The sequence below is a fragment of the Flavobacterium sp. KACC 22758 genome, assembly GCF_028736135.1.
GTDB lineage: Bacteria > Bacteroidota > Bacteroidia > Flavobacteriales > Flavobacteriaceae > Flavobacterium > Flavobacterium johnsoniae.
On record NZ_CP117878.1, the window covers coordinates 4,093,464 to 4,151,134 of the forward strand.

Below are 57,671 nucleotides of genomic sequence, written 5' to 3' on the forward strand. Positions count from 1 at the left end.
TACATGAGATTAAGCAGTGTGCGTTTAGGCTATACATTCCCTAAAACGTTTACAGATCACATCAATATAGCAAGTATCAGATTAAATGTTGAGGCAAGAAACTTATTCGTAGTAAGCTCTGATTACAAAGGTTACTTTGATCCTGAAACTTTTGGAAACATTTATGCACAACCAGTTCCTAAGTCATTCACTTTAGGATGTAATGTAACTTTCTAATAAAATTAAAGATGAAAAAAATCTCAAAATATATTTTACTTTTTGTTGCTGCAATTGCTGTAACAAGCTGCGATGACTATTTAGACATCCAACCTCTCGGAAAAGTAATTCCTGAAACATTACAAGATTATCGTGGTGTCCTTACAACAGGGTATGTAGCTTATCCTGATCACAAATCGATAACAGCAGTTCGTACTGATGAATTAATACTAGATGGTGACGGCGATAGCGAAATTCCATTATACCAGGATATCTACGCTTGGAAAGATGCTGGTACAGATCGTCGAACAATGACTTTTCCATACCAAAATTTATATACGGTAATTTTTTATACGAATGTACTAATTAATGATGCTCAAGGAAAATTATCAAATTCTCCTGAAAAAGATCAACTAATTGGAGAAGCTTATGCTTTAAGAGCAATGGCTTATTTTGATTTGATTAACTTATTTAGTAAACCTTTCAATCCTGCAACGTCAGGATCTGACAAAGGTGTTCCATTAGCATTAAAAGTAGATTTAGAGCAGACTTATCCTTCTCAAACTGTTGAAGCAATTTACAATCAAATTATTTCTGACACTCAAGAAGCAGAAAGTTTACTTAATTTAAACACGCAGCCAAAAGGATTTAACTATCGTTTTTCTAAAGCCGCTTTGTATAGTTTAGAAAGCCGTATTTATCTATACATGCAGCAATGGCAGAAATCTCAGGATGCAGCTAATAAAGCCTTAGCTATAAACAATGCTTTAGTTGATTTAAAAGCAACTCCGGTATTAGCAACCAAATTTGATTCAAAAGAATCTATTTTAGCGCTTGAAGAAAATTATGATAATGGTCTTAAATTATTATCATATGCATCAGATGATTTACTTGCTGCTTATAACAGAACTACAGATTTACGTTTTCCAATTTACTTTGCAGCAAACGGAAGTAATTTCAGAATTCAAAAAGGAGCTAATGATGATCAAAAATGCTCTTTCAGAACATCTGAATTGTATTTAATTAAAGCTGAGACTTCATTAAAATTGAATAATCTGGCTGATGCTAAAACAACAGTTTTAACTTTCATCAAAAACAGATATACAGCATCTGGATTTACAAAGCTTGAAAGTGAAATCGCAGCAATGAATGCAGCTGATTTAACAACTTTTATTTTAGCAGAAAGACAACGTGAATTTGCTGTAGAAGGACAGCGTTGGTATGATTTAAGAAGAACAACTCAAAAACAAATTGTTCACACTTTCTTAAGTCAAACCTATACTTTGACACAAAACGATCCGCGATATACTATTCCAGTACCAGCAAACGCGAGATTAAACAATCCCAATCTATAAGTTACCTATTGTTTTTTTTGAAAAAGGTCCAGTTGCAAAACTGGGCCTTTTTTGCTTTTTAGCCAGAAAATAAATTTTAATCACAACAAAAAACAAAAACAACATTAAAAACATATTGTAAAAAATCCAGAGACAATTATATTTGCACAACCATTAAGAACTTCATTTTATTGAATGAAACTTTTTAACATCAGCCAAGAATAATGAGAATTGCCATTGTTGAAGACGAATATCTTGCTTCCAGTTATCTAAAATCGATTTTAGAGCAGCAGGAAATTTTACAGATTGCAGAAATTACAGTTTTAAAATCTGTAAAAGAAGCCGTCGACTTTTTTAAACATAACAATGTCGATCTCGCTTTTATGGACATTCACCTTGGTGATGGAAAAAGTCTTGAGATTTTTGAAAAAACCACAATCTCCTGCCCTGTTATTTTTGTTACGGCTTATGATTCTTACGCTATTTCGGTTTTCAAACACTTTACCATAGATTATCTTTTAAAACCTTTTGAAGAACAGGAATTATTAGAAGCCTTATTCAAATTCAAAAAAATAAAAGAAAGTTTTAATACCGATGCTGCAGTGCGGTCATTAGTCGCATTAGAAAATCCCGAAACAAACAAAATACAGCGTCATTTTTTAGTAAACCACGGCTATAAGCTAATTTCGGTAAACGAGTCTGAAATCACCTATTTTGCAGCATCTGGAAAACATTTGTTTATCTATGTAAAATCTGGAAACAGTTACTTATACAACAATACACTTACAGACATCATAAACAGTCTCGATCCGTTTATTTTTTTTAAAGTAAACAGAAAATATATCGTAAGCCGAAATATTATAAAAGAAGTCGTAAAACATTCGAATCAAAAAATCGAATTAATTCTTACCGTTCCAGCAGTCGAAGATGACCCTATTATGATTAGCAAAAAAGAAATAAATAATTTCAAAAACTGGCTTGATCAATAATTTTCAGCTTCAATTTCTCTTAAATTTTGGCTTTTGCCCAAAATCAAAAAACTGAATTATTCATAATTTATGAATTAAAATCTGCCTAAAAACTGTTGAAACCATTTTAAAACGTTAAAATAGCGTTATAAGAATCATAAAATTGACAGTTCATTACCAGCATAATAGCATTCTTCATTTCGGAATTCTTTATCTTTGAGAGACAAAATTTAAATGAAAAAGAAAAATGCCACATAATAGATTTTACCCTAACGAAGTATTCAAAGAAATAGAAATAAACGCCTCACTACAACTTAAATATGCCATTTCAAACAGAGGAAGACTAATAAGCTTTACTGATGAAATTGAAAACGGCCGAATCTTAAAAGGCGGTTTAAGTGACGGATATCCAACTTTTAGATTTAAAGTCAAAAAAGACGACAAAATCATCAACAAATACTTATTTCTTTACAAATTAGTAGCCCAATATTTTATTCCAAAAGATTCTGAAGATCAAACTTATGTTCTGCATATGGATTATAACCGAAGCAACGACGATGTAAGCAATTTACGCTGGGCAACAAAGCAAGAAATGATGGCACACAGCCGTAAAAGTCCGCGTGTGATTCAGGCCAAGAAAAACCTGATAGAACACAATTTAAAAGCCGACGGAAGAAAACTGACTACAACAAAAGTCATGTTAATTAAAAAAATACTGGCAAGACCAGAACAAAAAACCCGTTTAAAAATGATCGCCAAACAATTTGGCGTAAGCGAAATGCAGATCCGCAGAATTGCCAGCGGTGAAAACTGGGGACATGTTAAAGTTTAAAACTAAGAAAAATACATTTTATCACTCAACACTAAGGAGCTTTCATTACTGAAAGTTCTTTTTTTTTACATAAATTCCTACAAGTACTGCCTAGAGCTATAAATTTTAACTTATGAATTAATTTTCTCTCAAAATATTAAAAAAATAAAAAGAAAAAAGGCAGAATAATATGATAAAACAATTTTATTAATTGTAAACTTGCATACCAAATCCAAAGATAATTTTATGAAGAGAAAATTACTTATTTTACTATGCCTGTTTAGTTTATCTGCTTTCGCACAAAACACTTTAATTCCAGACCAAAATTTCGAACAAAAACTAATTTCCTTAGGATTAGATACGGTCATTGATGGAAAAGTACCAACTTCGAATATTTCATCTATAACCTCCTTAGATGTCAGCTCTAATTCGATTAAAGATCTTACTGGAATTCAGGATTTCGTTAACCTTCAAACCTTAAAATGTGCGTACAATCAATTAACTGCATTAGATGTTAGACAAAATACGAAACTGACTCTTTTATCTTGTTATGCCAATCAAATAAAAAATCTTGATGTTAGACAAAATAAACTACTTCAAACATTAGAGTGTTACACCAATCAATTAAGCTCATTAGATGTTACTCAAAACACTGCTTTAACAGATTTATATTGTTTTGAAAATCAACTAACTTCTTTAAACACCTCAAAAAACACAAAACTTAATAGACTTTATTGTTCTGACAACTTAATTGGTTCATTAAACCTAACCAACAACCCTTTACTTTTTTTTCTTAATTGCACTAACAATAAGATAAAAAATCTTGATATTACTAAGAATACTGGTTTAATGCATTTATTTTGCTCAAATAATCAAATCTCTTTAATTGATGCTTCAAAAGTAACAGAACTTCGAAATATTGATGTATCCTCTAACAAACTTGTGAGCTTAAATCTAAAAAGCGGAAAAAATACATTAATAAATCTTGGTCAAAACCTCTTTGCAAACAATCCAAACCTGGCTTGTATACAGGTAGATGATGTAAGTTATTCTAATTCAAAATGGGCTGGTGCTAAAGATGCAACGGCAATTTATTCTCTTGATTGTCCTCGTTACACTGCTATCCCGGACATTAATTTTGAAAACAAGCTTATTTCTTTAGGAATTGATTCTGGAGCCCCAGACGGAGTAGTATTGACTTCAAAAATTTCAAAAGTTACAATATTAGACTTGGGAACCAATACAGCAATTACGGATCTAACCGGAATACAAGACTTTACAGCTCTGCAAAGATTGTACTGCCAAGGAAATACTGGGCGTGCAGGTGACGGAGGAAACGGAAAACTAACGACTATTGATGTCTCTAAAAATGTTAATTTGACAGTGCTGCATTGCGGATATAATCAAATTACAAGTTTAGATGTCAGCAATAATCCACTACTGATTTCTTTAAACTGTAATGTCAATAAATTAACAGCTATTGATGTTTCTCAAAACACTAAACTCGATAATTTAGATATAAGCAGTAATTATATTACTGAGCTGAACGTTTCTAAAATTCCAACTTTACGTTATTTAAGTGCTTATTCTACAAAAATTACATCACTGGATATTTCAGCTAATCCGATACTGGTTGGATTATTTTGTAACAATTCGGCTTTGACCAGTTTAAACTTAAAAAATGGCCACAACGATTTAATTGTTCCTCAAAGTATAAGCTTCAAGGCAAATCCGGAGTTAACTTGTATTCAGGTTGATAATGCGGTAAATTCAAACACAAACTGGGCAAATGCAAAAGATGCATCTGCAAGTTATTTAACAAATTGCCAGCCATACACTTTAATTCCTGATATTAATTTCGAAAACAAACTTATTGCCTTAGGAATTGATTCTGGAACTCCAGACGGAAAAGTATTGACCGCAAATATTTCTACAGTGACTACATTGGATTTAGGAACCGATACAACGATTACCGACCTAACCGGAATACAGGATTTTACAGCTCTGGAAAGATTATACTGTCAAGGAAATAGTGGCCGTGCAGGCGATGGCGGAAACGGAAAATTAACAACTCTTGATGTTTCTAAAAATGCTAATTTAACTGTACTGCATTGCGGTTTCAATCAAATTACAAGTTTAGATGTCAGCAATAATCCATTATTGATTTCTTTCAATTGTAATGTCAATAAATTAACGGCCATTGATGTTTCTAAAAACACAAAACTCGATAATTTAAACATAAGCAGTAATAATATTACTGAACTTAATGTTTCTAAAATTCCAACTTTGCGTTACTTGAGTACTGATTATACAAAACTTACAACGCTCGATATTTCTGCAAATCCGTTAATGGCTGGATTATTCTGCAACAATTCGGCTTTGACCAGTTTAAACTTAAAAAACGGCCACAACGATTTAATTGTTCCTCAAAGTATAAGCTTCAAGGCAAATCCGGGGTTAACTTGTATTCAGGTTGACAATGCAGTAAATTCAAACACAAACTGGGCAAATGCAAAAGATGCCTCTGCGAGTTATTCAACAAATTGCCAGCCATACACTTTAATTCCTGATATTAATTTCGAAAACAAACTTATTTCTTTAGGAATTGATTCTGGAACACCAGACGGAAAAGTTTTGACCGCAAATGTTTCGACAGTAACAACATTGGATTTAGGAACCAATACAACTATCGCAGACCTAACCGGAATTCAGGATTTTACAGCTCTGCAAAAATTATTCTGTCATGGAAATTCAGGACATATTGAAACAGGAGGAAATGGAAAACTGACTACTATTGATGTTTCTAAAAACACAAAACTTACTGTTCTTGACGTTTCATACAATCAAATTGCAAATTTAGATGTCAGCAATAATCCATTATTAATTTCTTTAAATTGTAACGTTAACAGATTGACTTCAATAGATGTTTCTAAAAACATTAAACTGGACAATTTAAATGTAAGCACCAATAAAATTACAGAAATAAATGTATCTACAATTCCAACCTTGCGTTATCTTTTCTGCGATTACACTACACTAAGGAGTTTAGATATCTCAAATAATCCTGCTATAGTTGGTTTAACTTGTAACAATAGTTCTTTAACAAATTTAAATCTAAAAAATGGTTACAATCAATTAATTGCTGCTCAAAGTATAAACTTTAAAGCAAATCCGGCTTTAAGTTGTATTCAGGTTGATAATGAAACAAACTCTACTGCAAACTGGTCTGCTGCAAAAGACGCATCAGCAAGTTATTCAAATGATTGTCAGTACGGTTTATATACACTTATCCCTGACAGTAATTTCGAAAAGAAACTAATTACATTAGGAATCGATACAGGAACGCCAGACGGGAAAGTTTTAACCTCAAACGTTAATAATGTTACCTCTTTAGACGTTTCATACAGTAATATTACAAATCTAAGCGGTCTTGAAGCTTTTACGTCTTTAACATCTCTAAAATGTTATGGAAACTATACTTTAACGGCTTTAGATGTTAGAAAAAACACCAAATTAACAACATTGGATTGTAATAATAATTATCTGGTAACAACCTTAGATGTATCACAAAATACTGCTTTGACTTACTTAAATTGTTACAGCAATAAACTCACTACTTTAGATGTAAGCAATAATAAAAACTTAACAACTTTACAATGTGCATCAAACAAATTAACAAGTTTAAATGTAGCAAACAATAAAGCCTTAACGAAATTAGATCTTGGCTATAATTTAATTTCAAGTTTAGATGTATCGCAAAATAAAGAATTAACATCATTAACCTGCACCTCAAATCAAATTTCGAATTTAGACATCAGTTTAAATACAAAATTAATTGAATTATGGGCTGGAAATAACCTGTATACTGCTTTAGATGTTTCAAACAACACTGCTTTGACATCATTAATATGCAATACAAATCAATTAACAACATTAGACGTTTCCAGAAATACTGCATTAACAAGATTGTTGATTTACAAAAACAAAATAACAAACATAGACGTTTCAAATAATACTTTATTGAGCTCTTTTGATTGTAATTCAAACTTAATTACCAATCTTAATGTTTCAAAAAATATAAATCTGGATTATCTATATTGTGATAATAATAAATTAACAGCCTTAGATGTTTCTAATAACACTAAACTTGGCACCTTAAATTGCGGCAACAACAAACTTACTAGTCTGGATATCTCTAACAATAAAAATTTAAGTTGGTTAGAATGTGAATCTAACAAATTGGTAAATCTGAACTTAAAAAATGGAAAAAATATGTTATTTGACAGTTTTCCAAACCCAGATCCAAATTATACTATTTATCAAATCGATTTCAGAAATAATCCTGATTTAACTTGTATTCAAGTTGATAATGCAGCATATTCAAATGAGAAATGGTCAACCAGAAAAGATGCATCTGCAGAATTCAGCAACGATTGTAACAATAACACATTGATAACCGATTCTAATTTTGAAGATTTCCTAATTGCTGCCGGTATAGATACTGACGGAAAAAACGGCCGAGTTTCTACTTCCAGCATTAGTAATATTAAGTTTTTAGATATTTCAAATTCAAACATATCAGATTTAACCGGACTTGAAAACTTTACAGCTTTAGAGAAATTTATCTGCGCAGGAAATTCTATTACAACAATTAATATGTCTGCTAATACTCAGTTAACTTATCTGGATATTTCAAACAATCCCCTAACGAGTGTTAATGTTTCTAATAACAAATTATTGAAAGAGTTTTATTGTAACGGAATGCAGATTATTATTAGAAAATCTTCTTCAAGCCTAAGCAAATTAACAACTCTGGATTTATCAAACAATACTTTGCTTACAAATCTTGATTGCTCAAATAATCAGTTAATAAGCCTTGATTTATCCAAAAATACAAATCTAATCGAAATAGACTGTTCTAATAATGATTTAAACGATTTGAATTTACAAAACGGAAATAACAGCATTTTGGTTAATTTAAATCTAAAAAACAATGCAAAATTGTCTTGTATAAAAGTTGACAATCCTTCTTTTTCAACTGGTAATTGGACTGATTCAAAAGATCAAACAGCAGAATACTCGTCTACCTGTAAAACTTTAGGGACAAATGATCAAATTTTTAATAAAATAAATATTTATCCAAACCCGTCTAATGGAGATTTATATATAACAAATGCTGTATTAACTAAAGCAGCTGTATATGACAGCTTAGGAAAACTTGTAAAAACTGTAACTATAAATTCTGACAGTCTTGAAAATTATATTGATTTAAAAGGAATAGCATCAGGAGTTTATTATATATTCATAGAAAACACTGAAGCACACATAGTTAAAAAAGTTATTATTAAATAAGCTTTCCTTTTTTACAATAAAAAAAGACACATTTAAAAAGTAAAAAAATGTGTCTTTTTTTTATTTGAAAATTAAACATAGATCTTCCTTGCTTTTTTACTAAAAAAAGAATCAATACAACTTATATTTTATTATTTTGTATAACTTTTACCTCAATCTCTGTGAAAAGACCAAAATCTCACTCGGTAAAAACAAATTTAAAGGCGTTCATTTAAAATAAATCCTTAAATTCGCAAGCACAAATAACAAAGAATCATCGAAAAATGAGTTTCGGAAAATTATAAACTTCATTTTCGATAGTTAATATTAAAAACCAAAAAAATGAAATACGACGTTATTGTTTTAGGAAGTGGTCCTGGTGGATATGTAACAGCAATTAGAGCTTCACAATTAGGCTTTAAAACAGCTGTAGTTGAAAAAGAAAATCTTGGTGGTGTATGTTTAAACTGGGGATGTATCCCAACAAAAGCATTACTAAAATCTGCTCAGGTTTTTGATTACTTAAAACACGCTTCTGATTACGGATTAAAAGTTTCTGAATTCGATAAAGATTTCCCTGCTGTTATTCAGCGCAGCCGTGGTGTTGCAGAAGGAATGAGCAAAGGAGTTCAATTCTTAATGAAAAAAAACAAAATTGACGTTATCGAAGGTTTTGGAAAATTAAAACCAGGAAAAAAACTTGACGTTACAGATAAAGACAATAAAGTTACAGAATACAGCGCTGATCACATTATCATCGCAACCGGAGCTCGCTCTCGTGAGTTGCCAAACTTACCACAAGACGGTGTAAAAGTAATTGGATACCGTCAGGCAATGACATTACCAACTCAGCCAAAATCAATGATTATCGTAGGTTCTGGAGCAATTGGAGTAGAATTTGCTCATTTCTACAACTCAATGGGAACAGACGTTACTATTGTAGAATTTATGCCAAACATCGTTCCTGTAGAAGACGAAGACGTTTCAAAACAAATGGAGCGTTCTATGAAAAAAGCAGGTGTAAAAATCATGACAAACTCTTCTGTAGAAAAAATTGACACTACAGGAAACGGAGTTAAAGCAACTGTAAAAACTGCAAAAGGAGAAGAAATTCTTGAAGCAGACATCGTACTTTCGGCAGTTGGAATCAAAACAAACATCGAAAATATTGGTTTAGAAGAAGTTGGAATCGCTGTTGACAGAGATAAAATCTTAGTAAACGCTTACAACGAAACTAACATTCCTGGATACTACGCAATTGGAGACGTTACTCCTGGTCAGGCTTTAGCTCACGTAGCTTCTGCAGAAGGAATTAACTGTGTAGAAAAAATCAAAGGTTTACACGTAGACCCAATCGATTACGGAAACATTCCGGGTTGTACTTATGCAACTCCAGAAATTGCTTCTGTAGGTTTAACAGAAAAACAAGCAAGAGATAAAGGTTACGAATTAAAAATTGGTAAATTCCCATTCTCAGCTTCTGGAAAAGCAAAAGCTGCAGGAGCTGCAGACGGATTCGTAAAAGTAATCTTTGATGCAAAATACGGAGAATGGTTAGGATGCCACATGATTGGTGCTGGTGTTACAGATATGATTGCTGAGGCAGTTGTAGCTCGTAAACTAGAAACTACAGGTCACGAAGTCCTTAAATCTATCCACCCTCACCCAACAATGAGCGAGGCTGTTATGGAAGCTGTAGCAGATGCTTACGGCGAAGTAATTCACTTGTAAAAATATACCGTTTTACGGTTATATATAATTCTCAATTAATTAAATCCGATTTGTGAAAACAGATCGGATTTTTTTATAGATGTTATTATCATCCAAACACAAATTCAAAACCGCAATACATGTCTTAAAATTTAACAAACAAAAAGTTGTTAAAAACTTGATATAAAAAAATATTGCCGCCGTTTTATAATTCTTATTTTTATTTCTTATAAATAAGAATTCATGAAACTACCTTTTATAGAAATAATCGAAGCCGCAACCAGTGATCCTAATTTACTGATGTGGAAATTTTATGATGAAGATAAAGAAATCAAAAACGGAGCAAAACTAACTGTTCGTGAGAGTCAGCATGTTATGCTTTTAAATGAAGGCCAGCTTGCAGATGTTTTTTCTCCCGGACTTCATACTTTATCTACAGAAAACATTCCTATTTTAAGTAAATTAAAAGGCTGGAAATACGGTTTCGAAAGTCCGTTTAAAGTCGATGTTTACTTTTTTAACACACACCAATTCATCAATAATAAATGGGGAACTCCTGCTCCTATTTTGATGAACGACCCGCAGTTTGGGCAAATCAGAATCCGCGCTTTCGGAAGTTTTGATATTAAAATTGCCGATCCTGCTAAATTCTTCCGTCAATATGCCGGAACTTACAAACAGCTTACCATTTTCGAATTGCAAAATCAGTTACGAGATTTTGTGGCTCCAAAATTTGGAGAAGTTTTGGCAAACGAAAATATCACCGTTACTGACGTTGCCGGAAATATTACACAATTAGGAAAAAAAATCGAACCTTATCTTAAACCTTATTTTGAGCAGTTAGGTATCGAGTTAACCCAATTTGTAATTACAAGTGTAACCTTGCCGGAAGAAGTTACGGCGCATTACGATAAAATCACCAATATGAATATGGTAACCGATATGGATAAATTTACCAAATTCAATACCGCGACGGCAATTGGCGACAAAGGAACCGCGCTTCACGATGCAGCACAAAATGCCGTGACCATGGGAATCCTTTTAAACCAGTTACAGCAGAATAAAGAAACTCCAAAGCAGGAAACAGCAGACGATTTAACGTCTAAACTTCAAAAACTGAAATCTTTATTTGACGCTGGTTTAATTGACGAAGATGAATTCAAAAACAAGAAAACTGAACTATTAAGCCAATTGTAATGGAAGAAAAAAAAGTCAATTCGTTTTTGAGCAGACTCAAAGAAAATGCGCAGAAACAAACCAATTATGGAGGTGAAATGGAAATTACCGAAGCCAAAATGAATGCAAAAGACTGCCCAAACTGCGGTGCAGGAAGAGCAAAACAAGACGGCTTAACCCATTGCGCCTATTGCGGATTTGAGTTTTTAAACGTAAAACTTACTGACGGAGTTTATATTAAAAAAGAAGATAATTCAATTTAAAAATTAGATAACGTGTTCGGACTATTTAACAAATCAAAAAACAAAGAAAACCAAGCAAACCAAACAAATCAAGTAAGCAGAGAATCATATCCGGAATGGTATGCAGAACTTCAGGAATCACAACAAAGATGGTTCGCTTTCTTAGAAAAACTCGAAGCAAAAATGGAAGAACTGGCTGTTGCCGCAATTCCAGAGTTAAAACAGCTTTTGCAGGATGATGAAGACATGTACAAAAGGACTTTTCAAAGAGTTTATTCAGGTATAAATGGTCAGTTAAACAATATTAGAGAAAAAGCCAGGGATACATACGAAGAAAAAATAGACAGTATTTATTACGACCTCGATTCAAGAATTTCTGTTTTAGACAAAAATCATGATTTATTATCTGATTTTAGAAGCGCGTGTTCAGATCGTTACAATGATTTTGACGATAAATACGACTATTGGAGAAAACAAATTGAAAAAACTCAGGAACGCGATCTCGAAATCGAATACAAAAAAATTCTGGACGAATACGAAACCATCAAAAACAAATTCAACTGCACGCAGTGCGGCGGCAATATAGAAATCGAGAAAATATTTTTAATCGAAACCTATATTTCATGCCCATACTGCCAGACACAAAATACTTTTGCTCCAAGTACACTGGGAAGAAACCTTCAGAATATTGCCAAAGAACTTGCAGAACAGCGAACAGCTCATCTATATGACGCTTATGAAAGTGAAAAAGATAAAGAGCGTGATTTGTACCATAAACGCCATGAATTGAGCCTTAGCACCATTCACGAATCTGATAAAAAAGTTTTAGCCGAAATTCAGGCAAAAATGGATGATCTTGAAGAACAAAGACAAGCTGCCATTAAAAATGCTCCAAAATTGTATCAGGTTTATTTAAGAGCCATGTATGACGAATGGAATAAAATTACGCCTGATTTAAAAGAGCACAACGAAAAAATGTATCAAAATCAATTACAATATCTATAAATTATTAACCCTAAAATTTGAAAAATGTTTAAAAAACTTTTTGGAGCTCTAACTGGAGACAATAAACAGGAAAACCAAAACTATGAAGCACAGACTTCAAATGATAATTATGAAAATGATTATGAAGATGAATATCAGGAAGTAGAATACGATCCTGAAACTTTACACGGAACACATTATACTGTAGAAGATTTTGATGCAGAAGTAGCTGAAAGAGCCGAAGCATGGATTGCAGACGAACGTGCAAGCGGAGAAAACCTTGAAGATAAAGATATTAAAAACATCTATTTTAATTATAGAAGAACAGTTTATACAGAATGGAACAACTGCGATTCAGACCAAATGATTCGTTTTGAACACGCTAATTCTTTAAAATACAGCGGAGTTCAAACTTCAGGATTTGTAAAAGTAGACGATAATAATCCGTTTTTAGAACCAGTTCACGGTGTAGATTTAAGAACTTACACTGCAATGTGTCTTAAAATAAGTGCTGGAGTTGATTATCTAGAAGTTTGCAAAGCAATGGGATTTGAACCAGCTGTTTGGGAAGAATTAAACACAATCTGGCCGCAGCGTATGGGCGAAGATACTTCATTTACCGTTACAACTTTATTTGGCCAGTACTATGCCGAAAATGTAACAGTTCCTCAATTAGAAAACCTGAAAGCTGAAATTTCAGAAGAAGGCGCAGCAAATCTTGAAAGAATAAAAACTGATCGTTATTTCTACGAAGAACTAGCTGGTGCAAGACAAGCAGCTTACGAATACGGAATTGACGGCGCTCAATGGATTTTAGATACTTTTGGAATCAACCTTGCCGATTTTCAATCTGTGGCAATGCAATGGATGACAGAGCAAAACCAAAACTGGAATTCAGCAGACATTACAGAATTTCACGATTATCAACAAGCAAAACAAAAAGAATATGCAGCCAAATTTGCTGCTGAACAAGGCGGAAATATCGCAGACGATGTAAATTTCTAAATTCAACTTCTTTTGATGATTAAAAAACCGATTTGCAAAACAAATCGGTTTTTTATTCGTTAGAAAATACACAATCACAAAAGTTACTTTATAAAAAATATACAATGGAAAACACACCAATATTCTTTGCCGATGGAGAAAATCCAAAAATGATCGAAGCCTACAAAAAAGCACAAGAAACCTTTAAATATTTCTGGCGTGAATTATCGTGGGAATACCGCAGAATAATTCCCGGACTAGACGTTGCCTGCGTAAAACTGGCATTTACTCAGGAAATAGACGGCGAAACTGTTGTAGAACACATGTGGATTAACGACATAAATTTTGACGGCGATACTATTTATGGAACTTTGGTAAACCAGCCAAACGAATTAACGAATGTAAATAATGGAGATGAAGTTGAAATTCCGGTAAACCAAATCAGCGACTGGTTATTTGCAAGCCAGGGAAAAACTTTCGGAGCTTTTACCATACACGCCATGCGATCTGAAATGAGCGAAGATGAAAGAAATGAACATGACGAAGCCTGGGGATTAGATTTTGGAGATTACAACGATATTTTGGTAGTTTCTGACCAAAAAGAAAAACCCGAAAATCTTATAGAACATCCTATGAGCAAAAATATGAGAGAGAGCCTTATCGATTTTGTAAAAAACAATCCAGAAGAACTTACTTCGCAAGATGAATTGGGTTATACTTTTTTACATCGCGAAACTATTGCAGGAAATAGTACATCAGTCGAAGTTTTACTAGAATCTGGCGCAGACAAAAATGCTAAAAATCATCTGGGCAAAACAGCTTTAGATTATGCTGCAGAACTAAAATGGAATCATTTGATACCATTATTTCAATAAAATAAAAAATCCGATTTACGTTTTGTTAAATCGGATTTTTTATTTTTAAAAAGCCAGTAAGGCACTATTGCCAAAATATCAAAACAAGCAGAATTAAAATACGGGTTTTAAAAAATTATTTTTCATTTTAAAACAAAAAACTAATCTTTTTTTCGTCTGTTTAAAATAAAGAATATGCTACTTTTGCACCACCAAATCTAATCTGCAAGTGTGATGAAAAAAATATTCTTCATTATTTTAATTATCTTGTTTTCACCAAGTATAGTATTTTCTCAGGCAAAAAAAGAAAAGAATGTAAATACCGATCCTAAAAACGTTTTTTCAAGGCCTTATGATTATGTAAACGACTTTGAAAAAATCATGAATGCCGATCAAATTACAACACTTACCAATACACTGAAAGCATTCGAAAAAAAACATCTTTATAAAATTACCGTTGTAACCACATCTACAATAGAGCCTTATACCTCTTTTCCTGATTATGCTCTGGAATTAGACAAATATCTGGCAGTCGATCCTAAACTAGACCCTACTATTTTAATCGTTGTAAGCAAACAATTAAGACAAATTCAGGTTCAAAGCATTGATCTTATTCGTTATAAATTAAGTGATAATGATACCCAGAATATTATAACCACTTATGCAGTACCAGAATTTAAAAAAGGAGACTACTCTAAAGGTTTGGAACTTGCCGTAGAACAAATAATGAATAAATTAAAAGTTTATTAATTAAACGAAGTTTCTTCTTAATATCAAAAGTTATATATTGTATCTCGTTAAAATCACAAAAAAAGATATATGACTTTAGAAGAATATAAAAAAGAATTTTCAGAAGACGACTCTGTTGGATGGTTAGAAATTGACAAAGTATTTGATCAGCTTTATCCAGAACAAGAACCCAAACATTTTGCCCCGGCAATCAGCTATATGTTGGGTGGAGAAAGTCCGCTTGATGGTGTCAGCATTTACGAAAGCAAAAAACAAGAAAATCATTTTCATTTTGTAACCTATGGCTTTTCTGAATTGTACTATAATGAAGAAAAAGTCAACGGAGAATTCAGTAAATGGGGATTTGAACTTACCTTCAGGCTGAAACCTTTTGAAGCCGATAACGGAAACCCAAGCTGGGCAGTGGCACTTTTGCAGAATATTGCCAAATATGTTTTTAGTACTGGCAACTGGTTTGAAGAATTTCATTATATGCCGGCCAATGGTCCTATAAGACTTGATACCGAAACCGATATTACTGCGCTGGTTTTTGTAAACGATCCCGAAATAGAAAAAATACAAACCCCTCACGGCGAAGTTTCATTTCTGCAAATCGTTGGAATTACTTCCGCAGAATATGAACATATCAAAGAAAACCCGGAAACTGTTGAAGAACTGGTAAATAAATTAAAAGAAAACAATCCATTATTAATAACCGATTTAAACCGAAAATAAATGGCAAATTCTTTTTATTCCTATTCAGCTTATATATCACCGTCTTCAAATGCAGATATTAAGGTTTTAAAAGAGTTTTTAGATGAATTTTATCAAGAATCTGATAATAAAATTACATTAAACGACAATCAAATTACTATAACTTTTGATGACGAATATAACTTCTATATTTATTTAGCAGAAGAAGAACATGTAAATCAGGAAGCACTTGAAATTGCCGATTATTTAGAAGAAGACTGGAACGAAACCCCTTCTGACAAAGAAAAATTAAAAGCATCAAAAAAACGTTTTGAAGTTTGGGGAGATCCCGATTTTGATATGGATTACTTTAATGACAGTCTTTTCATAATAGACCAAGTGGAAAAGTTTAATGACATTATTATTTTTCAAAATCAATAAACAGTATTTATAGAATATAAAATCCGATTTGCAATAAAACAGATCGGATTTTTTGTTTTTGGACTGTTAAAAAAACTTCCACAGCCATATATTTTAATAACTTTAGATTCAAAAAAAAGCATTATGAAAGAAATAACTATTGTCGAATTCACTTCTAATTTGGGCTTAAAAGAACCTCAAACCGGAAAAGAACCAGGCGTAAACCGTCTGCCCGATTGGTTATGGAAACACAACCTTCATAAAGCTATTACACCAAAAAATATCGTAAGATTAGATCCACCCAGATATTCAAACATAAAAGACCCTCAAACTACTATTTTAAATGCAGACTCATTAGTTACTTATGCCAGAGAACAGGCTTATTTGATAAACAATTTAATCAGCGCCAATAAATTTCCGTTTGTACTTGGCGGCGACTGCAGTATACTTTTAGGAACCGCAATGGCTTTAAAGCAAAAAGGAAATTACGGTCTATTCTATCTCGACGGACATACTGATTTTATGGATGTTTCTTTATCTGAAACCGGCGGTACAGGCGGCATGATTGCGTCTATTGTTACCGGAAACGGACACGAAAAATTAACCAATATTCTCAATTTGTCTCCTTACATAAAAGAAGAAAACCTTTGGTGCGTGGGCAATCGCGAATATGATGATGAATACGAAAATGAAATCAGAAAATCTTCTGCAGTATATTTAAGTTTAAAAGAATTACGAAAACAAGGTATTAAAAACTCTGTACAGTCTTTTCTTTTAGAAGTCGAAAGTAAAAAGCTAGACGGTTTCTGGCTGCACATCGATGTCGATGTTTTAAACGACTCTGTTATGCCCTGCGTAGACAGCCGAACTCCAGACGGACTGACTTACGACGAATTTAATGAACTTACCTCCTATTTGTTTCAAAGTCAAAAACTAAGCGGACTCGAAATTACAATTCTCGATCCAGATTTAGACCAAACCGGAGAATATACTAAGGAATTTGTCGCTAATATAACCTCAACTTTTAATCAGAACTTCAACAATTAGTATTTAAAACTTAAAAAAGCTCCTTTTAAAGAAATAAAGCAGCAAATCATTTCATGGAAATAACCGAAATTAGAAATAAAGATTACGAATTACTAAAAAACCTATTTTTAAAAGAAAGACAAAGAACTTTTTCATGGCTTGACACCTCAGAATTTCAATTAGATGATTTTGAAAAACATACGCAGGGAGAACATATTCTCGTTGCATTATTAGATGACATTCCTGTAGGTTTTATTTCGATCTGGATACCTGCAAATTTTATTCATCATTTGTATGTCGATCAAAAACACCAAGGCCGGAAAATTGGAACAGCATTATTAAAAGCTGCAATTGATAAATTTAAACTTCCGCTGACTTTAAAATGCCTCGAAAACAATAGCAAGGCAGTAGAATTTTACATAAAAACAGGATTTACGGCAAAAGAAAAAGGCCAGTCCGGCAACGGAACTTATATTCTTTTTGAGCTTTCAAAAAATATTGATTAACCTCAAAAATCAAGAACTTATGAATAACAATTAAAATCGTTGAAAAATTAAAATTTATCTGACCTGAAACTCAAAAATGGATAAAATTTCAACATAGAATAATCCCCAGATTTTACTTATATTGCAAGGAACAAAAATTACAAGCATGTCAAAAAATATTGAAAGTCTTATTCCGCACAGAGCACCATTTCTTTTCGTAGATGAAGTTATATCCTATACTAAAGAAGAAATAATTGGCTTTAAAACATTTGGCGAAAAAGACAACTGGTTAAAAAGTACTTTTAAAATATTCGATTTTATACCCGGAGCCATTTTAATAGAAGCTATGGCGCAATGCGGCGGTGCAGGCGTAAAACTTTTGGGAATAACAGATGGAATATTTGGTTTAGTAAGCATTGAAAATGCAGAATTTTACGGCAAAGCCAAATTTGGAGACAAAATAAAACTTGCAATTGAAAATATTCGTTTAGGCGAAAAAATAATCAAACAACAAGGAACTGCATACATCGACGACAAACCCATCGTTAAAGCCGGCTGGATGTGTGTAAAAATTTCATAGAGGCAAATTCAATATCAAATCTAAATTCTAAATTCTAAAATCTAAAATTAATCTTTGTCCGAAATCCCCCTTACAATTGTCTTTTAAAAACCCAACTTACTGATTTTTAAGTAATAAATTTGATATTCAATTTTTAAAACCATAAAAATGAATACAGCAGATTTTACTACAACAATACTTGTGAGCCAGTCACCAGAAGAAGTTTTTAATGCCGTTACCAATGTTCGAGGCTGGTGGTCTGAAGAAATAGAAGGAAATACAGCCCACCAAAATGATCAATTTGATTATCATTACGAAGACGTTCATCGCTGTAAAATTGAACTTATTGAAGTGTTTCCGAATCAAAAAGTCGTTTGGTTAGTTAAAGAAAATTATTTCAATTTTACAGAAGACAAAACAGAATGGAGAGGAACAAAACCTACTTTTGAAATTACAGTAAAAGACGGAAAAACAGAACTTCGTTTTACCCATTTTGGTTTAACTTCAGAATATGAATGTTTTGAAATCTGCCGAGGTGCCTGGACAAATTATATACAAAATAGTTTAAAAAAACTTATTGAAACCGGAAAAGGCGAACAAAACGCAACCGGAAAACCACAAACAGAAAACGAAAAAAGATTATCCAAAAGCTGAAAAACTTAGCAGCTTAGAAACTTAAAAGGTCAGAATCTTATTTAGACTACAACATTCGTAGATTTGGCTACAGCTGTTTATTTGATGCATCGCAACTTTGTAACATCAAAAATTAGAACAGATGAAAATTACTATTACAGGTTCTCTAGGGAACATCAGCAAGCCTCTGGCAAAAGAATTAATACAAAAAGGACATACTGTTACCATAATTGCAAGCAGTACAGAAAGACAAGCCGAAATCGAAAAATTAGGCGCAAAAGCAACTATTGGATCTGTAGAAGATTTAGCATTTTTAACTAAAACTTTTACAGATTCAGATGCTGTATATTGTATGATTCCGCGTGCCAATTATTTCGATCCAAATCTTGATTTAGATGCTTTTACCCGTAAAATTGGAAACAATTATGCCGAAGCAATCAAACAATCTGGTGTAAAACGTGTTGTTTTTCTGAGCAGTATTGGAGCACATTTAAAACAAAATTCAGGAATTATTCAGCGTTACAACGAAATTGAAGCTGTTTTAAATACATTATCAGATGTTTCGATAACATTTATGCGTCCAACTTCGTTCTATTACAATTTACTGGCTTACATTCCAATGATCAAAAATCTGGGCTTCATAGCAGCCAATTATGGAGCTGATTCTATGATTCCGTGGGTTTCACCAAATGACATTGCGGCAGCAATTGCGGAAGAAATCACAACTTCGTCTGAAGGAAAAAAAGTCCGTTATGTGGCAAGCGAAGAATTAACCGGACACGAAACCGCAAAAATTTTAGGCGAAGCAATAGGGAAACCAGACTTAAAATGGGAATTAATTAGTGATGAAGAAACCCTAAATGGCTTAATTTCTGCTGGTATGCAGCCAAAAATCGCCAACGGTCTGGTTGAAATGTATGCCGCACTATACAACGGTACACTGGCTCAGGATTATTTGAAAAACAAACCGGCAGTTTTAGGAAAAACAAAACTAACAAATTATGCAGAAGAATTTGCTGCAATTTATAATTAAAAATAAGTAATTTAGGTTATGGCAAATCAACACCCGCATCGAGTAAAAAGCATAAGCGAATTTCATGAGTTTCGAGATTTGCCAAAACCTGAACACCCTTTAGTGAGTGTTTATAATTTTGAGGATTTAAAATACCTCAACAAAGAAGAACCCAAAAGTCTTATTCTTGATTTTTATTCCATTGCATTAAAAAGAAATGCAAATGCCAAAATGCGCTACGGCCAGCAGGAATACGATTTTAAAGAAGGCGTTTTATTGTTTATTGCTCCGGGGCAGGTTTTTTCTATTGAAGGCAATTCAGAACTGCAGCATACAGGATATTCTCTTTTAATTCATCCTGATTTTTTATGGAATACACCGCTTGCCCAGAAAATAAAACAATATGAATATTTTGGATATGCCGTTCATGAAGCCCTGCATCTTTCTGATAAAGAAGAAAAAATGATTATTGATATCATGAAAAATATTCAGCAGGAATACCAGTCTAACATTGACAAATTCAGTCAGGACGTAATTATTGCGCAAATCGAATTATTGCTTACCTATTCTGAACGTTTTTATAACCGTCAGTTTATAACCAGAAAAATAAACAATCATGAAATTCTGGCTCGTTTAGAAAAACTGCTCGAAGAATATTTCAACAATGATTCGATTATAAAAAAAGGAATTCCTACGGTACAGTACATTGCAGAAAATCTAAATGTTTCGCCCAATTATTTAAGCGGGCTTTTAAAACATCTTACAGGCCAGAGCACCCAGCAGCACATTCATAATAAACTCATAGAAAAAGCAAAAGAAAAACTTTCTACAACCAATTTATCTGTAAGTGAAATTGCTTTCGAATTAGGTTTCGAGCACCAGCAATCGTTTAGTAAATTATTTAAAACCAAGACAAACGTTTCGCCTTTAGAGTTCAGGCAGTCTTTCAATTAAAAGATATTTTAGGTAAATGCAATTCATAATTTTCATAAATTCGTAAGAACAAAATCAAAGTTATGAACCCCTTTTTAAGAAATACTCTGGCCGTTACTGTCGGAATTATCATTGGAAGTTTAATAAACATGAGCATAATTTTAATCAGCAGTTCGATAATCCCTCTTCCGGAAGGAGCTGATAACAGAACAATACAAGGACTTCAAAAAACAATTCACTTATTTGAGGCAAAACATTTTCTCTTTCCTTTTCTTGCCCATGCGGCGGGAACATTTGCCGGAGCCGTTACAACTGCATTACTTGCTGTAAATCATAAAAAGAAACTGGCTTTAGCCATTGGCGCTTTTTTCTTATTTGGCGGTATTATTAGTGTCAGCTCTCACCCATCGCCAACCTGGTTTACACTTATCGATTTAGTTTTTGCTTATATTCCGATGGCGTATCTGGCCTTGAAATTAGTCTGTAAAAAACAATTGAAATTTGAATATTAAATCCATAACATGAAAAACGAATCAGCTAAACAAAAACCGGCAAAAATCTGTTACGAACATATTGGCGGAAAACTCGGGCAGTTACTTGCCGTTTCTTTTGCCGAAAAAGGCTGGATTGCAAAGAAAAACAATTCAGATAAACACTTTTATATTACAGATTTAGGCGAAAAAGAATTTACAAAATTAGGCATCGATATTTCTGAAATTAAACCAGAAAATTTATAAAATTCGCCCGCTTTTTAATCAAAATTTTACTTCTAAATTTCATAACTTAGTTTCGATTTATATCTTGAAATTATGACTAAGAAAGAAATTGCACAAAACTTCCTAAAACTTGCCGCAAGCGGACACTCGCATGAAGGATTTAAACTTTATGTGCATGAAAATTTCAAACATCACAATGCTTATTTTAAAGGCGATGCCGAGACTTTAATGCTCGCAATGGAAGAATCTGCAAGGAAAAATCCAAATAAGATATTTGCAATTCATCATATCATCGAAGAAGAAAATCTTGTTGCTGTGCATTCGCATTTAAAACAAACGCCAGCTGATATTGGATTTGCCGTTGTACACATTTTAAAATTCAAAGAAGATAAAATAATAGAACTTTGGGATTTAGGACAGCAGATTCCAAATGAAACAGTTAACGAAAACGGAATGTTTTAAATTAATTATTAATTGTGAATTGTGAATTATAAATTATTCATCAGAATTAAATCAGTAAAACAAACCATAAACAACAAACAATCAACCATAAACCATAAACCATCAACCATCATCCAAAATAAATGAAATTTTCTTCTTTTACATTTCTATTGTTTATCCTTTGCAGCTGTCATTCATCGGCACAAAAAAAAGACAATTACGCTTCAAAAATTGACAGCATTATTCAAAACAGCACTTCTTCAGATTTTAATGGTGTGGTTTTAATTTCAAAAAACGGAAAAACGTTATATTCAAAAGTAAAAGGATCTGCCAATTTTGAAATCCAAAAACCTCTAACAATCGATACTCAATTTGAGATCATGTCAAACAGCAAGCAGATTGCTGCGGTTTTAGTTTTACTCGAAGTCGAAAAAGGCAGAGTTGATTTAAATTCACCCATAAAAAAATACCTTCCTGAATTAACCCAAACCTGGGCAGACACGGTTACGGTACATCAGCTTTTAAATCATTCGCATGGAATTGTCGATTTGCAGAAACCTTTGGCATTTAAACCCGGAACTCAATTTAAATACGGAAATTTAAGTTTTAATTTAATTGGTAAAATTGTTGAATTCAGTACAAAGAAAAGTTACAACGAAACTGCCGATGCACTTTTTAAGAAATTAAAAATGAACCAGACTTTTTGTTATTCTAAAGACAAAGCACAGAATCTGGCAACAGGATATTTCTCTTCAAAAAATAAAATAGAACCTGTAACTGGTTCACAAATTACACCTGAAAGCTTTGGCGCCGATGGCATAATTTCAACTGTTTCAGATTTGGCGATCTGGGATAATAATCTTCATAAAGGAAAAATACTAAAACCAGAATCATATAAACTGCTGACAAAAAATACAATTTTATCACAGCATAATTTCTTTGGAAAAGAAAAAGAACCTTATGGATACGGAATACGAATTATTGAAAAAGAAACCGTAAAATATTTAGGGCATACCGGGTTAGGCGACGGGTTTTCTTCTGTAAATTTGTATTTCCCTCAAAGTGATGTGAGTTTAATTGTTTTAGAAAATCAAATGCCCGAAGATTCCAGTTTGTTTTATGCAGCAGGATTTAAAATCAAAAACATTTTACTCAAAAGCGATTTATTAAATAAAAAATAAATGCAATGGCTAAAAATAAAACAACCGAAACTGAATACAGTGTAATTGATTTTATCAATGCGGTTCCAGACGAAAACAAACGAAATGACACTTTTGAACTTCTTAAAATAGTACAGGAAATAACTGGTTTTGAACCCAAAATGTGGGGACCAAGCATTATAGGTTTTGGAAGTTATCATTACAAATATGACAGCGGACATGAAGGCGATGCTCCTCTGGCCGGCTTTTCTCCAAGAAAAACAGCCATGACCGTTTATTTTTACCTTCCTGAAAAAGAAAGAGAAGAACTTTTACCTAAACTTGGCAGACATACTTCTTCTAAAGCTTGTATTTACATTAAAAAATTAGCTGATATCGATATTGACATCTTAAAAAAGGTAATTTTACTTTCGATTGATCATACTCAAAAACTATATCCCCAAAAACAAAAATGATTACATTTCTAATTCTTATAATCCTATTAGGTTTTATTGTTTACAATTTTCTTCAGCATCCAAAATTTGGAAAAGCACCTTCCGGCGAAAGACTCACTTTAATTCAGAACTCGCCCCAATATAAAAACGGGAAATTCGAGAATCAGAGCTATACGCCAGATTTGGCTGAAGGCGCAAGTATGGCCGGAGTTTTACTTGAATTTTTCTTCAAAAAAGTAGAACGAAAAATCCCAACCGATTTAATTCCGTCTGTAAAAACCAATCTGCATGAAATCTCTATAGACCAGGATGTTTTGGTTTGGTTTGGACATTCTTCTTATTTTATTCAGCTTGAAGGAAAGCGTTTTTTAATCGACCCTGTTTTTAGCGGCAATGCCTCTCCTATTTCAGGAACTACAAAATCATTTAAAGGTTCAGATATCTATACAGTTGATGATCTTCCGGAAATTGATTATTTATTGATTACACACGATCATTACGATCATTTAGATTATGAAACCATTCTTAAATTAAAACCCAAAACAAAAAAAGTAATTACCGCTCTTGGTGTAGGTTCACATTTTGAATTTTGGGGATTTCCAACAGAAAATGTAATCGAAAAAGACTGGTTTCAAAAAATTGAATTAGATGAAAATCTAACATTACACACAACTCCTTCAAGACATTTTTCCGGCAGAAGTTTTAAACGCTGCAACACACTTTGGACTTCTTTTGTTTTAGAAACTAAAGACTTTAAAATGTATCTTGGCGGAGACAGCGGTTATGACAAGCATTTTGCTGAAATTGGAGAGAAATACGGTCCGTTTGATATTGCTTTGATTGACAACGGCCAATACAACGAAAAATGGAAATACATTCATAACATGCCCGAAGATGTCATAAAAGCGATGAAAGACTTGCATGCAAAAAGAGTTTTTCCGGTTCACTCTTCAAAATTTGCTTTATCACTTCATTCCTGGGACGAACCTTTGATAAGAGTAACAGAATTAAATAGTTTGAGCGAAAAACCAATTCCATTAATTACACCAATGATCGGTGAATTAGTCGAATTAAAAAATGAAAATCAACAATTTAAACAATGGTGGAAAGGGGTTAATTAATTGTGAATGGTTAATTATGAATTATAATTGGAACCTCAAACTTGAAACCTGAAACCTGAAACTTGAAACCCAAAAAATGAAACTCAAAATAAAATTCTTACTGCTAACCTTTTTAGTAACATTTAATGCTTTCTCACAAAACACTTATGTCTTTTTGGGATCGTATAACCGCGATAAAACTGCAGAAGCAATCCAGATATATCAATTGGATACATTAAACGGAAAGCTTACAAAAGTAACGGCAGCAAAAAACATTATAAATCCGTCCTATTTAACGATTTCTCCAAACGGAAAATATGTGTATGCCTGTACAGATACTAAAACACCTAATGCAGGAAGCGTGAGCAGTTTTGAGTTTAATCCCGAAAATAAAACACTGACATTTTTAAACAGCCAGAGAAGCGGCGGAGAAAATCCGGTATATGTAAGTGTTCACAAAAACGGTAAATGGCTGGCAAATGCAAATTATACAGAAGGAAGCGTTTCGGTTTATCCTCTTTTAGAAAATGGAAAAATAGATTCAATTGCGCAGAACTTTCAATATACAGACGGAAGCGTAAACAAAGACAGGCAGACAAGATCTCACGTACATTCGGCAGTATTTTCTCCGCAATGCGATTATTTGTTTTTACCCGATTTAGGTGCAGATAAAATTCGTTGTTATGCTTTTGATGCTTCTCAGAAAAAACCTTTAATTGAAACCCAAAACCCATTTACAAAAACAGATTTAGAAGCCGGACCAAGACATTTTACTTTTCATCCTAATCAAAAATGGGGTTATTGTATTGAAGAAATGGCGGGGCAGATAAGCGTGTATAATTATGAAAATGGCATTTTAAATAAAATTCAGCGTATTGCTTCACATCCAGATAAAATAAAAGAAGGTTTTGAAAGTTCTGACATTCATATTTCTCCAGACGGAAAATTTCTGTATGCCACAAATCGTGGAAAAGAAAACAATATTGCTATTTTCTCTATTGATGAAAAGGGACTGCTAAAAAACATTGGTTACCAGTCTACTTTAGGAAAACATCCTAGAATTTTTGCAATAGACGAAAGCGGAAAATTTTTGGCTGCATCGAATGTTTTAACCGGAAATGTAATTGTTTTTAAGAGAGATTCGAAAACCGGTTTATTGAAAAAAACAGGAAAACAGATTAAAATGGAGAATGTTTCATGCGTTCAGATCAAAAAGATTTAAAGACCCCAAATTCATTAATCTGCAGACAAAAAACTAACAGAAAAACCAAAAATCATGATATCAAATTTCAATTTACAGCCTGAAGTTTTAGAAAATGAACTCACAAAACTAATCCCGTTAAAGGAAAAAGATTTTGAAGCATTATTTGAAGCTGCTTCTGATCCGCTGATTTGGGAACAGAATCCTGTAAAAAACCGACATGAAAGAGAGGCTTTCAAAACTTTTTTTGATATCATAATTACAAAAGGTTCGTTCTTAATTCTCGATAAACAAACCAATGAAATAATGGGAACAACCAGTTTTTACGATTACAATCCCGAAAAATCAAGTGTTGCAATTGGCTATACTTTTATAACCAGAAAATATTGGGGCGGACCATATAACAAAGCAAACAAAAAATTAATGATTGATTATGCTTTTCAACACGTTAATTCGGTGCTTTTTCATGTTGGGGCAGAAAATTTCCGTTCACAGAAAGCCGTTTCAAAACTTGGAGCAGAAAAAATCAATGATATCCTATTTAAGGTAAATGGTGTTGATACGCCGTACTTTGAATATGAATTGAAGAAATAATGAGACTTGAAATAAGAAGCAAGAGGAAAGATTTGACTTTCTAAATTATCTTACCTCTTGCTTCTTACTTCTCAAAATAATAAAAAAAAAACAAAAATGAAAAGAATAACCGTTTTTTGTGCTTCAAGTTTTGGCACTGAAAAAATTTATGAAGAACAGGCAATAGCTTTGGGAAAAACGCTTGCCGAACAAGATATAGAATTAGTTTATGGAGGCGCAAACGTAGGTTTAATGGGCGCTGTTGCAGACGGAGCCTTAAATGCAGGAGGAAAAGTAATTGGTGTGCTTCCTAATTTTTTAAGATCAAAAGAAATAGCACATTTAGGTTTAACCGAATTAATTTTGGTTGAAAGCATGCACGAACGCAAAACCAAAATGAATGATTTATGTGACGGTGTAATTGCACTTCCCGGAGGTTTTGGAACTCTAGAAGAGCTTTTTGAAATGCTTACATGGGCACAATTAGGTCTTCATAAAAAACCTATTGCCATTTTAAACATCGACGGATTTTATGATGCACTTATTGAACTTCTTAAAGTTATGGTTGAAAAAGGTTTATTGAAAGACGTAAACGCTTCAATGGTTTTAGTAAGCGATAACATTGAGGATTTATTGAATAAAATGAAAAATTACATTCCGCCAACGGTTGGAAAATGGATTGACAAAGAAAAATCATAACTTACAATTCTGTAAATCAAAAGTTAAAGTAAAAATTTAGAATTATCTTTACATTTCCTTCTTTCTACAAATAATATTTAATTATAAAAAAATGAAAACAGAAAACAACAAATATGCAAAGGCCGAAATGCTGATAAGAAAGCCTGTTTCAGAAGTTTTTCAGGCTTTTATAAATCCCGAAATCACTCGTAAATTTTGGTTTACAAAAGGTTCGGGTAAACTAGAAGAAAATCAAAAAACCGAATGGACTTGGGAAATGTATGGTTTTTCGCTCTCGGTTACAACATTGGTTTTGCAGGAAAATAAAAAAATTGTCATAGAATGGGGAAATCCAGATGAAACTACTTTGGTAGAATGGGTTTTTACTCCCTTAGACGAAAACGAAACTTTTGTAAGCATAACCAATTCAGGCTTTCATGGCGATTCAGATAAAATCATCGATCAGGTTCGTAACTCTACAGAAGGTTTTACATTAGTTTTAGCCGGAGCAAAAGCGTATTTAGAACATCAATTGCAGTTAAATTTAGTTCTGGATCGTTTTCCGAAAGGATTGGCTTAAAAAGTTTTAGGTTTCAAGTTTTTTAGTTTCAACTTGAAACCTGAAACCGAAACAAAAAAACAAAACTCATGGAAACGAAAAAACCCGAAAATATCGACGAATACATTGGAGGATTTCCAAATGATGTTCAGGAAATTTTAGAGAAAGTTCGAATGACAATCCAAAAAGCTGCGCCAGAAGCCAAAGAGAAAATAAGTTATTCGATGCCGGCTTTTGACCAAAACGGAATTGTAGTCTATTTTGCCGCTTTTAAAAACCATATTGGTTTGTATGCACTGCCAAGCGGCCACGAAGCTTTTGCGGCAGAACTTTCAAAATACAAATCAGGAAAAGGTTCTGTTCAGTTTCCTTTAAACCAGCCTATGCCTTACGATTTAATTACAAAAATTGTAAAATTTAGAGTTCAGGAAAATCTTCAAAAAGCAAAAAAGAAATAATAATAAATGAATTTAACTGAACATTATAGTCAACTATATACAACTTCTTCAAAAAGTATTTTGACAGGAAAATATTCAATTGATTCTGAAATTAAAAACGAATCTGATTCCCGATTTGGCATTACTCTGCTCATTCGTCCAATCGATGAAATAAAAGCGAATATCCAGGTCTTATTAAACGAATTAAAGAAAATTGAACCAGAACAATATTATTATCCAGATTCTGATATTCATATTACCATAATGTCGATTATTTCCTGTTCAGAAAATTTTAATTTAAACCATATTTCTCCAAACGATTATATTCAGCTTATCTGTAAAAGTCTGGTTGATGTAGATAAAATTACAATTCAGTTTAAAGGAATTACCGCTTCGCCTTCGGCAATTATGATTCAGGGTTTTCCAACCGATGAAACCTTAAATAATTTACGAAATAAACTTCGCGAGGATTTTAAAAACTCTCAATTGCAGCAAAGCATCGACAGCAGATATACAATTTCTACTGCTCATGCTACAGTAATGCGTTTTCAGGAAAAACTTCTTGATCCAGAAAAATTAATACAAATCACTGAAAAATATCGGGATTACGATTTTGGAGAATTTAATGTAAAAAGCTTAGAATTGGTTTACAATGACTGGTATCAGCGTAAAAGCAATACAAAAGTTCTGGGCGAATTTTGTTTGAGATAATTTATAATCGGGGTTCTTTAATTCAATTAAATCTGCCCTTTATTTTTTAAACACTCCAAAATGCCATAAAACACCAGAAGGATCGTGCAGAAAACATTCGCTTCCCCAGTCTAAATATCGTATTGGAGTTAACTTTGCTCCTTTATATTTTTCAGGAAGATTTAAAGCCAGAAGTTCATTGTAATAACGTTCAACATCATCAACTTCTACAAAAATCATAGTATTTTCGATCCAGTTTTTATCGTAATAATCCTGAAGATAAAAAGCCGTTTCACCAGATTTAAAAACAGAAAAATTAGATTCTAAAACTATTTCTTCAAACCCTAATTCACGATAAAAACTTCTGGAGATCTCAAAATCCAGAGATCCAATAAAAGGTCGTATTGATTTGATATTATGGTTCATTTTATACTACTTATTAGAAATTACTTTTCAAACCCAAGCTGTTTTCTTAAATCGATATTCAAGCCGTATTGTTCCTGAACGGGAATAATTTTTCTTGAATTTTTATTAATATCACTTCCTTCGGCTGTCCATAAAAAAGGATAGAAATTAAACACTTCATCGCCTTTTAGTTTCGAGACTTCTTCTCGCCAGCCGTTCCATCTGTTTCCTTCATAAAACTTATCCAAGTCATTATTAAAACAAAAACCTAAAAACTCAGAATACGTAACATCAAGTGGTTCATATTCTAAATTATCCGGAGAAAAATAATAAACTTTGCCAATGTCTGTTCCTAGTCCGCCTCCATTTAAAAGATAAAAACCGCCAATAGCATCATCTGCAATTAATAAATACGGTGGTGCTTCACCAAATTCAGTAAACGTTTTTCCTTTGTTCCAATCCGGAAGAGTACGGTCAAATTTTGAATTTCCCGAACCCAAAATCCTAATCCATCCGTCATCAATTAAAAGTCCGCCGGTATTAAAAACGACCGCTCCCATTGACGAACGGGTTGTAACTTGTGTCTTATACAAAGCCTCTTTTGCTTTCGCAGCATCAGCAGGTAGAATCTCTACTTTATTTTGTGCGGTTTTAATCCAATCTTCAACCAGAGTCCAGCCCGGATCGGCTTTGTCTATAAGTTCTTCAACTTTTTTCATTTTGTTTTGTGCATTCGCTGCAAAGCTTAAAAATGTTAATACTATTAACGGAAACTTTAGTCTCATTTATTAATGCTGATAATTATTTATACTAGCTTTTTTTTAAGATGCTTCCTAAACCACGACCAATCTGCTCAATTGCTTCCAGACTTTTAGTTAACGGCGTAGCCGTAAAATCTTCATAAGCATCCATGGCACTTTCTTTTCGATCGTCGTGAGGATAAACTAGTATAATGTTATTATCGTTGAAGAATTTTTCAAATTTCTGAGGCAGCCTGTCAAAGATTGAATGATAGGAAACTGACCCTTTTCGGGATAAATTAAAAACGATTAAATCTGTTTGGCGGATTTCATCTGAAATAGATTCAAAATCATCCCACTCTATAACGCTCTTAAATCCTAGTTTAGTATTCAATCGAAGATTATTCGCAATTTGCTGAATTGTTTGATGCGTTTTATATTCTGCATAAATTACAATAGGAATACTTAATTCCTGAGATAATCTAGAAATTTTCTGTAATAATACCTGAAAACCAACTCCTCTTTCTGAAAATGGCGGACATATAAATACCAGTCTTTTTTCTTCTATAAAAGTTCTCTGAAACCTGCAGATAAATAAACTTTTATCTACATTATTAATTATAGAATCTACATTTTCTCCAAAGATTTTATCGATAAAACCGGTTTTTCTAGGCCAGCCCACAATTACAATATCCGACATAATTTCTTTGGAAGTCCTAGCGATTCCACTTGCTGGATTATGATCGATTCTGGCAATTGTGTTTATTTTTACTTCAGAAGCAGAAGCCTGAATTACGAATTTATCAACTGCTTTTTTATATTTTAAAATGTTCTTTTCGGCCTGATCGTTATTGGGTACAATCGTTAAAAGCGTAACCGGATTTGATGATTTTTTATCTTTAATTAAAAGTGCAAAATCTAATAAACTAGCTGTCGCCGAAGTTTTTGCCAGCGGAATCAAAATATGTTCATCTAGAATTTGATTTTTACCAGCATCTTCATGAGAAACTTCTTCTTCACAGATTGCAATTTTTTTAGCCGCCTTTTCTGTAGCAAAAGAAGCTACAATACACGTTATCAGAATTAAAATAATGGTTCCGTTTAATATATTTTCATCTAGAATTTTGGCTTTAAAACCTACTAAAATTACAGCCAGAGTTGCGGCCGCGTGCGCACTGCTCAACCCAAAAATAAGCTGTCTTTCGGTTTTAGTATATTTAAAAACGACCTGTGTAAAAAATGCTGCAATCCATTTTCCAAAAATAGCCACAACACTCAACGTTCCGGCAACGATTAAAGCTGTAGGCCCGCTTAAAATTACACTGATATCAACCAGCATTCCAACCGAAATCAGGAAAAAGGGAATAAACAAAGCGTTTCCAATAAACTCAATTCTATTCATCAAAGCTGATGAATGCGGAATTAAAGGATTTAATGCCAAACCGGCAACGAATGCTCCAATAATAGGCTCTACTCCTGCTACTTCGGCTAAAAATGCCGCAAAGAAAACCACTGAGAGAACAAAAATATAGTGGGCGTGTTTTTCACTTTCCAGTTTCTTGAAAAACCATTTGGCAATTCTTGGAATAACCAAAAACATAATGGCTGAGAAAATTGCCAGAGATACACCTAACTTAATCCAAAACGCCTGGTTTAAACTTCCCTGAGCGCTTCCCATAATTACGGCCAGAATGATTAAAACGGCAGTATCAGTTAAAATTGTTCCGCCAACCGTAATAGCTACAGCCTGATTTTTTGCAATTCCTAGTTTACTAACAATTGGGTACGCAACCAAAGTATGCGTTGCAAACATACTTGCTGTTAAAAAACTAGCGTTAAAATCGTATTTCAGTAAGTAAAAACAAACCGGAAAACCTATTGAGAGCGGTAAAATGAATGTAAAAAAACCAAATAATAAACTTTTGTTTCTATTGGCTTTAAATTCGTTCATATCCAATTCAAGACCTGCAATAAACATAATATACAAAAGCCCAATTGTCGAGAATAAATCTACAGCAGAATTTTTTGCCAGTATATTTAATCCATGAGGACCTATGATAACACCAGAAATAATTAAACCAATGATTCCGGGAATATTTATTTTTTTAAGTAAAATGGGCGACAGCAGAATAATGAAAAGTATTAACGAAAAAATCAATACCGGGTTGTTGAGAGGGAGTTCGAATTCGTGTAAAAAATGCTTGAAAAATTCTATCATAATGTAATTTTATCTTCTTGTGGTATTCTAAATTTTTCGTAAAAAGACATTTACAGCATTAAAACGAAATCCTTGAAGTTAACACAAACAGATAAGTCTGAAGAATCAAAAGAAATTACAGATTTACCCATTTGAATCCTTACAAAAATACCGAAAAAACACAAACTTTAAACGAAAACCGCATATTAAACAATTAAATTTATTTAGTTGCCGAATTATTAAAATTTAATATTTTTTTTAACAAATATGCAAGATTAACAATCAAAACTAAACCATCATTGCATTATTCAATTATCTTTGTCTTAACAAAAATTGAACAATGGAAGAATGTATCTCTGTTTTTGATATGCTTAAAATTGGCGTTGGCCCTTCAAGCTCACATACTTTGGGTCCGTGGAGAGCTGCCGAACGCTTTCTCGAAGAGTTAAAAAGCGAGTCGATTTTAGACCAGATTAAACGAGTAAAAGTCGATTTATACGGATCACTTTCGTTAACCGGAAAAGGTCATGCTACAGATTTATCGGTTATGCTTGGTTTAAGTGGTCAGGATCCTGAATATATTCCGGTTGAGAATATTGCCGGAATTATCAAAACAATCGAAGACACAAACGAAATCAATCTTGCAAATGAATTTAAAATTCCGTTTTATTTTCTGCAGGATATTGTTTTCAATAAAGATTTTCTTCCTTTCCATGCTAACGGATTAAAATTTACGGCTTATAAAAATGATGATTCAGAATACGAATCAACATTTTACTCTATAGGCGGTGGTTTTGTTGTGAAAGAAGAACGCGAAAATGCCAAGATAAAAGAAGTTATAAAATGTGCATTTCCGTTTCCTATTCAAAATGCGGTTGAACTTTTAAATTATACAATTTCTGAAAACAAATCGATTTCTGAAATTGTGTATGAAAACGAAAAATCAATGCGTTCTGAAGAAGAAATCCATTCAGAATTAATGCGTATCTGGAATACTATGCTTGAATGTATGTATATTGGCTGTCATACCGGAGGAATTCTTCCGGGCGGCTTACACGTTCGCAGACGAGCTTTTGATATGCACCAAAATTTAATTGGTTTATCAAATTACAACGATCCCCAATCGTGGCTGGAAGAAATTAGAAAAACCGAAGTTAAATTCCGTCAGATTTTAAAATGGGTAAGCTGTTTTGCTCTTGCCGTAAATGAAGTAAATGCTTCTTTAGGACGAGTTGTAACGGCGCCGACTAACGGAAGCGCAGGCGTTATTCCGGCCGTTTTAATGTATTATATGGTAATTGAAAACCATGATGCCGGAGAAAAAGAAATCAAACAATTTTTAATGGTTGCCGGGGAAATTGGCAGCATCTTTAAAAAAGGATCAACAATTTCTGCTGCAATGGGCGGTTGTCAGGCCGAAATTGGTGTTTCGTCATCTATGGCAGCAGCGGCACTATGCGAATTAATGGGCGGTACTCCTGCTCAGGTTTTAATGGCTGCCGAAATTGCAATGGAACATCATTTAGGTTTAACCTGTGATCCTATTGGCGGTTTAGTTCAAATTCCGTGTATTGAAAGAAATACTATGGGTGCCATAAAAGCTATTAATGCAGCTGAACTGGCGCTTGAAACTGATTCTAAAAACGCAAAAGTACCTTTAGACAAAGTTATCAATACAATGTGGGAAACCGCAAAAGATATGAATTCTAAATACAAAGAAACTTCTGAAGGAGGTCTTGCCGTGGCTGTAAACATGGCAGATTGCTAAAATATATTTTTGCCGCAGATTAAAAGAATTTTACCGATTTATTTAAAATCGAATCTTCTGAAAAATCTTTTTAATCTGTGGCTGAAACAAAAACAAAACACTTCATGAAAAAAATCTACTTCTTAATTGCATTATTCTGTACCGTTTTATTGCATTCTCAGGAACGTTATTTTCTAAATTCAGATACAAGACTTTATACTTCACCCAATACTTCTTCTGCTTTTCTAGGGTATTTTAGATACGGAGCAGAAGTCCGATTGTTATCTGAAAGTCAAAACGGATGGTATAAAGTTCAGGCAGATAATTTTAATGAAGGATATATTCAGGAAAAATTTGCTGCAACCAGATTAAATGCAAAAGATGTAAAAACAAAAGATCCTGAAAATCCTATTTTAGAAGGCGGTGATGCTTATTATGGCGGTAATCATTTGTTTGTTCTTGTGGCTGGGCTAAAAGCCAGAGCACTGCCGGATAAAAACTCAAAAATTAAAGAAATTTTATTTGCCGGAGATCCCGTTGCTGTAGATTATGTTCCTGTAAATGAAGATGACTGGGTAAACATAAACGGTAATTTTGACGAAGAATATGCGAGATATACGTTAAGAAAATTTATTGGTCTAAGACCTAATTTCGAAACGCTTATTAAAGATTTTGATAAACTTGATGTAAATGCAGTTTCAGAACGAAAAACTCTAAGCGAAAGAATTGTAGAATTGGCATGGAACAGCGAATACTCTAAACTGGAACCTGCATACCAAAGATACTACGAAGTAGTGAAACAAATTAACGATCCAAAATTAATCGCTGAAACTGAAATGAATATGGCTCTTGCCAAAGGTTTAGCAAAACATAAACTACCGGAACAAATTATTGCTTTTACAAAAAAAGCAGAATTCAGCTTAAAAGGAACTAAAACAAAATCTTTGTATTTATCACAGACTGAATTGGTAAAAACATTCGGTAAACCAGCTAAAAAAGCTAATGTTGGTGACGAATGCGGTATTTATTTAAGTGATTTATTTTATTACTATCCAGATTTAGAAGTTTCTGTTGACGAAAAGAAAAACCAAGCCGAAATTGTAAAAGTTTACATCAACGAAAACAATAAATTCATTATAAACCCAAACATAATTTTAGATAATTCGGTGTCCGAAAAAGCTTTCATTGAAAAATATGGAACCGATATCGAAGCTTCGCTTAAATCACCGCATAATTATTCTATCATAATGGAAGACAGCCAGTTTAGATTAGTTTTTAAAGACGGAAAGCTTTTTTCTGTCGAAATATTCTTTTATTGCTGATTCCCCTTTTACAATTATTCAATACTTTTACATTATCAAAAAAAATTAAAATGTCAACAGCAAAAAAAGATTATAAAAGAATCACAACAAAGTCATTAATTGAAATGAAAAGCAATGGAGAAAAAATCTCTATGCTTACGGCGTATGATTACACAATGGCTAAAATTGTTGATACCGCAGGAGTCGATGTAATTTTGGTGGGAGATTCTGCTTCAAATGTTATGGCGGGTCACGAAACGACTCTTCCAATTACCTTAGATCAAATGATTTATCACGCTTCTTCTGTAGTTCGCGCTGTAGAGAGAGGTTTGGTTGTGGTTGATCTTCCTTTTGGAAGTTACCAGTCAGATCCTAAAGAGGCTTTGCGTTCTGCTATCAGAATCATGAAAGAAAGCGGCGCTCACGCTGTGAAATTAGAAGGCGGAAAAGAAATTAAAGAATCAATCAAAAAAATATTAAACGCAGGAATTCCGGTTATGGGCCACTTAGGTTTAACACCTCAGTCTATCTATAAATTTGGAACTTACAGCGTTCGTGCAAAAGAAGAACAAGAAGCTGAAAAACTTATTGAAGATGCTCAAATGCTTGAAAAAGTAGGATGTTTTGGAGTTGTTCTTGAAAAAATCCCAGCTGATTTAGCTAAAAAAGTAGCCGAAAGTATTTCAATCCCAGTTATCGGAATTGGTGCCGGCGGTGCTGTAGACGGACAAGTTTTAGTTATTCACGATATGTTAGGAATGAATAATGAATTCAGTCCGCGTTTCTTACGTCGTTATTTAAACTTATACGAAGAAATGACTAAAGCAATAGGTCAATATGCTGCTGATGTAAAATCAAGCGATTTCCCTAATGCTAGTGAGCAATATTAATTTTTAAAGATGCTAAGGTTCTAAGTTACTAAGGTTCTGAGATTTTTTCTTATAGACAAAGATCCAAAGTGACAAAGGTTCAAAGGCTTTTTAAATTGAACAAAACTTAATAGCCCTCAGCTTTAGCTGGGGGTATATTTTTAAGTTCACGAAAGGCTTTAGCCAAACTTTTTTCAATCTACAATCAGAAATCTAAAATCTAAAAATCTAAGCCAGTCTAAAATCTAAGCCAGTCCAATTATGAAAATCCTTTCAGATAAAAATAACCTGCAAATACTTCACGAAGACAATCACATTATTGTGGTTAATAAGCGTGTTGGCGATATTGTACAAGGTGATAAAACGGGTGATAAACCTTTATCTGATATTGTAAAGGAATACATAAAAGACAAATACAATAAACCCGGCGATGTTTTTCTGGGTGTAATTCACCGTTTAGATCGTCCTACAACCGGAATTGTGGTTTTTGCGAGAACGAGCAAAGCATTATCACGAATGAATGAATTGTTCAGCAATCGTGAAACGAAAAAAACATATTGGGCTGTTGTAAAAAATAAACCTGCTGAAGCTGCTGCCAAACTGGTTCATTATTTAAAAAGAAACGAAAAAAACAATACTTCAAAAGCACATTTAAAAGAAGTTCCCGACAGCAAACTGGCAAGTCTTGATTATAAAATCATCAAAGAACTTCAAAATTATACGGCTCTTGAAATCAATCTGCATACAGGCCGTCATCATCAAATTAGAGCGCAATTGTCGGCAATTGGTTCACCAATAAAAGGCGATTTAAAGTATGGTGCAGACCGAAGCAATCCAGACGGAGGCATTCACCTTCATGCCAGAAAACTAGTTTTTGTTCATCCGGTTTCAAAAGAAAATATCACAATTATTGCCCCGGTTCCAGACGAAACTATTTGGAATGCGGTATGATTTTTATGATTAAATTGTTAATTTTTTAATTTTTATCGATTAACTTGCATATCCTAAAAAACAAGCTGATCACAAAATGGACTTCAAAAACGACATTGGTTACCGAAAAGAAACGCTGAAAAAGTTATTATATAACATTCAGAAAAATGAAGATCTAATTGTAAAAGCTTTATACGATGACTTCAAAAAACCTGAATTTGAAGCCGTTCTAACTGAAACGAATTATGTTATTTCGGATTTAAAAGATACCATTAAAAACATCAATTCCTGGGCAAAACCAAAACGTGTCCTCCCTTCTATTTTAAATTTTCCTTCTTCAGATTATATTTATAAAGAACCTTACGGAAATGTTTTAGTAATCGCTCCCTGGAATTATCCTTTTCAGCTTGCTTTGTGTCCGCTTATTGCTGCCGTTGCTGCAGGAAACCGAGTAGTTTTAAAACCTTCAGAACTTACACCTCACACCTCTTCTATTATTGCCAAATTAATTGAAAAAACATTTCACATCAGTCATGTGGAAGTTTTTGAAGGCGGTGTTGAAGTTTCAAATAAATTACTGGCAGAACGCTGGGATTATATTTTCTTTACCGGAAGTGTTTCGGTTGGAAAAATTATAGCAAAAGCCGCAGCCGAAAACCTGACTCCGGTTACATTAGAATTAGGCGGAAAAAATCCGTGTGTTATTGATGAAACGGCCAATTTAAAATTAGCGGCAAAACGCATCGTTTGGGGAAAATTCATAAATGCCGGGCAGACCTGCATTGCTCCTGATTATATTTTGGTTCAGAAGAATATGAAAGTCAATTTCATTTCTTTTTTAATGGAAGAAATTGTAAATGCTTATGGCAAGAAAATAGACAAATCGCCTGATTTTGCCCGAATCATTAACACAAAAAACTGGGTTCGCCTGGATCAGATGATTGAGCGCGAAAAAGTAATTTTTGGAGGAGAAACCAATCACGACAAACTTTATATTTCACCTACCTTAATCGAAGAACCAAGTTTAGACAGTCCGGTTATGAAAGAGGAAATTTTTGGTCCAATTTTACCAATTCTCACCTACGAAACCGAAGCAGAAATTCATAACGTAATCAGCAAGTACGAAAAACCTCTCGCATTTTATATTTTTAGCGAAAATAAATCGTTTACAAAAAAATTAATCTCAAATTACGCTTTTGGAGGCGGATGCATAAACGATACAGTTGTTCATTTTTCTAATAAAAGACTGCCTTTTGGCGGTGTAGGCCACAGCGGAATTGGAGCTTATCACGGGCAAATGAGCTTTGATACTTTTTCGCATCATAAAGCAATTGTAAAAAAAGGCAACTGGCTCGATTTACCAATGAGATATGCACCTTACAAGGATAAATTAACTTCAATTAAACGAATTTTAGACTGGATTTAAGATTCGAAAACAATTTCGTAATGTTTTGTAGATTTTTATACGGAATTGATTAAAAATATTATATTTACGTCAAGCAATTATTATCATAAAACGGAAAATATAAAACAACTTTACCTTTAAAATGAAATCTACACTTGACCAGATTGAAGACATCAAAAAAGATGGCTATTCAATAGACTTTTCTACTGTATTTAATTACGCTGTTGAGAATTACAAAAAAATTGCCTTATACTCCGGACTTATAATTCTTGTGTTTTCGGTAGTGGCTGGTGCTGTAATTATGGGATTAGCTGTAGCTTTTTACGGCGTGCAGAGTTTGTCTGAAAATTTTATAGAAAATTTTAAAATTGAAAATCTAAGTTATGTGCAGCAAATTATTACTGCTGCTTCAATTGCTGCAGTCACGGCCTTATTTGCGCCGCTGGGTGCCGGTTTTTTAAAAATGGCTGATTGTGCAGATAAAGATGAAACTTTTAATGTTTCAACGATATTTACTTATTATAGCTCGCCATATTTTCTTCAATTGTTTTCGGTTGCTTTTATTATTGGAATTGTTACTAACGGCATTTCTTATTTTACAGAAAGTTTAGGCATAGGCTATTTAGGAACTGGAGTTTCATTATTTATCAATTTTTTCACATACTTTACAATTCCGCTGATCGTTTTTGGAAATTTAAATGCTGTCGACGCTATAAAATCAAGTTTAGTTTTGGTAAGTAAAAATCCAGTTACCATTTTCCTTCTTTTTATAGTTGGATTTCTGGGATCTTTAGTAGGACTTGTGGGCTGCTGTATTGGGGTAATCTTTACGGTAGTTTTTAATTCGTCAGTAACCTATTCTGCTTACTTTTCAATTTTTAATGAAGAAGAACAGCAGGATTCTATTGACTCGATTGGAAGATCGGATTTAGAATAAAACTGAAAAATTCTGAAACAAAACAAGAGCTTAACCAACTCTTATTCAGCGTTTTTAAAAATATAATTTACTAAACCAAAAACATCCCCAAAATCTATGGTAGAAAACTATAGTTTTTTCAATTTCTTGGTTTCAGGTATTGCCGGTTTTGGCAATACCTTAAAATCAATTATGACAAACTGGTACGTTTTCCGCTCAGATATTATTTTTTACAACAATCCTAAACTCATTGTTCTGGGATTCTCATTACTAGGGTTTTTATCTTTATTAGTTTACCAATTCTTTCGGATAAAGGCAAAAATTGGTAATTTCATTGAAAAAAAGAAAGAAGCCGAAACGGTTGCGAGAGAATACCAGCTTTATATTTTATTTTTTGGAATTGCTGTTATTGTAATCGAAATTATAAACGAAATATTTAAAATCAGGCCAAAGAGCCTGTTAGCAATAAATGTTTCAATTGGTATTTCGGTACTTTTATGTTATCTCATAACCGATAAAATAAAATGGCTCCGCGACAGAATTCAGCGCATTTTTATTATTTGCTTTTTTATTTACATCAGTTATGTAGGCTATAATATTATTTTTCTCTCCAATGATGTAGTTCCCATAATCGTTTTTTTAATCTCGTTTTTCTTTTCTTATAACATCTTAAAGCCTATAAAAGTTTATTGGTTTTTCGTGGCACTCGTATTTACATTCCTGATTTTAACGGTAACATTTCATGTAATTCCAATAAAATCATCTATCTTATTAATTAATTTCTGCATATTAATTTTCATCATCAACCAAGTTAAATATGCCGTATTATTAAACAACAGGGACAATTTTAGATTTGCAAATGAAATTGTACATAAAGGAAATTCATTAACAATTGCCACAGATCAAAAGGGAGAAATTTTATTTTGCAGTGAAACCGTAAAGCCAATTCTGGGATATTATCCCGAAGAAGTCATGGGATTAAATTTCTGGAAGCTTACAAAAGGTGATAAATACAATGCCAATATCCACCCCATCCATCATCATGAAAACAAAACTTATACCCGAAAATTAAAAAGCAAAAACGGAGAGTATAAATACATTCAATGGAAAGACAAAAAGTTTTCTGATGATCTCATTATTAGTATAGGCCAGGATGTTACAGAACAAATTCTTGTTCAGGACCAATACAAAAACTTAATTCAAACGGCAACAGACATTATTTTTGAAGTCGATGCCGATGGGCATTTTACCTTTATAAATGAATTTGCTTATTCTGTTTTAGGTTATTCAGAAAATGAAATAGTTGGAAAACATTACTCCAATTTTATTCATGAAAATTATTCGATGAGTGCGGTCGATTTTTATGAAAATTTTGAAAACAACGGTTATAAATTTCCTATTATTGAACTTCCTATTGTAAAGAAAAACGGGCTCGAACTCTGGATTTCGCAAAAAATCATCATCCGCAAAAATGATTTAGGACAAACAATTGGTTTTGCAGGTATTGCAAGGGATATTACCGAAATAAAAAATGCCGAAAACGAGAAAAAAAGACGTCTTGAAAAGATTGAAGCTTATAACAATTCTACCAAAAAATTATCGACCACAGATTTTAGCACTTACGATAATTTAAACACCGTTATCGATTATATCATAAAAGAAGCTTCTACAGTAAGTAAATCCAACAGGGTTAGTTTTTGGAAATACAATAAAGATTTAATCAGCTGTAAAAACTTATACAGCATTGACAACCAAAACGTAACAGATAAAAACATCTTAGACGAAGAATCATATCCTATCTATTTTGAAACCTTAAAAAACAAAGCGATAATAAATGCGCCTGATGTTTTTAACAAATTAGAAACTTCTGAATTTCAAAAGCTTTACTTTACAAAAAATCATATCAAATCGATGCTGGATGTTCCGGTTTTTTTAAGCGGACAATTAGCCGGCGTGGTTTGTTTTGAAAGCACAGAAGAGCAGAGAGATTGGGATAACGAAGATATTAACTATGCCAGAACGATTTCTGATGTGATTTCACTCGCCATTTCGATGCAGATGCGATTAGAAACAGAACGACGATTAGAATTTAAAAGTCAACTTCTCTCGGCACTTTCTCTTTGTACAGAAAAGTTTTTACTAAGCAAATCGACACAACAGATGTTTCAGGAAACATATGATATAATTGGAAAAGCTTCAAAAGCAGATCATATGTTTTATTATGAAAGAGATTTTTCTACCAATACCGTAACTCAAAAATACAAATGGTCCAGACAAGGCATAACGCATCAGATAACGCCTTTGCGCCATATGACCGAAGACAATTTAAAAGAGGTTTTTGAAGCAGCAAAAAACAAACGAATTGTAAACACTTTTACCCGAAAACTCGAAGATTCGTTTTTTAAACAATTATTAATCAACAATGAGATCAAATCTATTTTAATACTTCCGCTTTATATAAACGATATATTTACCGGATTTATTGGTTTTGATGATTGTTCTGAAGAAAGAAAATGGCTGGAAGAAGAAATTTATATTTTTCAGGTTTTAGCCAATAATATTTCATCTGCATTAGAAAGAAACAGAAACGAATCTAAAATTATTGAAAGCGAAGAAAAATTCAAGTTAATCGCCAACAATATTCCGGGAACAGTCTATTTGTCAAAATTTGATGCTTTTTCTACCAAAATCTTTTTAAATGATGAGATTCAAAATCTTACAGGCTATTCTAAAGTTGAATTTATAGAAAATAATCTATCATTTTTATCACTAATACATCATGATGACCGCGATGAAGTTATTAATAATCAAATTGATAATCTTCAAAACGGAATGCCTCTGCATAATATTTACCGAATTAAACGAAAAACCGGCGAATATATCTGGGTTGAAGAATTTGGAGACGTAATTAAAAAAGGCGACGAAATTGAGTTTGTGGGCGGTATTTATTTTGATATTACCAATAAAAAAGAAACCGAAGACGCTATTAAAGCCAAACAATTAGCAGAAGCGGCAAACAAATCTAAATCTGATTTTCTGGCCAATATGTCGCATGAAATTAGAACACCGCTCAATGGTATTATAGGTTTTACGCATTTATTGATGAAAACTGAACTTGAAGAAATTCAGGAAAAATACATGACGACAATTAATCAATCGGCACATTCGCTGCTTGAAATCATCAATGATATTTTGGATTTCTCTAAAATCGAAGCCGGAAAACTGGAGCTTTTTATCGATTTATATGATATTAAAAAAGTATTGGGTCAGGTATTTGATTTAATTGTTTTCGAATCCAATCAAAAAAATCTGCAGTTAGAACTCAATGTAGATCATGATGTTCCAAAATACATTTGGACAGATATTGTAAGGATTAAACAAATTTTGATAAACCTGCTTTCAAACGCAGTAAAATTTACCAACGAAGGCTCTATAAAACTGAATGTTTCGGTTTTATCAAAAACAAAAAACAACTTTTGCACCATCCGTTTTTCTGTAATTGATACCGGAATTGGTATTATGGAAAAAAACCAAAAGAAAATTTTTAAAGCTTTTTCGCAGGCAGACAGCTCTACAACGAGAAAATTTGGAGGAACCGGTTTAGGCTTAACTATATCCAACCAGCTTTTAGCATTAATGGAAAGCCGATTACAGCTGGAAAGCACAATTGGCGAAGGAAGTAACTTTTTCTTCGATTTAAATTTAAAAACCAGCAATCAAAGCATTAACGAAAAATACAACAGCGAACTTAAAGGCATCAGCTCAGCATCTGATTTAGATAAAAACGAAGCCAGCAGTAAAAGCATACGCTTTTTAATTGTAGAAGACAATAAGGTTAATATGCTGCTTTTAAAAACAATTGTAAAAAATCTATATCAAAATGCTTTTATATTTGAATGTGAAAACGGTTACGAAGCAGTAAAACAATTTGAGAGCATTAATCCGAATCTAGTTTTTATGGATATACAAATGCCAATTATGAACGGATACGAAACTACAAAGGCTATCAGAAATACTATAAGCGGTAAAAATATCCCCATAATTGCAGTAACAGCAGGTGCCGAAAAAGAAGAACGAAATAAATGCATATCAGCCGGAATGGATGATTATATTTCAAAACCTATCATGAAAGGGACTGTAGAGGAAACTTTAGAGAAATGGCTGAAATAATTCAAACTAAATTCTCGTTTAATTATAAGTTTTTCCTAAAAATTACATAAATTCGTACAATAAAAAACATAAAAAGCTTAAAAAGAATATACTATGAAATGGCAAGGCAGAAGACAAAGTGATAACGTAGAAGACCGAAGATCGATTTCTGGCGGAAAAGTTGCTGTTGGAGGTGGTATTATTGGAATTATCATTTTATTACTAAATGTTTTTGGAGGCGAAACCGGCCAGCAGATAGCACCAATTTTGGAGCAGATGCAAGGCGGACAAACACAAACTGAAGCTGCTGCTCCATTGAGTAAAGAAGATGAAGAAATGGGACAATTTGTAAAAGTTGTTCTGGCCGATAATGAAGACATTTGGGGAAAAATATTTGCAGAGCATGGAATGACCTATAAAAACCCAAAATTGGTGCTTTTTAGAGGCTCTGTTCAAACTTCCTGCGGTGGTGCTTCATCTGCATCCGGACCTTTTTATTGTCCCGCAGATCAAAAAGTATACATGGATTTGGGTTTCTTTGAAGAACTTAAAACAAAATTTGGTGCAAAAGGAGGCGATTTTGCAATTGCCTATGTAATCGCACACGAAATTGGTCATCATGTGCAGACACTTTTAGGAACATCTGCCAAAATGCACAGAGACCAGGAAGGAAAAAGTCAGGCTGCAGCGAATAAACTTTCGGTTGCTTTAGAATTACAAGCCGATTTTTATGCCGGAGTCTGGGCACATTATAACGAGAAAAATTTAGATGAAGGTGATATCGAAGAAGCATTAAGTGCAGCAAATGCTGTTGGTGATGATGCTATACAAAGTAAAATGCAGGGACAAATTGTTCCGGACTCTTTTACTCACGGAACATCTGAACAAAGAATGTACTGGTTTAAAAAAGGCTTCAAAACCGGAGATATTAAACAAGGAACTACTTTTGAGGAAATCTGATAATACATAAACCAAATTATAATAACCGCGAAAAGCATGATTTAACCGTCATGCTTTTTTTATTTCCTCTTAGCGACCAGACAATCGTTCAAAAAAATTAAATGCACAAAAAAAGCCTTGAATTTCTTCAAGGCTTTAAATCTGGGTGGCTGACCGGGTTCGAACCGGCGACCCGCGGCACCACAAACCGCTACTCTAACCAGCTGAGCTACAACCACCATTTTTTTGCTTAGCGAGTGCAAATATATAACAAAGGTTGAGTTCTACAAAGAAAAAAATGAAAAAATTACAATAAATTTTCTAAGCTGTTGACTGCCAAACACCTTTCAACTGTAAAACCTTCTGCAAAATCTTTCCCAACAAGTCTTCCTAAGTCCTGCGCACGATAATTTAAGCTCTCAAAGAAGTTTTTACTTGTAATTGGCGTAGATGGTTCTTTTGAATTTGGATCATAAAATTGGGTTTTATATGCCATAATCGCTTCAATTTTCTTTTCTTCAAACCCAGTAATATCAACCACAAAGTCTGGAGTAATATTTTTCCACTGAATATAATGGTATACAACTTTTGGTCTCCAGGCTTCCTGATTCTCCCCGTCGATTGAAGTTTCGATTTTCATTAAGCCAGACAGGAAACAAGCATCAGAAACTAATCTGCTTCCTTTACCATGATCGATATGACGGTCATCAATTGCGTTGCATAATACAATTTCAGGTTTGTATTTTCGAATCATTTTTATGACTTCTAATTGATGTTTTTCATCATTAGCGAAAAATCCATCACGCATTGCCAGATTTTCGCGCACAAGAACTCCCAGAATCTTTGCGGCATCTTTTGCTTCCTCATCTCTGATTTCTGCTGTGCCTCGCGTTCCTAGTTCCCCGCGGGTTAAATCTACAATACCTACTTTTTTCCCAAGGGAAACTTCTTTTAAAATTGTTCCGGCGCAACCTAATTCTACATCATCCGGATGTGCGCCAAAGGCTAATATATCTAATTTCATTTATTTTTTGTTTCAGGTTTCAAGTTTCAGGTTTCAAGTTGCCAACAGAACGTGAAACTTGAAACCTAAAACTTGAAACAATTTATAAACTATTTCTTCAAAACTCTTTTCATCGTCATCGATTTATTGACGCTTTCCTCCCATTCTTTTTCGGGAATACTTTCTTTAGTTATGCCGCATCCCATGTACAAAATGGCTGTTTTATCCAGAATCTGCATGCTTCGTAAATTTACGAATAAATCAGAGCTAACAGTATTTCCAGTAAAACTGCTGTTTAATTCACCCAGAAATCCGGTATAAAAAGTTCTATCATAATTCTCGTTTTCGATAATAAACGCTTTTGCTTTTTTCTTTGGAAGTCCGCCCACAGCAGGAGTTGGATGAAGCGTATCAATAACTTCTTCTAAAGTTGAATTCTCTTTTAAAACTCCCGAAATATCCGTTTTAATATGCCAGATAGAACCAGCTTTTAAACTGTACGGTTCAGAAACTACTACCGAAGCCGTAAATTCTCTCAGTCTTTTTACAATAAAATCAGTTACAAACTGCTGTTCGTCTTTTTCTTTTTGCTGCCAGACTATTTCAGTTTCAGAATTATCTTTTTGTGTTCCGGCCAAAGCCATGGTTTCAAAAACATTTCCGTTTGCCTTTAAAAGTTTTTCAGGCGTTGCTCCCATCCATAATCCTACTTTTGGATGAAAAAAGCAATAACAGAAAGTAGCAGGATAAATTTGAATCAAATGCTGAAAGGTTTCAATAAAATCAAATTCAGCTAAATTGACTTTTTCGCTTCTTGATAAAACTACTTTTTTAAACTCTTCATTTTTAATAGCCTCAACTCCTTTTGCAACTAAACTTTCGTATTGCGTTTTAGCTGCAGCATCTAAATTTAAATCATCTGTTTCAAAAGATTCAAATGCAGTGATTTCTTTTTGTGAAGTAATAATTTCCGATTCGTTCTCCGGAATTAAAACAAGCTGTTTTTCATCAAAAGAAGCAAAAACAAATCCTTTCTCTGTATAATCTGCAACTTGATGTAAAGTATCATTTTTTTGTAAAAAACCAATAAGATCTCCAGAATTGGGTTTTGAATAAAGTACAAAAGGTAAGTTTTGTTCTTTATGATTTTTAAATTTTAAGAAAAATGGATTCATAATTTATTCACTTTTCTTTCTGTCTAAAACCATATTCGTCAGTTTACAAAGCGAAACCAGATTTCCTTCTTCATCTGTAATTTTGATTTCCCAAAGATGAAGGCTTCTTCCTTTATGGATAATTCTGGCTGTACCAAAAACATAACCTTCGCGAATACTTTTTAAATGATTTGCCGAGATTTCGATTCCTCTTACTTCCTGTTCTTTTGGATTGATAAAAAAGAAAGAAGCTGCACTGCCCACACTTTCTGCCAAAGCAACAGAAGCGCCTCCGTGCAGTAATCCCATTGGCTGGTGAACACTTGGATTTACAGGCATTTTTGCAGTTAAAAAATCTTCGCCTGCGTCGATATATTCAATTTTCAGCGTTTCCATTAATGTGTTTTTAGAAAACTCATTACAGCGCGCTAAAATCTGCTCTTTTGTATAATTCATTCAAATAAACTTTAAAATCGTAAAATTAAAGAAAGATAAGACACAAATCGAAAAATCAGATTCTAAAATTAAAAATCATTTATAAACTTGTCAGTTTTTTGCTATTTTTACAAAAACAATCAAAATCAATCTTTGGCTGATTTTTTTGCCACAGATTACACAGATTTAAAGGATTTTAAAAATACAACCGTTAATTACAGGGATTTTCGCGAATTTTATTTCAATTTAATTTGTAGAATTCGCAGCGAAAAAAATCATTTCAATACTATTAATCTGTGGCAAAAAATAAACAAATTCAAATGCGTCAATACTTTACAATCTTGGTTCTGGGTTTAATTTTAGTTTTCAGTTCTTGCAGAACTGATTTTGATACTGTAGCCAGTTCCGGAGATTTAAAGTTTTCGAGAGATACCGTTTATTTAGATACCGTTTTTAAAAATATTGGTTCAAGCACCTATCAATTAAAAGTCTATAACCGAAGTAAAGACGATATTTCGATTCCAATTATACAGCTTAAAAAAGGTCTAAGTTCTAAATACCGAATGACGGTTGACGGAATGAGCGGCAACAACGGAAAAATTTTTAAAGATGTAACGCTTTTAGCAAAAGACAGCTTGTACATTTTTATAGAAACTACAGCTGACATCACTGACGCTAATTCAACTGATTTTTTATATACTGATGAAATTCAGTTTGACAGCGGTGCGAATCTTCAGGAAGTTGCTTTGGTAACTTTAATTCAGGACGCCGTTTTTTTATTTCCAAAACAAAATGCCGACGGAACGAAGGAAAAAATCCAGATTGAAGGAAAAGATGTTGACGGATTTTATCTTAACGAAAATGATCCGGAAAACGGAAACGAATTGATTTTTACCAATCAAAAACCGTATGTGATTTATGGATACGCCGGAGTACCGGAAAATAAAACCGTAATTTTTGAAGCCGGAGCACGAGTTCATTTTCATGCTAATTCAGGTTTATATGTCGGTGATAAAGCCTCTCTGGAAATAAACGGAAAAACTTCAACAACCGAAAAACTCGAAAACGAAGTTATTTTTGAAGGCGATCGTTTAGAATCTCTTTATTCTGCTATTCCCGGACAATGGAATTCTGTTATTTTTTCTAACGGAAGTACAAATCATTCGATCAATCATTTAACTTTAAAAAATGCTTTTATTGGGTTAGATTTTAAAAATCCTGTTAATACCGTTGAAATTAAAAACACACAGATTTACAATTGTGTCGAATACGGAATTTTAGCTCAAAACACACAGATTAACGGCGAAAATATCGTTATAAATTATGCCGGAATTGCCAGTTTATCTTGTGTTTATGGCGGTAATTATACTTTTACGCATTGTACTTTTAATAACAACTGGTCAAATAGTTCTCATTTTGCCGTTAACTTAAGTAATCGTTTATCTGGAGCAGTTCCAGAAACCAATCCGCTTACAAATGCAGCTTTCAATAATTGTATTATTTATGGTTCAAGCACCAACGAATTTAATTTAGAAAAAAGTGCAAATACTGCATTTGTATATCAGCTTAACAACTGTCTGCTAAGATTTGGCACTACTACAAATGCTGATTATCAATTTAAAACCGATACAGAACATTATAACAATATTATTCTAAATGAAAATCCGAAATATTATAATGTTTCTAAAAACCAATTGAATATTGATAAAACTTCTGCCGCTTTCGCGAAAGGAAATCAGGCTTATATAATTCCATTGGATATTTTAGGAATCACAAGAACTTCACCTCCGGATTTGGGTGCATATCAGAGTAAAGACTTCCCTTCTAAATAAAATTAAAAGTTTATATACGTTATTTTGAAATTGTCAGCAAAGACTTTGTTTTCATAGTCTGCATTTTATGTTTAAAACATAAACATAATCATCACTTAACATGTTTTTTTCTTTAAAACTGTAATCTTGTCCTAAAAATTAAACCTATTTATTTTAAGACTTCAAGTCACAATTTCAACCTGCTTATTTATGAAAAAAAACTACTTTTTTCTTTTTGTACTGGTTTTTACATCTGCTTTTTCACAAATTCCAGCTGGATATTATGATACGGCAACAGGAACCGGCTATGCATTAAAAACACAATTGTACAATATTATTAAAGGTCATACCGATAATGGATATGGCGGACTTTATGTAACGTATGCCACATCAGACCTTGATCATTTTTATGAAAATGACGGTACGGTTTTAGACATGTATTCTGAAAATCCAACAGGAACAGATCCTTACAGCTACAGTATTGCCACTACTCAAAGATGTGGCAATTATGTCAAAGAAGGGGATTGTTACAACAGAGAACACATCATTCCACAATCTGTATTTGACGAAAAATCACCAATGGTGGCCGATGCTCATTTTATTACCCCAACAGATGGAAAGGTTAACGGAATGCGCTCGAATTACCCTCATGGCGTTGTAAATAATCCAACTTATACCTCTTTAAACGGAAGCAAATTAGGTGCAAATGCTACTGCGGGATACTCAGGGACTGTTTTTGAACCAATCGATGAATTTAAGGGGGATATTGCCCGAATGTATTTTTATTTTGCAACACGATATGAAAATACAATTGCCGGATATTCATATCCAATGTTTAACGGAACTTCAAATAAAGTTTTTACAGCAGCTTTCTTAAATATTCTTCTAGCCTGGCATACACAAGATCCGGTAAGTCCGAGAGAAATAGAGCGAAACAATGCTATTTATGCACGTCAGAACAACAGAAATCCATTTATAGATCATCCGGAATATGTAAATCAAATCTGGACAACTGAATCAGACGATACTACACCTCCAACTACGCCTCAAAACTTAACGGTTACACAAAGCACTTCAAACTCAATAAGTTTAAGCTGGTCGGCTTCCACAGATAATTCAGGAATTGCAGCTTATGCGATTTACGTAAACAATGTTTTTAAACAAAATGCAACGAGTACCACTGCAACAATATCAGGATTAACTCCTTCCACAACTTATTCTTTTTATGTAATTGCAAAAGACGCATCCAATAATTCTTCTACTCAAAGCACCTCTGTAAACGGAACTACAACTGAAGCACCATCTGGAGGCGGCGGTACTGTTACGAATGAAATTTTCTTCACCGAATATGTTGAAGGTTCCGGAAACAATAAATACTTAGAAATTTCAAATTTCACAGGAAACACAGTCGATTTAACTAAATATGCTATAAAAAAACAGGTTAACGGCGCCGGACCGTGGACATCAACTTCCGGACTTGCATTAACGGGAACATTAGCCCATGGTGCATCGTATGTAATTACATACAGTCAGGCAGCTGCGACTTGTTTTGCTCCGGCAAGTGCTAATTTATCAAGCGGTGCAACTGAACTTCAGTTTAACGGAAATGATCCTGTAGGATTATTTAAAAACGATGTTTTAATCGATATAATTGGTACTTTAGGCAATACTGCTAATTTTTCTATTGACGAAACTTTAAGAAGAAAACCAACGATTTCTTCACCAAATACTATTTTTGATAAAGCTGCAGAATGGGATGTGTATCCTAAAGACACTTGCAGCGGATTAGGAAGTCATACATTAGCAAATTTAGGAACTGGAGATTTTGACTCTGCTATATTTTCAATCTATCCAAATCCTTCAAATGGTCATTTTACAATTCAATTGAAAGATTCAAATGAAGCTTCAAATATTGAAATAATATCAATTTTAGGACAAAGAGTTTTTTCACAAAAGAACAGTCTCAATTCATCGATAAATGTGAATAATATTCAAAAAGGAGTTTATATTGTACGCATTACGCAAGGCTCAAAAACAAGCAGCAAAAAAATAATTATCAACTAGATAAGTTATTTTCTACTTGGTATACTTCCCGCAAAGGCTCTGATTTTTAAAAATCGTGTCTCTGCGGGATTTATGTTTATAAAAACATCGTAAGAAAATATATCAAAAATTAAACATTGCTTAACGCGGTGTATTCATAAAAGTAGTAGATTTGCTACAATACATTTTTAAAATTCTAATAATCAGATTTTTAAAAACATCTAAAATAACCAAATCTTAAACTATTGACTATGAAAAAAAACTACTTTTTGCTGTTATTACTGTTTTCTATTGTTGGTTTTTCTCAAATACCTTCTGGTTATTACAATACTGCAACCGGAACAGGTTATACTTTAAAAACACAATTGTATAACATTATTAAAGACCACACCAATAATGGTTATGCAGGATTATATACAACTTATCTAACATCTGACGTTGATAATTTTTACGAAAACGACGGAACAATTCTGGATATGTATTCTGAAAATCCATCCGGAACTGACCCTTATAATTATACAACAGGAACAACCCAAAGATGCGGCAATTATTCTGCAGAAGGCGATTGCTACAACAGAGAACATATAATTCCTCAGTCGGTTTTTAACGAACAGTCACCAATGGTTGCCGATGCGCATTTTATTACACCAACCGACGGAAAAGTAAACGGAATGCGTTCTAATTATCCGCACGGAACTGTAAACTCTGCAACTTATACTTCTCAAAATGGAAGTAAACTAGGCTCAAGCAGCGTATCCGGATATTCAGGAACCGTATTTGAACCCATCAATGCTTTTAAAGGCGATATTGCCCGAATGTATTTTTATTTTGCAACACGATATGAAAACACAGTTGCCGGATATTCTTATGCTATGTTTAATGGTTCAAGCAATCAGGTTTTTACAACCGCTTTCTTAAATATGCTTTTGGCGTGGCACGCACAAGATCCTGTAAGTACCAGAGAAATTGCCAGAAATAATGCTATTTATGCCCGTCAAAACAACAGAAATCCGTTTATTGATCATCCGGAATATGTAAACCAAATCTGGGGCGGAACATCTTCTACAGATACACAGGCTCCAACTGCTCCAACGAGCTTAGCCTCAACTTCAAAAACAGCGGTTTCAATTTCACTTTCGTGGAACGCTTCCACAGACAATGCAGCCGTTACAGCTTATGATGTTTATGCAAACAGCGCTTACAAAACAACAGTTTCGGGCACAACAGCAACCATTACAGGTTTAACAGCTTCTACAGCTTATTCTATTTATGTAAAAGCAAAAGATGCTGCCGGAAATGCTTCTGCATCAAGCAATACTATTTCGGTTACAACGAACAGCAGCGGAACTGGAACTGCAACAGACCTGCTTTTCTCTGAATACATTGAAGGTTCAGGAAATAACAAAGCCCTTGAAATTGCCAACAATACCGGAAGTTCTGTTAGTTTGTCTGCTTACACCATTAAAAAACAAACAAACGGAGCCGGTTCGTGGAGTACAGGATTGGCTTTAACAGGAACATTAGCGACAGGAAGCAAATTTGTAGTAGTAAACAGTTCAATGTCATCAAGCTGTTTCCCTACTAGTTCTGCCAATATTTCGACAACAGCAACAGAACTAACTTTCAACGGAAACGATGCTGTAGGGTTATTTAAAAATGGAGTTTTAATTGACATCATAGGAACTTTTAACGGCGGAACTGCAAATTTTGCAGCAGATGTAACTTTAAGAAGAAAATCGACAGTAACTTCTCCTAGCACAACTTTTAACTTAAGTGCCCAATGGGATTCGTTTTCACAAGATACCTGCAATAATTTAGGAAGCAAAATGGCCAGACCAATCGAAGAAGTTGTTGAAACTTCAGATGAGATTGTGATTTTCCCTAATCCTTCAGATGGAAATTTTAATATTGGTTTAAACAATTTTGATTCTCCTTACAGCTTAGAAATATTCTCTTTTACAGGACAAAAGGTTTTTGAAAAACAAAATGCTTCAGATTCTGTAATCTCGGTAATTTATCTTCCAAGCGGAATTTATATTGTTAAAATCGAAAAGGATTCAAAAACTACTATTAAAAAGATCATAATCAACTAAATATTTTTTTCACGCAGATTCGGCAGATATGGCAGATTAAGAAATCTTAATAAATATATTGACACAGATTTATTGAAAACTCTATTACATTAAGTCTGCTCAATCTGCTGCATCTTCGTGAAACAAAAAACTTTTCGCCTTTGCGGGATTAAATACAAAATCCTTAAAATTCAATCGTATTTCAGAGCAATTTCATTTTTTTCAAAAGAGTTTGTTATCAAATTTGCGCTTGCTATTTATTTACATTAAATTTGCAGCTCAATACAACAAACTACACATCACAATGATCCATTTCTTTGAAAACCAAAGCAAAACTGTTTTTGCCGTACAAACGCAAAACGAAATTTCAGCTCAAGACATTTCAAAATTAAACTGGCTTTTTGCCGACGCAAATAAGATCGAAAAATCCGCACTGACGGGTTTTTTTGTTGGTCCCCGTGCCACTATGATCACACCGTGGAGCACAAATGCTGTAGAAATCACTCAAAATATGGGTGTTCCGGGCATTATCAGAATTGAAGAATTTCATCCGGCAACGGAAGATTTCAATGATTTTGACCCAATGCTTTCTCAAAAATTCAACGAATTAGATCAGGAAATCTTCACAATTAACATTCAGCCGGAACCAATTCTGGAAATTGATGATATTGCTGCTTATAACAAAGTTGAAGGTTTAGCTTTAAGCGAAGAAGAAGTTGAATACTTAAACAATCTTGCTGCTAAACTAGGAAGAAAATTAACAGATTCTGAAATTTTCGCTTTCTCTCAGGCAAACTCAGAACACTGTCGTCACAAAATCTTCAACGGAACTTTTGTTATTGACGGTGAAGAAAAAGAGACTTCTCTTTTTAAATTAATCAAAAAAACATCTCAGGAAAACCCTAACGATATTGTTTCTGCTTACAAAGACAACGTTGCTTTTGTAAAAGGACCAAAAGTGCAGCAATTTGCACCAAAATCTGCCGATAAACCTGATTTTTACGAAATAAAAGAATTTGATTCGGTTATCTCTTTAAAAGCCGAAACACACAATTTCCCAACAACAGTTGAACCTTTCAACGGAGCTGCAACAGGTTCTGGAGGAGAAATTCGTGACCGTCTTGCAGGTGGTCAAGGTTCACTGCCATTAGCAGGAACTGCAGTTTATATGACATCTTATTCTCGTTTGAACGATGACAGAAAATGGGAAAATGCTGTTGAAGAAAGAAAATGGTTGTACCAAACACCAATGGATATTTTGATCAAAGCTTCAAACGGAGCTTCTGATTTTGGAAATAAATTTGGTCAGCCGCTTATTACAGGTTCAGTTTTAACTTTCGAACATTCAGAAAACGACCGTAAAATTGGTTACGATAAAGTGATCATGCAGGCGGGCGGAATTGGATACGGAAAACTGGATCAGTCAATTAAAAAGAAACCACAAGAAGGCGATAAAATCGTAATTCTTGGTGGAGAAAATTATAGAATTGGAATGGGTGGTGCTGCAGTTTCATCTGCAGATACAGGAGCTTTCGGTTCAGGAATCGAATTAAATGCCATTCAGCGTTCAAATCCTGAAATGCAAAAACGTGCTGCAAATGCGATTCGCGGTTTAGTAGAAAGCGACAATAACCCAATTGTTTCTATTCACGATCACGGTGCGGGTGGACACTTAAACTGCCTTTCTGAATTAGTGGAAGAAACTGGAGGTTTAATTGATTTAGACAAATTACCAGTTGGAGATCCTACTCTTTCTGCAAAAGAAATCATTGGTAACGAATCTCAGGAAAGAATGGGATTGGTTATTGGTCAAAAAGATATTGATACGCTGCAAAGAATTGCCGACAGAGAGCGTTCCCCAATGTATCAGGTTGGAGATGTAACGGGAGATCACCGTTTTACTTTCCAATCACAGTCAAATGGCTCAAAACCGATGGATTATGCTTTAGAAGATTTCTTCGGAAGTTCTCCAAAAACGGTTATGACAGACAAAACGGTTGACAGAAAATATGCTGATGTTGGGTACAACGCAGCAGATTTCGAATCATATTTAAAAGACGTTTTACGTTTAGAAGCTGTTGCTTCAAAAGACTGGTTAACCAACAAAGTTGACCGTTGCGTTGGAGGAAAAGTAGCAAAACAGCAAAATGCAGGACCGTTACAATTGCCGTTGAATAATGTTGGAGTTATGGCTCTGGATTATTTAGGTAAAGAAGGTATTGCAACTTCTATTGGGCATGCTCCTATCGCAGCTTTAATTGATCCGGTTGCAGGATCTAGAAATGCTATCGCTGAATCGTTATCAAACTTAGTTTGGGCGCCAATTATCAATGGATTAAAAGGAGTTTCATTATCTGCAAACTGGATGTGGGCTTGTAAAAATGAAGGTGAAGATGCTCGTTTATACGATGCGGTACAAGGCTGTTCAGATTTTGCAATTGAATTAGGAATCAATATTCCGACAGGAAAAGATTCTCTTTCAATGAAACAAAAATATCCAAATGATGAAGTAATTGCGCCGGGAACGGTTATTATTTCAGCTGCTGGAAACTGTACAGATATTAGAAAAGTAGTTGAACCAGTTTTACAGAAAAACGGAGATTCTATCTATTATATCAATTTGTCTCAGGATGATTTCAAATTAGGAGGTTCATCTTTTGCACAAATCAGAAATACAATCGGAAACGAAACGTCTACCATTAAAAATTCGGCTTTCTTCAAAAATGCATTTAATACCATTCAGGAATTAATTGGTGAAAACCAAATATTAGCAGGTCACGATATTGGAAGCGGTGGTTTAATTACTACTTTATTAGAATTGTGTTTTGCTGATGTAAATCTTGGAGCAAAAATTGATTTCTCTGCTTTCGCAGAAAAAGATTTATTGAAAATTCTTTTCGCAGAAAATATCGGAATTGTATTCCAGGCTAAATCTGATGCAGCTGTTGAAGCTAAATTGAAAGGTAATAATATCGAATTCTTCAAAATTGGTTCTGTAACTTCTACAGCAACTTTGGAAATTGGAAATTGGAATTTAGATATTCCAACTTACAGAGACGTGTGGTTTGAAACTTCTTATTTATTAGATCAAAAACAATCTAAAAACGGAAGAGCTCAGGCACGTTTTGAAAACTATAAAAATCAGGTTTTACAATATACTTTCCCTGCACATTTCACAGGAAAGAAACCAGAAATCGACAACTCTAAACCAAGACCAAAAGCAGCTATTATTCGTGAAAAGGGAAGTAATTCTGAGCGCGAAATGGCAAATGCAATGTACTTGGCAGGTTTTGACGTAAAAGACGTTCACATGACGGATTTAATTTCTGGACGTGAAAATCTTGAAGATATTCAGTTTATTGGTGCAGTTGGAGGATTCTCTAACTCAGATGTTTTAGGTTCTGCTAAAGGCTGGGCTGGAGCTTTCTTATACAACGAAAAAGCAAAAACAGCTTTAGATAATTTCTTTAAAAGAGAAGATACTTTATCTGTTGGAATCTGTAACGGATGCCAGTTGTTTATGGAATTAGAAGTGATTAATCCAGAACACGAAGTTCACGGAAAAATGCTTCATAACGAAAGCCAGAAACACGAAAGTATCTTTACTTCTGTAAAAGTTCAGGAAAACAACTCAGTTATGTTATCGACATTGGCTGGAAGTACTTTAGGAGTTTGGGTTTCTCACGGAGAAGGTAAATTCAAATTGCCTTATGCAGAAGACCAATACAACATTGTTTCTAAATATGCTTACGAAGGTTATCCTGCAAACCCAAATGGTTCTGACTACAACACGGCAATGATGTGTGATAAAACTGGAAGACATTTGGTTATGATGCCTCATATTGAGCGTTCTACTTTCCAATGGAACTGGGCTCATTATCCAAAAGACAGAAATGACGAGGTTTCACCTTGGCATGAAGCTTTTGTTAACGCCAGAAAATGGATTGAGAAAAACTAAAAATATATTTTTACTAAAGCGCCCGAAACTATCGGGCGTTTTTTTTAGCTGCAGATTACACAGATTAGCACAGATTTTTTCTGAATAAAAGAAATCATTTTAATCTGTGGCTATAAAAAATAGCTCGTGAAAATTCGTGTAATTTATGGCCGACAAAATATTTCATTCTAAAAAAAAATGCCCCGACGCTATCCCTAAGTCGAGGCATTTTTTTTAGTTTCTAAAGGCTGAAGCAATGCCTGTTGCAACATTTGAAGCTCCAAATGCAAACAGCCCCGAAGCAACTGCATTTTGACCTGCAAAAAATTGATTTTCTGCGATGGCATTGCTAAAGAATAATCCGCCTGCAGCTCCTGCTACAAGTCCAATTCCGATTAAGGCAGCAGTCCACCAAGGTTCTGGATCCGGCGGTGGCGGCGGGTTTTTCCAAAAACGTCTCCACCAGCCTGGGTATTTGGTTCCGCACCAGCCCATTGCTAAAAATAAAGCAGTTTCCATAATTTCATGATTTGATTTACGCCTACTCTTT

General features: G+C 33.6%; 51 protein-coding genes and 1 tRNA gene (1 of these 52 only partly in view). 44 read left to right on the forward strand and 8 right to left on the reverse strand.

Annotated elements, in window-relative coordinates; genetic code table 11:
• From PQ462_RS17020 to PQ462_RS17175, 32 genes are all read left to right on the forward strand, one after another.
• A protein-coding gene (locus PQ462_RS17020; protein ID WP_012026636.1) for a SusC/RagA family TonB-linked outer membrane protein crosses the window boundary here: on the forward strand, window positions 1-216 show its 3' portion. Its footprint begins 3,120 nt before the window's first position; the window shows 216 of its 3,336 coding nt (coding positions 3,121-3,336); the start codon falls outside the window, past its left edge; its stop codon occupies window positions 214-216.
• Window positions 217-227: 11 nt separating this feature from the next.
• The gene (locus PQ462_RS17025) at window positions 228-1,550 is read left to right on the forward strand and encodes a RagB/SusD family nutrient uptake outer membrane protein (protein ID WP_274250898.1); all 1,323 of its coding nucleotides are present in this window, start codon (window positions 228-230) and stop codon (window positions 1,548-1,550) included.
• A 203-nt stretch (window positions 1,551-1,753) separates the two neighbouring features.
• Window positions 1,754-2,518 carry a LytR/AlgR family response regulator transcription factor gene (locus PQ462_RS17030; protein WP_274250899.1) on the forward strand — a complete coding sequence of 255 codons (765 nt, stop codon included), beginning with the start codon at window positions 1,754-1,756 and terminating at the stop codon, window positions 2,516-2,518.
• A 226-nt stretch (window positions 2,519-2,744) separates the two neighbouring features.
• Window positions 2,745-3,329 (forward strand): NUMOD4 domain-containing protein, encoded by a 585-nt coding sequence (locus PQ462_RS17035; RefSeq protein WP_274250900.1) that lies wholly within the window; start codon window positions 2,745-2,747, stop codon window positions 3,327-3,329.
• Between the two features lie 225 nt (window positions 3,330-3,554).
• A complete protein-coding gene (locus tag PQ462_RS17040) occupies window positions 3,555-8,660 on the forward strand; it encodes a T9SS type A sorting domain-containing protein (protein ID WP_274250901.1) in 5,106 nt (1,701 codons plus the stop codon).
• A gap of 321 nt (window positions 8,661-8,981) precedes the next feature.
• Window positions 8,982-10,370 carry a dihydrolipoyl dehydrogenase gene (gene lpdA, locus PQ462_RS17045; RefSeq protein ID WP_121360554.1) on the forward strand — a complete coding sequence of 463 codons (1,389 nt, stop codon included), beginning with the start codon at window positions 8,982-8,984 and terminating at the stop codon, window positions 10,368-10,370.
• A 222-nt stretch (window positions 10,371-10,592) separates the two neighbouring features.
• Window positions 10,593-11,546 (forward strand): SPFH domain-containing protein, encoded by a 954-nt coding sequence (locus tag PQ462_RS17050; RefSeq protein WP_274250902.1) that lies wholly within the window; start codon window positions 10,593-10,595, stop codon window positions 11,544-11,546.
• Window positions 11,546-11,788, forward strand: a complete 243-nt coding sequence (locus PQ462_RS17055; RefSeq protein ID WP_012026643.1) for a hypothetical protein — start codon at window positions 11,546-11,548, stop codon at window positions 11,786-11,788. Before PQ462_RS17050 ends, PQ462_RS17055 begins: the two co-directional genes overlap by 1 nt.
• A gap of 12 nt (window positions 11,789-11,800) precedes the next feature.
• Window positions 11,801-12,772 carry a hypothetical protein gene (locus tag PQ462_RS17060; RefSeq protein ID WP_274250903.1) on the forward strand — a complete coding sequence of 324 codons (972 nt, stop codon included), beginning with the start codon at window positions 11,801-11,803 and terminating at the stop codon, window positions 12,770-12,772.
• A 24-nt stretch (window positions 12,773-12,796) separates the two neighbouring features.
• Complete coding sequence (locus PQ462_RS17065; RefSeq protein ID WP_012026645.1) at window positions 12,797-13,756, forward strand: DUF6620 family protein; 960 nt, start codon at window positions 12,797-12,799, stop codon at window positions 13,754-13,756.
• Window positions 13,757-13,860: 104 nt separating this feature from the next.
• Window positions 13,861-14,610, forward strand: a complete 750-nt coding sequence (locus PQ462_RS17070; RefSeq protein WP_274250904.1) for a DUF2314 domain-containing protein — start codon at window positions 13,861-13,863, stop codon at window positions 14,608-14,610.
• Between the two features lie 213 nt (window positions 14,611-14,823).
• Window positions 14,824-15,339: a TPM domain-containing protein gene (locus tag PQ462_RS17075; protein ID WP_012026648.1), complete on the forward strand. Its 516-nt coding sequence runs from the start codon at window positions 14,824-14,826 to the stop codon at window positions 15,337-15,339.
• 69 nt (window positions 15,340-15,408) lie between these two features.
• Window positions 15,409-16,053, forward strand: a complete 645-nt coding sequence (locus PQ462_RS17080) for a suppressor of fused domain protein (protein ID WP_274250905.1) — start codon at window positions 15,409-15,411, stop codon at window positions 16,051-16,053.
• Entirely contained in the window at window positions 16,054-16,452 is a 399-nt protein-coding gene (locus PQ462_RS17085) for a hypothetical protein (protein ID WP_274250906.1), read from the forward strand.
• 123 nt (window positions 16,453-16,575) lie between these two features.
• The gene (locus tag PQ462_RS17090) at window positions 16,576-17,478 is read left to right on the forward strand and encodes an arginase family protein (RefSeq protein ID WP_012026652.1); all 903 of its coding nucleotides are present in this window, start codon (window positions 16,576-16,578) and stop codon (window positions 17,476-17,478) included.
• Window positions 17,479-17,531: 53 nt separating this feature from the next.
• Window positions 17,532-17,963 carry a GNAT family N-acetyltransferase gene (locus tag PQ462_RS17095; protein ID WP_274250907.1) on the forward strand — a complete coding sequence of 144 codons (432 nt, stop codon included), beginning with the start codon at window positions 17,532-17,534 and terminating at the stop codon, window positions 17,961-17,963.
• A 145-nt stretch (window positions 17,964-18,108) separates the two neighbouring features.
• A complete protein-coding gene (locus PQ462_RS17100; protein ID WP_012026654.1) occupies window positions 18,109-18,522 on the forward strand; it encodes a 3-hydroxyacyl-ACP dehydratase FabZ family protein in 414 nt (137 codons plus the stop codon).
• A 147-nt stretch (window positions 18,523-18,669) separates the two neighbouring features.
• Window positions 18,670-19,155 (forward strand): SRPBCC family protein, encoded by a 486-nt coding sequence (locus PQ462_RS17105; RefSeq protein WP_274250908.1) that lies wholly within the window; start codon window positions 18,670-18,672, stop codon window positions 19,153-19,155.
• A gap of 121 nt (window positions 19,156-19,276) precedes the next feature.
• Window positions 19,277-20,167, forward strand: a complete 891-nt coding sequence (locus PQ462_RS17110; RefSeq protein WP_274250909.1) for an SDR family oxidoreductase — start codon at window positions 19,277-19,279, stop codon at window positions 20,165-20,167.
• Between the two features lie 18 nt (window positions 20,168-20,185).
• Window positions 20,186-21,100: a helix-turn-helix domain-containing protein gene (locus tag PQ462_RS17115; RefSeq protein WP_149206610.1), complete on the forward strand. Its 915-nt coding sequence runs from the start codon at window positions 20,186-20,188 to the stop codon at window positions 21,098-21,100.
• A gap of 62 nt (window positions 21,101-21,162) precedes the next feature.
• A complete protein-coding gene (locus tag PQ462_RS17120; protein ID WP_274250910.1) occupies window positions 21,163-21,591 on the forward strand; it encodes a hypothetical protein in 429 nt (142 codons plus the stop codon).
• Between the two features lie 9 nt (window positions 21,592-21,600).
• Window positions 21,601-21,816 carry an ArsR family transcriptional regulator gene (locus PQ462_RS17125; protein WP_274250911.1) on the forward strand — a complete coding sequence of 72 codons (216 nt, stop codon included), beginning with the start codon at window positions 21,601-21,603 and terminating at the stop codon, window positions 21,814-21,816.
• Between the two features lie 72 nt (window positions 21,817-21,888).
• The gene (locus tag PQ462_RS17130; RefSeq protein ID WP_274250912.1) at window positions 21,889-22,257 is read left to right on the forward strand and encodes a nuclear transport factor 2 family protein; all 369 of its coding nucleotides are present in this window, start codon (window positions 21,889-21,891) and stop codon (window positions 22,255-22,257) included.
• 122 nt (window positions 22,258-22,379) lie between these two features.
• Complete coding sequence (locus PQ462_RS17135; protein ID WP_274250913.1) at window positions 22,380-23,417, forward strand: serine hydrolase domain-containing protein; 1,038 nt, start codon at window positions 22,380-22,382, stop codon at window positions 23,415-23,417.
• 5 nt (window positions 23,418-23,422) lie between these two features.
• Window positions 23,423-23,851: a DUF1801 domain-containing protein gene (locus PQ462_RS17140; RefSeq protein WP_274250914.1), complete on the forward strand. Its 429-nt coding sequence runs from the start codon at window positions 23,423-23,425 to the stop codon at window positions 23,849-23,851.
• Entirely contained in the window at window positions 23,848-24,951 is a 1,104-nt protein-coding gene (locus PQ462_RS17145) for an MBL fold metallo-hydrolase (RefSeq protein WP_274250915.1), read from the forward strand. Before PQ462_RS17140 ends, PQ462_RS17145 begins: the two co-directional genes overlap by 4 nt.
• A 76-nt stretch (window positions 24,952-25,027) precedes the next feature.
• Complete coding sequence (locus tag PQ462_RS17150) at window positions 25,028-26,152, forward strand: lactonase family protein (protein ID WP_274250916.1); 1,125 nt, start codon at window positions 25,028-25,030, stop codon at window positions 26,150-26,152.
• A gap of 54 nt (window positions 26,153-26,206) precedes the next feature.
• Window positions 26,207-26,725, forward strand: a complete 519-nt coding sequence (locus PQ462_RS17155) for a GNAT family N-acetyltransferase (protein ID WP_274250917.1) — start codon at window positions 26,207-26,209, stop codon at window positions 26,723-26,725.
• 96 nt (window positions 26,726-26,821) lie between these two features.
• On the forward strand, window positions 26,822-27,403 hold the full coding sequence (locus PQ462_RS17160) for a TIGR00730 family Rossman fold protein (protein ID WP_274250918.1): 582 nt from the start codon (window positions 26,822-26,824) through the stop codon (window positions 27,401-27,403).
• 91 nt (window positions 27,404-27,494) lie between these two features.
• On the forward strand, window positions 27,495-27,962 hold the full coding sequence (locus PQ462_RS17165; RefSeq protein ID WP_121360535.1) for an SRPBCC family protein: 468 nt from the start codon (window positions 27,495-27,497) through the stop codon (window positions 27,960-27,962).
• Between the two features lie 68 nt (window positions 27,963-28,030).
• Window positions 28,031-28,399 carry an iron chaperone gene (locus PQ462_RS17170; protein WP_012026669.1) on the forward strand — a complete coding sequence of 123 codons (369 nt, stop codon included), beginning with the start codon at window positions 28,031-28,033 and terminating at the stop codon, window positions 28,397-28,399.
• Window positions 28,400-28,405: 6 nt separating this feature from the next.
• Window positions 28,406-29,089: a 2'-5' RNA ligase family protein gene (locus tag PQ462_RS17175; protein WP_274250919.1), complete on the forward strand. Its 684-nt coding sequence runs from the start codon at window positions 28,406-28,408 to the stop codon at window positions 29,087-29,089.
• A gap of 39 nt (window positions 29,090-29,128) precedes the next feature.
• On the opposite strand, the gene PQ462_RS17180 is transcribed toward PQ462_RS17175, so the two are convergent.
• Genes PQ462_RS17180 through PQ462_RS17190 form a run of 3 tightly spaced genes read right to left on the reverse strand, consistent with a single transcriptional unit; the run spans window position 29,129 to window position 32,431 of the window.
• Window positions 29,129-29,494, reverse strand: coding sequence for a glyoxalase (locus PQ462_RS17180; RefSeq protein ID WP_121360533.1), 366 nt, complete (start codon window positions 29,492-29,494; stop codon window positions 29,129-29,131).
• 20 nt (window positions 29,495-29,514) lie between these two features.
• Window positions 29,515-30,258, reverse strand: coding sequence for a DUF2625 domain-containing protein (locus tag PQ462_RS17185; protein WP_274250920.1), 744 nt, complete (start codon window positions 30,256-30,258; stop codon window positions 29,515-29,517).
• Window positions 30,259-30,283: 25 nt separating this feature from the next.
• A complete protein-coding gene (locus PQ462_RS17190) occupies window positions 30,284-32,431 on the reverse strand; it encodes a cation:proton antiporter (RefSeq protein ID WP_012026673.1) in 2,148 nt (715 codons plus the stop codon).
• 319 nt (window positions 32,432-32,750) lie between these two features.
• Here PQ462_RS17190 and PQ462_RS17195 point away from each other — a divergent pair, with 319 nt between their 5' ends.
• The 8 genes from PQ462_RS17195 to ypfJ all read left to right on the forward strand — a co-directional run bounded on the left by PQ462_RS17195 (window position 32,751) and on the right by ypfJ (window position 44,687).
• Complete coding sequence (locus tag PQ462_RS17195) at window positions 32,751-34,178, forward strand: L-serine ammonia-lyase (RefSeq protein ID WP_012026674.1); 1,428 nt, start codon at window positions 32,751-32,753, stop codon at window positions 34,176-34,178.
• A gap of 104 nt (window positions 34,179-34,282) precedes the next feature.
• Window positions 34,283-35,479 carry an SH3 domain-containing protein gene (locus PQ462_RS17200; protein ID WP_274250921.1) on the forward strand — a complete coding sequence of 399 codons (1,197 nt, stop codon included), beginning with the start codon at window positions 34,283-34,285 and terminating at the stop codon, window positions 35,477-35,479.
• Between the two features lie 50 nt (window positions 35,480-35,529).
• Complete coding sequence (panB, locus tag PQ462_RS17205) at window positions 35,530-36,348, forward strand: 3-methyl-2-oxobutanoate hydroxymethyltransferase (protein ID WP_121360529.1); 819 nt, start codon at window positions 35,530-35,532, stop codon at window positions 36,346-36,348.
• Between the two features lie 240 nt (window positions 36,349-36,588).
• Window positions 36,589-37,278 (forward strand): RluA family pseudouridine synthase, encoded by a 690-nt coding sequence (locus tag PQ462_RS17210; RefSeq protein ID WP_274250922.1) that lies wholly within the window; start codon window positions 36,589-36,591, stop codon window positions 37,276-37,278.
• Window positions 37,279-37,354: 76 nt separating this feature from the next.
• Complete coding sequence (locus PQ462_RS17215; protein ID WP_274250923.1) at window positions 37,355-38,683, forward strand: aldehyde dehydrogenase; 1,329 nt, start codon at window positions 37,355-37,357, stop codon at window positions 38,681-38,683.
• A 121-nt stretch (window positions 38,684-38,804) separates the two neighbouring features.
• Window positions 38,805-39,599: a hypothetical protein gene (locus PQ462_RS17220; RefSeq protein ID WP_274250924.1), complete on the forward strand. Its 795-nt coding sequence runs from the start codon at window positions 38,805-38,807 to the stop codon at window positions 39,597-39,599.
• A 96-nt stretch (window positions 39,600-39,695) separates the two neighbouring features.
• Window positions 39,696-43,748 carry a PAS domain S-box protein gene (locus PQ462_RS17225; RefSeq protein ID WP_274250925.1) on the forward strand — a complete coding sequence of 1,351 codons (4,053 nt, stop codon included), beginning with the start codon at window positions 39,696-39,698 and terminating at the stop codon, window positions 43,746-43,748.
• A gap of 93 nt (window positions 43,749-43,841) precedes the next feature.
• Entirely contained in the window at window positions 43,842-44,687 is an 846-nt protein-coding gene (gene ypfJ, locus PQ462_RS17230; RefSeq protein WP_274250926.1) for a KPN_02809 family neutral zinc metallopeptidase, read from the forward strand.
• A 144-nt stretch (window positions 44,688-44,831) separates the two neighbouring features.
• Here ypfJ and PQ462_RS17235 read toward each other — a convergent pair.
• The 4 genes from PQ462_RS17235 to PQ462_RS17250 form a co-directional block, all read right to left on the reverse strand.
• Window positions 44,832-44,905 (reverse strand) — tRNA-His (locus PQ462_RS17235).
• Between the two features lie 68 nt (window positions 44,906-44,973).
• Window positions 44,974-45,690, reverse strand: coding sequence for a bacillithiol biosynthesis deacetylase BshB1 (bshB1, locus tag PQ462_RS17240; protein ID WP_121360525.1), 717 nt, complete (start codon window positions 45,688-45,690; stop codon window positions 44,974-44,976).
• An 89-nt stretch (window positions 45,691-45,779) separates the two neighbouring features.
• The gene (locus tag PQ462_RS17245; protein ID WP_274250927.1) at window positions 45,780-46,844 is read right to left on the reverse strand and encodes a chorismate-binding protein; all 1,065 of its coding nucleotides are present in this window, start codon (window positions 46,842-46,844) and stop codon (window positions 45,780-45,782) included.
• A 3-nt stretch (window positions 46,845-46,847) separates the two neighbouring features.
• Window positions 46,848-47,279: a PaaI family thioesterase gene (locus tag PQ462_RS17250; protein ID WP_012026684.1), complete on the reverse strand. Its 432-nt coding sequence runs from the start codon at window positions 47,277-47,279 to the stop codon at window positions 46,848-46,850.
• Window positions 47,280-47,578: 299 nt separating this feature from the next.
• Between PQ462_RS17250 and PQ462_RS17255 the strand changes: the two genes are divergently transcribed.
• The 4 genes from PQ462_RS17255 (at window position 47,579) to purL (ending at window position 57,142) form a co-directional block, all read left to right on the forward strand.
• Window positions 47,579-49,090, forward strand: a complete 1,512-nt coding sequence (locus tag PQ462_RS17255) for a hypothetical protein (RefSeq protein WP_274253729.1) — start codon at window positions 47,579-47,581, stop codon at window positions 49,088-49,090.
• A 189-nt stretch (window positions 49,091-49,279) separates the two neighbouring features.
• On the forward strand, window positions 49,280-51,133 hold the full coding sequence (locus PQ462_RS17260; RefSeq protein WP_274250930.1) for an endonuclease: 1,854 nt from the start codon (window positions 49,280-49,282) through the stop codon (window positions 51,131-51,133).
• 230 nt (window positions 51,134-51,363) lie between these two features.
• Window positions 51,364-53,205: an endonuclease gene (locus PQ462_RS17265; protein ID WP_274250931.1), complete on the forward strand. Its 1,842-nt coding sequence runs from the start codon at window positions 51,364-51,366 to the stop codon at window positions 53,203-53,205.
• A gap of 283 nt (window positions 53,206-53,488) precedes the next feature.
• The gene (gene purL, locus PQ462_RS17270; RefSeq protein WP_274250932.1) at window positions 53,489-57,142 is read left to right on the forward strand and encodes a phosphoribosylformylglycinamidine synthase; all 3,654 of its coding nucleotides are present in this window, start codon (window positions 53,489-53,491) and stop codon (window positions 57,140-57,142) included.
• 213 nt (window positions 57,143-57,355) lie between these two features.
• Here the strand turns inward: purL and PQ462_RS17275 are convergent, their stop codons facing one another.
• Complete coding sequence (locus PQ462_RS17275) at window positions 57,356-57,640, reverse strand: hypothetical protein (protein ID WP_147408420.1); 285 nt, start codon at window positions 57,638-57,640, stop codon at window positions 57,356-57,358.
• Window positions 57,641-57,671: the final 31 nt, after the last annotated feature.

Excerpts from the sequence above, each read along its gene's own strand:
- PQ462_RS17025 (WP_274250898.1), top strand. The coding sequence starts at position 228 with ATGAAAAAAATCTCAAAATATATTTTACTTTTTGTTGCTGCAATTGCT.
- PQ462_RS17030 (WP_274250899.1), top strand. The coding sequence starts at position 1,754 with ATGAGAATTGCCATTGTTGAAGACGAATATCTTGCTTCCAGTTATCTA.
- PQ462_RS17035 (WP_274250900.1), top strand. The coding sequence starts at position 2,745 with ATGCCACATAATAGATTTTACCCTAACGAAGTATTCAAAGAAATAGAA.
- PQ462_RS17040 (WP_274250901.1), top strand. The coding sequence starts at position 3,555 with ATGAAGAGAAAATTACTTATTTTACTATGCCTGTTTAGTTTATCTGCT.
- lpdA (WP_121360554.1), top strand. The coding sequence starts at position 8,982 with ATGAAATACGACGTTATTGTTTTAGGAAGTGGTCCTGGTGGATATGTA.
- PQ462_RS17050 (WP_274250902.1), top strand. The coding sequence starts at position 10,593 with ATGAAACTACCTTTTATAGAAATAATCGAAGCCGCAACCAGTGATCCT.
- PQ462_RS17055 (WP_012026643.1), top strand. The coding sequence starts at position 11,546 with ATGGAAGAAAAAAAAGTCAATTCGTTTTTGAGCAGACTCAAAGAAAAT.
- PQ462_RS17065 (WP_012026645.1), top strand. The coding sequence starts at position 12,797 with ATGTTTAAAAAACTTTTTGGAGCTCTAACTGGAGACAATAAACAGGAA.
- PQ462_RS17070 (WP_274250904.1), top strand. The coding sequence starts at position 13,861 with ATGGAAAACACACCAATATTCTTTGCCGATGGAGAAAATCCAAAAATG.
- PQ462_RS17075 (WP_012026648.1), top strand. The coding sequence starts at position 14,824 with ATGAAAAAAATATTCTTCATTATTTTAATTATCTTGTTTTCACCAAGT.
- PQ462_RS17080 (WP_274250905.1), top strand. The coding sequence starts at position 15,409 with ATGACTTTAGAAGAATATAAAAAAGAATTTTCAGAAGACGACTCTGTT.
- PQ462_RS17085 (WP_274250906.1), top strand. The coding sequence starts at position 16,054 with ATGGCAAATTCTTTTTATTCCTATTCAGCTTATATATCACCGTCTTCA.
- PQ462_RS17090 (WP_012026652.1), top strand. The coding sequence starts at position 16,576 with ATGAAAGAAATAACTATTGTCGAATTCACTTCTAATTTGGGCTTAAAA.
- PQ462_RS17095 (WP_274250907.1), top strand. The coding sequence starts at position 17,532 with ATGGAAATAACCGAAATTAGAAATAAAGATTACGAATTACTAAAAAAC.
- PQ462_RS17100 (WP_012026654.1), top strand. The coding sequence starts at position 18,109 with ATGTCAAAAAATATTGAAAGTCTTATTCCGCACAGAGCACCATTTCTT.
- PQ462_RS17105 (WP_274250908.1), top strand. The coding sequence starts at position 18,670 with ATGAATACAGCAGATTTTACTACAACAATACTTGTGAGCCAGTCACCA.
- PQ462_RS17110 (WP_274250909.1), top strand. The coding sequence starts at position 19,277 with ATGAAAATTACTATTACAGGTTCTCTAGGGAACATCAGCAAGCCTCTG.
- PQ462_RS17115 (WP_149206610.1), top strand. The coding sequence starts at position 20,186 with ATGGCAAATCAACACCCGCATCGAGTAAAAAGCATAAGCGAATTTCAT.
- PQ462_RS17120 (WP_274250910.1), top strand. The coding sequence starts at position 21,163 with ATGAACCCCTTTTTAAGAAATACTCTGGCCGTTACTGTCGGAATTATC.
- PQ462_RS17125 (WP_274250911.1), top strand. The coding sequence starts at position 21,601 with ATGAAAAACGAATCAGCTAAACAAAAACCGGCAAAAATCTGTTACGAA.
- PQ462_RS17130 (WP_274250912.1), top strand. The coding sequence starts at position 21,889 with ATGACTAAGAAAGAAATTGCACAAAACTTCCTAAAACTTGCCGCAAGC.
- PQ462_RS17135 (WP_274250913.1), top strand. The coding sequence starts at position 22,380 with ATGAAATTTTCTTCTTTTACATTTCTATTGTTTATCCTTTGCAGCTGT.
- PQ462_RS17140 (WP_274250914.1), top strand. The coding sequence starts at position 23,423 with ATGGCTAAAAATAAAACAACCGAAACTGAATACAGTGTAATTGATTTT.
- PQ462_RS17145 (WP_274250915.1), top strand. The coding sequence starts at position 23,848 with ATGATTACATTTCTAATTCTTATAATCCTATTAGGTTTTATTGTTTAC.
- PQ462_RS17150 (WP_274250916.1), top strand. The coding sequence starts at position 25,028 with ATGAAACTCAAAATAAAATTCTTACTGCTAACCTTTTTAGTAACATTT.
- PQ462_RS17155 (WP_274250917.1), top strand. The coding sequence starts at position 26,207 with ATGATATCAAATTTCAATTTACAGCCTGAAGTTTTAGAAAATGAACTC.
- PQ462_RS17160 (WP_274250918.1), top strand. The coding sequence starts at position 26,822 with ATGAAAAGAATAACCGTTTTTTGTGCTTCAAGTTTTGGCACTGAAAAA.
- PQ462_RS17165 (WP_121360535.1), top strand. The coding sequence starts at position 27,495 with ATGAAAACAGAAAACAACAAATATGCAAAGGCCGAAATGCTGATAAGA.
- PQ462_RS17170 (WP_012026669.1), top strand. The coding sequence starts at position 28,031 with ATGGAAACGAAAAAACCCGAAAATATCGACGAATACATTGGAGGATTT.
- PQ462_RS17175 (WP_274250919.1), top strand. The coding sequence starts at position 28,406 with ATGAATTTAACTGAACATTATAGTCAACTATATACAACTTCTTCAAAA.
- PQ462_RS17180 (WP_121360533.1), bottom strand. The coding sequence starts at position 29,494 with ATGAACCATAATATCAAATCAATACGACCTTTTATTGGATCTCTGGAT.
- PQ462_RS17185 (WP_274250920.1), bottom strand. The coding sequence starts at position 30,258 with ATGAGACTAAAGTTTCCGTTAATAGTATTAACATTTTTAAGCTTTGCA.
- PQ462_RS17190 (WP_012026673.1), bottom strand. The coding sequence starts at position 32,431 with ATGATAGAATTTTTCAAGCATTTTTTACACGAATTCGAACTCCCTCTC.
- PQ462_RS17195 (WP_012026674.1), top strand. The coding sequence starts at position 32,751 with ATGGAAGAATGTATCTCTGTTTTTGATATGCTTAAAATTGGCGTTGGC.
- PQ462_RS17200 (WP_274250921.1), top strand. The coding sequence starts at position 34,283 with ATGAAAAAAATCTACTTCTTAATTGCATTATTCTGTACCGTTTTATTG.
- panB (WP_121360529.1), top strand. The coding sequence starts at position 35,530 with ATGTCAACAGCAAAAAAAGATTATAAAAGAATCACAACAAAGTCATTA.
- PQ462_RS17210 (WP_274250922.1), top strand. The coding sequence starts at position 36,589 with ATGAAAATCCTTTCAGATAAAAATAACCTGCAAATACTTCACGAAGAC.
- PQ462_RS17215 (WP_274250923.1), top strand. The coding sequence starts at position 37,355 with ATGGACTTCAAAAACGACATTGGTTACCGAAAAGAAACGCTGAAAAAG.
- PQ462_RS17220 (WP_274250924.1), top strand. The coding sequence starts at position 38,805 with ATGAAATCTACACTTGACCAGATTGAAGACATCAAAAAAGATGGCTAT.
- PQ462_RS17225 (WP_274250925.1), top strand. The coding sequence starts at position 39,696 with ATGGTAGAAAACTATAGTTTTTTCAATTTCTTGGTTTCAGGTATTGCC.
- ypfJ (WP_274250926.1), top strand. The coding sequence starts at position 43,842 with ATGAAATGGCAAGGCAGAAGACAAAGTGATAACGTAGAAGACCGAAGA.
- bshB1 (WP_121360525.1), bottom strand. The coding sequence starts at position 45,690 with ATGAAATTAGATATATTAGCCTTTGGCGCACATCCGGATGATGTAGAA.
- PQ462_RS17245 (WP_274250927.1), bottom strand. The coding sequence starts at position 46,844 with ATGAATCCATTTTTCTTAAAATTTAAAAATCATAAAGAACAAAACTTA.
- PQ462_RS17250 (WP_012026684.1), bottom strand. The coding sequence starts at position 47,279 with ATGAATTATACAAAAGAGCAGATTTTAGCGCGCTGTAATGAGTTTTCT.
- PQ462_RS17255 (WP_274253729.1), top strand. The coding sequence starts at position 47,579 with ATGCGTCAATACTTTACAATCTTGGTTCTGGGTTTAATTTTAGTTTTC.
- PQ462_RS17260 (WP_274250930.1), top strand. The coding sequence starts at position 49,280 with ATGAAAAAAAACTACTTTTTTCTTTTTGTACTGGTTTTTACATCTGCT.
- PQ462_RS17265 (WP_274250931.1), top strand. The coding sequence starts at position 51,364 with ATGAAAAAAAACTACTTTTTGCTGTTATTACTGTTTTCTATTGTTGGT.
- purL (WP_274250932.1), top strand. The coding sequence starts at position 53,489 with ATGATCCATTTCTTTGAAAACCAAAGCAAAACTGTTTTTGCCGTACAA.
- PQ462_RS17275 (WP_147408420.1), bottom strand. The coding sequence starts at position 57,640 with ATGGAAACTGCTTTATTTTTAGCAATGGGCTGGTGCGGAACCAAATAC.